This is a genomic window from Streptomyces sp. NPDC025638 (genome assembly GCF_055558775.1).
The window spans coordinates 55,790-111,698 of sequence record NZ_JBVHLX010000012.1; the positions used below are offsets into that span (position 1 = coordinate 55,790).

53 protein-coding genes and 1 riboswitch (2 of these 54 cut by a window edge) are annotated in these 55,909 nt (G+C 69.6%); of the genes, 23 read left to right on the forward strand and 30 right to left on the reverse strand.

Going from position 1 to position 55,909, the window contains the following annotated elements; all coding sequences use genetic code 11:
• From ACZ4EG_RS28710 to ACZ4EG_RS28720, 3 genes are all read right to left on the reverse strand, one after another.
• A protein-coding gene (locus ACZ4EG_RS28710; RefSeq protein WP_363293815.1) for an RNA polymerase sigma factor crosses the window boundary here: on the reverse strand, window positions 1-135 show its 5' end (the start). Its footprint begins 528 nt before the window's first position; only the first 135 of its 663 coding nucleotides appear in the window; the start codon lies at window positions 133-135; its stop codon lies beyond the left edge, outside the window.
• Window positions 136-485: 350 nt separating this feature from the next.
• Window positions 486-1,214 carry a hypothetical protein gene (locus ACZ4EG_RS28715; protein ID WP_467792638.1) on the reverse strand — a complete coding sequence of 243 codons (729 nt, stop codon included), beginning with the start codon at window positions 1,212-1,214 and terminating at the stop codon, window positions 486-488.
• Window positions 1,215-1,256: 42 nt separating this feature from the next.
• Window positions 1,257-1,886, reverse strand: a complete 630-nt coding sequence (locus ACZ4EG_RS28720; RefSeq protein WP_467792639.1) for an RNA polymerase sigma factor — start codon at window positions 1,884-1,886, stop codon at window positions 1,257-1,259.
• A 219-nt stretch (window positions 1,887-2,105) separates the two neighbouring features.
• Between ACZ4EG_RS28720 and ACZ4EG_RS28725 the strand changes: the two genes are divergently transcribed.
• Window positions 2,106-2,696 (forward strand): hypothetical protein, encoded by a 591-nt coding sequence (locus ACZ4EG_RS28725; RefSeq protein WP_467792640.1) that lies wholly within the window; start codon window positions 2,106-2,108, stop codon window positions 2,694-2,696.
• Here the strand turns inward: ACZ4EG_RS28725 and ACZ4EG_RS28730 are convergent.
• Together ACZ4EG_RS28730 and ACZ4EG_RS28735 are read right to left on the reverse strand one after the other, a co-directional pair.
• Window positions 2,589-2,915 (reverse strand): DUF7848 domain-containing protein, encoded by a 327-nt coding sequence (locus ACZ4EG_RS28730; protein ID WP_467792641.1) that lies wholly within the window; start codon window positions 2,913-2,915, stop codon window positions 2,589-2,591. The two genes, ACZ4EG_RS28725 and ACZ4EG_RS28730, sit on opposite strands and share 108 nt — an antisense overlap.
• A complete protein-coding gene (locus tag ACZ4EG_RS28735) occupies window positions 2,912-3,169 on the reverse strand; it encodes a hypothetical protein (RefSeq protein ID WP_467792642.1) in 258 nt (85 codons plus the stop codon). Before ACZ4EG_RS28735 ends, ACZ4EG_RS28730 begins: the two co-directional genes overlap by 4 nt.
• A gap of 191 nt (window positions 3,170-3,360) precedes the next feature.
• Between ACZ4EG_RS28735 and ACZ4EG_RS28740 the strand changes: the two genes are divergently transcribed.
• A complete protein-coding gene (locus ACZ4EG_RS28740) occupies window positions 3,361-4,203 on the forward strand; it encodes a helix-turn-helix domain-containing protein (protein ID WP_467792643.1) in 843 nt (280 codons plus the stop codon).
• Window positions 4,185-4,400: a DUF397 domain-containing protein gene (locus tag ACZ4EG_RS28745; protein ID WP_467792644.1), complete on the forward strand. Its 216-nt coding sequence runs from the start codon at window positions 4,185-4,187 to the stop codon at window positions 4,398-4,400. The genes ACZ4EG_RS28740 and ACZ4EG_RS28745 overlap by 19 nt, the downstream gene beginning before the upstream one ends.
• Before the next feature lie 23 nt (window positions 4,401-4,423).
• Here ACZ4EG_RS28745 and ACZ4EG_RS28750 read toward each other — a convergent pair whose 3' ends face one another.
• The 4 genes from ACZ4EG_RS28750 to ACZ4EG_RS28765 all read right to left on the reverse strand — a co-directional run bounded on the left by ACZ4EG_RS28750 (window position 4,424) and on the right by ACZ4EG_RS28765 (window position 7,842).
• The gene (locus ACZ4EG_RS28750; protein WP_467792645.1) at window positions 4,424-5,131 is read right to left on the reverse strand and encodes a hypothetical protein; all 708 of its coding nucleotides are present in this window, start codon (window positions 5,129-5,131) and stop codon (window positions 4,424-4,426) included.
• 67 nt (window positions 5,132-5,198) lie between these two features.
• Window positions 5,199-6,149 (reverse strand): L,D-transpeptidase family protein, encoded by a 951-nt coding sequence (locus ACZ4EG_RS28755; protein ID WP_467792646.1) that lies wholly within the window; start codon window positions 6,147-6,149, stop codon window positions 5,199-5,201.
• Between the two features lie 165 nt (window positions 6,150-6,314).
• A complete protein-coding gene (locus ACZ4EG_RS28760) occupies window positions 6,315-6,743 on the reverse strand; it encodes a hypothetical protein (RefSeq protein ID WP_467792647.1) in 429 nt (142 codons plus the stop codon).
• Window positions 6,744-6,912: 169 nt separating this feature from the next.
• Window positions 6,913-7,842 carry a hypothetical protein gene (locus ACZ4EG_RS28765; RefSeq protein ID WP_467792648.1) on the reverse strand — a complete coding sequence of 310 codons (930 nt, stop codon included), beginning with the start codon at window positions 7,840-7,842 and terminating at the stop codon, window positions 6,913-6,915.
• Window positions 7,843-8,015: 173 nt separating this feature from the next.
• Here ACZ4EG_RS28765 and ACZ4EG_RS28770 point away from each other — a divergent pair, with 173 nt between their 5' ends.
• On the forward strand, window positions 8,016-8,906 hold the full coding sequence (locus tag ACZ4EG_RS28770; RefSeq protein ID WP_467792649.1) for a hypothetical protein: 891 nt from the start codon (window positions 8,016-8,018) through the stop codon (window positions 8,904-8,906).
• Window positions 8,907-9,693: 787 nt separating this feature from the next.
• Here ACZ4EG_RS28770 and ACZ4EG_RS28775 read toward each other — a convergent pair.
• The 3 genes from ACZ4EG_RS28775 to ACZ4EG_RS28785 all read right to left on the reverse strand — a co-directional run bounded on the left by ACZ4EG_RS28775 (window position 9,694) and on the right by ACZ4EG_RS28785 (window position 18,037).
• Window positions 9,694-10,077 (reverse strand): hypothetical protein, encoded by a 384-nt coding sequence (locus ACZ4EG_RS28775; protein WP_467792650.1) that lies wholly within the window; start codon window positions 10,075-10,077, stop codon window positions 9,694-9,696.
• Window positions 10,078-10,289: 212 nt separating this feature from the next.
• Window positions 10,290-10,808 (reverse strand): hypothetical protein, encoded by a 519-nt coding sequence (locus tag ACZ4EG_RS28780; RefSeq protein ID WP_467792651.1) that lies wholly within the window; start codon window positions 10,806-10,808, stop codon window positions 10,290-10,292.
• Window positions 10,778-18,037, reverse strand: a complete 7,260-nt coding sequence (locus ACZ4EG_RS28785; protein WP_467792793.1) for a DNRLRE domain-containing protein — start codon at window positions 18,035-18,037, stop codon at window positions 10,778-10,780. The genes ACZ4EG_RS28780 and ACZ4EG_RS28785 overlap by 31 nt, the downstream gene beginning before the upstream one ends.
• Window positions 18,038-19,404: 1,367 nt before the next feature.
• Between ACZ4EG_RS28785 and ACZ4EG_RS28790 the strand changes: the two genes are divergently transcribed.
• Window positions 19,405-19,869 carry a hypothetical protein gene (locus tag ACZ4EG_RS28790; protein WP_453551019.1) on the forward strand — a complete coding sequence of 155 codons (465 nt, stop codon included), beginning with the start codon at window positions 19,405-19,407 and terminating at the stop codon, window positions 19,867-19,869.
• Window positions 19,870-20,048: 179 nt separating this feature from the next.
• Window positions 20,049-22,658 carry an N-acetylmuramoyl-L-alanine amidase gene (locus tag ACZ4EG_RS28795; protein ID WP_467792652.1) on the forward strand — a complete coding sequence of 870 codons (2,610 nt, stop codon included), beginning with the start codon at window positions 20,049-20,051 and terminating at the stop codon, window positions 22,656-22,658.
• A gap of 125 nt (window positions 22,659-22,783) precedes the next feature.
• On the opposite strand, the gene ACZ4EG_RS28800 is transcribed toward ACZ4EG_RS28795, so the two are convergent.
• The gene (locus tag ACZ4EG_RS28800; protein ID WP_453551024.1) at window positions 22,784-23,179 is read right to left on the reverse strand and encodes a hypothetical protein; all 396 of its coding nucleotides are present in this window, start codon (window positions 23,177-23,179) and stop codon (window positions 22,784-22,786) included.
• 179 nt (window positions 23,180-23,358) lie between these two features.
• On the opposite strand from ACZ4EG_RS28800, the gene ACZ4EG_RS28805 reads away from it, so the two are divergent.
• Window positions 23,359-23,856: a DUF1877 family protein gene (locus ACZ4EG_RS28805; protein ID WP_467792653.1), complete on the forward strand. Its 498-nt coding sequence runs from the start codon at window positions 23,359-23,361 to the stop codon at window positions 23,854-23,856.
• A 38-nt stretch (window positions 23,857-23,894) separates the two neighbouring features.
• On the opposite strand, the gene ACZ4EG_RS28810 is transcribed toward ACZ4EG_RS28805, so the two are convergent.
• From ACZ4EG_RS28810 to ACZ4EG_RS28825, 4 genes are all read right to left on the reverse strand, one after another.
• Entirely contained in the window at window positions 23,895-24,455 is a 561-nt protein-coding gene (locus tag ACZ4EG_RS28810) for a hypothetical protein (protein WP_390710076.1), read from the reverse strand.
• 76 nt (window positions 24,456-24,531) lie between these two features.
• The gene (locus tag ACZ4EG_RS28815; protein WP_453551030.1) at window positions 24,532-25,035 is read right to left on the reverse strand and encodes a hypothetical protein; all 504 of its coding nucleotides are present in this window, start codon (window positions 25,033-25,035) and stop codon (window positions 24,532-24,534) included.
• Window positions 25,036-25,154: 119 nt separating this feature from the next.
• Window positions 25,155-25,931, reverse strand: coding sequence for a DUF4328 domain-containing protein (locus ACZ4EG_RS28820; protein ID WP_467792654.1), 777 nt, complete (start codon window positions 25,929-25,931; stop codon window positions 25,155-25,157).
• Window positions 25,932-26,043: 112 nt separating this feature from the next.
• Window positions 26,044-27,696 carry a beta-N-acetylhexosaminidase gene (locus ACZ4EG_RS28825; protein ID WP_467792655.1) on the reverse strand — a complete coding sequence of 551 codons (1,653 nt, stop codon included), beginning with the start codon at window positions 27,694-27,696 and terminating at the stop codon, window positions 26,044-26,046.
• A 154-nt stretch (window positions 27,697-27,850) separates the two neighbouring features.
• Here ACZ4EG_RS28825 and ACZ4EG_RS28830 point away from each other — a divergent pair, with 154 nt between their 5' ends.
• From ACZ4EG_RS28830 to ACZ4EG_RS28875, 10 genes are all read left to right on the forward strand, one after another.
• Window positions 27,851-28,426 carry a 2-oxo-4-hydroxy-4-carboxy-5-ureidoimidazoline decarboxylase gene (locus tag ACZ4EG_RS28830; RefSeq protein WP_467792656.1) on the forward strand — a complete coding sequence of 192 codons (576 nt, stop codon included), beginning with the start codon at window positions 27,851-27,853 and terminating at the stop codon, window positions 28,424-28,426.
• A 194-nt stretch (window positions 28,427-28,620) separates the two neighbouring features.
• Window positions 28,621-29,001 carry a succinate dehydrogenase, cytochrome b556 subunit gene (gene sdhC, locus ACZ4EG_RS28835; RefSeq protein WP_363293801.1) on the forward strand — a complete coding sequence of 127 codons (381 nt, stop codon included), beginning with the start codon at window positions 28,621-28,623 and terminating at the stop codon, window positions 28,999-29,001.
• 5 nt (window positions 29,002-29,006) lie between these two features.
• Entirely contained in the window at window positions 29,007-29,489 is a 483-nt protein-coding gene (locus ACZ4EG_RS28840) for a succinate dehydrogenase hydrophobic membrane anchor subunit (protein WP_453551041.1), read from the forward strand.
• 19 nt (window positions 29,490-29,508) lie between these two features.
• The gene (gene sdhA, locus ACZ4EG_RS28845; protein WP_467792657.1) at window positions 29,509-31,263 is read left to right on the forward strand and encodes a succinate dehydrogenase flavoprotein subunit; all 1,755 of its coding nucleotides are present in this window, start codon (window positions 29,509-29,511) and stop codon (window positions 31,261-31,263) included.
• Window positions 31,263-32,024: a succinate dehydrogenase iron-sulfur subunit gene (locus tag ACZ4EG_RS28850; RefSeq protein ID WP_453551047.1), complete on the forward strand. Its 762-nt coding sequence runs from the start codon at window positions 31,263-31,265 to the stop codon at window positions 32,022-32,024. Before sdhA ends, ACZ4EG_RS28850 begins: the two co-directional genes overlap by 1 nt.
• 160 nt (window positions 32,025-32,184) lie before the next feature.
• Window positions 32,185-32,595, forward strand: coding sequence for a VOC family protein (locus tag ACZ4EG_RS28855; RefSeq protein WP_453551049.1), 411 nt, complete (start codon window positions 32,185-32,187; stop codon window positions 32,593-32,595).
• Between the two features lie 94 nt (window positions 32,596-32,689).
• Complete coding sequence (locus tag ACZ4EG_RS28860) at window positions 32,690-33,097, forward strand: hypothetical protein (protein WP_390710084.1); 408 nt, start codon at window positions 32,690-32,692, stop codon at window positions 33,095-33,097.
• Window positions 33,094-33,588, forward strand: coding sequence for a thiol-disulfide oxidoreductase DCC family protein (locus ACZ4EG_RS28865; RefSeq protein WP_467792658.1), 495 nt, complete (start codon window positions 33,094-33,096; stop codon window positions 33,586-33,588). The genes ACZ4EG_RS28860 and ACZ4EG_RS28865 overlap by 4 nt, the downstream gene beginning before the upstream one ends.
• A gap of 18 nt (window positions 33,589-33,606) precedes the next feature.
• Complete coding sequence (locus tag ACZ4EG_RS28870; RefSeq protein ID WP_453551606.1) at window positions 33,607-34,353, forward strand: TetR/AcrR family transcriptional regulator; 747 nt, start codon at window positions 33,607-33,609, stop codon at window positions 34,351-34,353.
• Window positions 34,354-34,441: 88 nt separating this feature from the next.
• Window positions 34,442-35,038 carry a Uma2 family endonuclease gene (locus tag ACZ4EG_RS28875; RefSeq protein ID WP_453551055.1) on the forward strand — a complete coding sequence of 199 codons (597 nt, stop codon included), beginning with the start codon at window positions 34,442-34,444 and terminating at the stop codon, window positions 35,036-35,038.
• On the opposite strand, the gene ACZ4EG_RS28880 is transcribed toward ACZ4EG_RS28875, so the two are convergent.
• Complete coding sequence (locus ACZ4EG_RS28880; RefSeq protein WP_467792794.1) at window positions 35,031-37,439, reverse strand: MMPL family transporter; 2,409 nt, start codon at window positions 37,437-37,439, stop codon at window positions 35,031-35,033. The two genes, ACZ4EG_RS28875 and ACZ4EG_RS28880, sit on opposite strands and share 8 nt — an antisense overlap.
• Window positions 37,440-37,626: 187 nt before the next feature.
• On the opposite strand from ACZ4EG_RS28880, the gene ACZ4EG_RS28885 reads away from it, so the two are divergent.
• Window positions 37,627-38,352 (forward strand): response regulator transcription factor, encoded by a 726-nt coding sequence (locus tag ACZ4EG_RS28885; RefSeq protein ID WP_453551058.1) that lies wholly within the window; start codon window positions 37,627-37,629, stop codon window positions 38,350-38,352.
• Complete coding sequence (locus ACZ4EG_RS28890; RefSeq protein ID WP_467792659.1) at window positions 38,349-39,803, forward strand: sensor histidine kinase; 1,455 nt, start codon at window positions 38,349-38,351, stop codon at window positions 39,801-39,803. The genes ACZ4EG_RS28885 and ACZ4EG_RS28890 overlap by 4 nt, the downstream gene beginning before the upstream one ends.
• A gap of 64 nt (window positions 39,804-39,867) precedes the next feature.
• On the opposite strand, the gene ACZ4EG_RS28895 is transcribed toward ACZ4EG_RS28890, so the two are convergent.
• The 4 genes from ACZ4EG_RS28895 to ACZ4EG_RS28910 form a co-directional block, all read right to left on the reverse strand.
• The gene (locus ACZ4EG_RS28895) at window positions 39,868-40,269 is read right to left on the reverse strand and encodes an ATP-binding protein (RefSeq protein ID WP_467792660.1); all 402 of its coding nucleotides are present in this window, start codon (window positions 40,267-40,269) and stop codon (window positions 39,868-39,870) included.
• A gap of 102 nt (window positions 40,270-40,371) precedes the next feature.
• Window positions 40,372-41,928, reverse strand: coding sequence for an ABC transporter substrate-binding protein (locus ACZ4EG_RS28900; RefSeq protein WP_467792661.1), 1,557 nt, complete (start codon window positions 41,926-41,928; stop codon window positions 40,372-40,374).
• A gap of 199 nt (window positions 41,929-42,127) precedes the next feature.
• Entirely contained in the window at window positions 42,128-43,483 is a 1,356-nt protein-coding gene (locus ACZ4EG_RS28905) for a metallophosphoesterase (RefSeq protein WP_467792662.1), read from the reverse strand.
• 16 nt (window positions 43,484-43,499) lie between these two features.
• Window positions 43,500-43,739 (reverse strand): SCO4848 family membrane protein, encoded by a 240-nt coding sequence (locus tag ACZ4EG_RS28910; RefSeq protein WP_316747584.1) that lies wholly within the window; start codon window positions 43,737-43,739, stop codon window positions 43,500-43,502.
• Between the two features lie 91 nt (window positions 43,740-43,830).
• Here ACZ4EG_RS28910 and ACZ4EG_RS28915 point away from each other — a divergent pair, with 91 nt between their 5' ends.
• A complete protein-coding gene (locus ACZ4EG_RS28915) occupies window positions 43,831-45,105 on the forward strand; it encodes a D-alanyl-D-alanine carboxypeptidase family protein (RefSeq protein WP_467792663.1) in 1,275 nt (424 codons plus the stop codon).
• Here ACZ4EG_RS28915 and ACZ4EG_RS28920 read toward each other — a convergent pair.
• From ACZ4EG_RS28920 to ACZ4EG_RS28935, 4 genes are read right to left on the reverse strand one after another with little or no spacing between them, the layout of a single operon-like run.
• Entirely contained in the window at window positions 45,050-45,961 is a 912-nt protein-coding gene (locus tag ACZ4EG_RS28920) for a YihY/virulence factor BrkB family protein (RefSeq protein WP_467792664.1), read from the reverse strand. The two genes, ACZ4EG_RS28915 and ACZ4EG_RS28920, sit on opposite strands and share 56 nt — an antisense overlap.
• Window positions 45,949-46,377, reverse strand: a complete 429-nt coding sequence (locus tag ACZ4EG_RS28925; protein ID WP_467792665.1) for a GtrA family protein — start codon at window positions 46,375-46,377, stop codon at window positions 45,949-45,951. Before ACZ4EG_RS28925 ends, ACZ4EG_RS28920 begins: the two co-directional genes overlap by 13 nt.
• Window positions 46,374-47,336 (reverse strand): decaprenyl-phosphate phosphoribosyltransferase, encoded by a 963-nt coding sequence (locus ACZ4EG_RS28930; protein ID WP_453551078.1) that lies wholly within the window; start codon window positions 47,334-47,336, stop codon window positions 46,374-46,376. Before ACZ4EG_RS28930 ends, ACZ4EG_RS28925 begins: the two co-directional genes overlap by 4 nt.
• Window positions 47,329-47,838 carry a phosphatase PAP2 family protein gene (locus ACZ4EG_RS28935; protein WP_467792666.1) on the reverse strand — a complete coding sequence of 170 codons (510 nt, stop codon included), beginning with the start codon at window positions 47,836-47,838 and terminating at the stop codon, window positions 47,329-47,331. Before ACZ4EG_RS28935 ends, ACZ4EG_RS28930 begins: the two co-directional genes overlap by 8 nt.
• A gap of 134 nt (window positions 47,839-47,972) precedes the next feature.
• Between ACZ4EG_RS28935 and ACZ4EG_RS28940 the strand changes: the two genes are divergently transcribed.
• Complete coding sequence (locus ACZ4EG_RS28940; protein ID WP_453551084.1) at window positions 47,973-49,328, forward strand: FAD-binding protein; 1,356 nt, start codon at window positions 47,973-47,975, stop codon at window positions 49,326-49,328.
• 37 nt (window positions 49,329-49,365) lie between these two features.
• Window positions 49,366-50,121 carry a decaprenylphospho-beta-D-erythro-pentofuranosid-2-ulose 2-reductase gene (locus ACZ4EG_RS28945; protein WP_390710098.1) on the forward strand — a complete coding sequence of 252 codons (756 nt, stop codon included), beginning with the start codon at window positions 49,366-49,368 and terminating at the stop codon, window positions 50,119-50,121.
• Window positions 50,122-50,226: 105 nt separating this feature from the next.
• On the opposite strand, the gene ACZ4EG_RS28950 is transcribed toward ACZ4EG_RS28945, so the two are convergent.
• The 3 genes from ACZ4EG_RS28950 to ACZ4EG_RS28960 all read right to left on the reverse strand — a co-directional run bounded on the left by ACZ4EG_RS28950 (window position 50,227) and on the right by ACZ4EG_RS28960 (window position 53,540).
• Window positions 50,227-50,811 carry a 2'-5' RNA ligase family protein gene (locus ACZ4EG_RS28950; RefSeq protein ID WP_467792667.1) on the reverse strand — a complete coding sequence of 195 codons (585 nt, stop codon included), beginning with the start codon at window positions 50,809-50,811 and terminating at the stop codon, window positions 50,227-50,229.
• 173 nt (window positions 50,812-50,984) lie between these two features.
• Window positions 50,985-51,998, reverse strand: a complete 1,014-nt coding sequence (trpS, locus tag ACZ4EG_RS28955) for a tryptophan--tRNA ligase (protein WP_390710100.1) — start codon at window positions 51,996-51,998, stop codon at window positions 50,985-50,987.
• A 78-nt stretch (window positions 51,999-52,076) separates the two neighbouring features.
• Window positions 52,077-53,540, reverse strand: a complete 1,464-nt coding sequence (locus ACZ4EG_RS28960) for a glycine hydroxymethyltransferase (protein ID WP_467792668.1) — start codon at window positions 53,538-53,540, stop codon at window positions 52,077-52,079.
• Window positions 53,541-53,572: 32 nt separating this feature from the next.
• Window positions 53,573-53,662: riboswitch (ZMP/ZTP riboswitch) on the reverse strand.
• Between the two features lie 100 nt (window positions 53,663-53,762).
• On the opposite strand from ACZ4EG_RS28960, the gene rocD reads away from it, so the two are divergent.
• A complete protein-coding gene (gene rocD / locus ACZ4EG_RS28965; RefSeq protein WP_467792669.1) occupies window positions 53,763-54,977 on the forward strand; it encodes an ornithine--oxo-acid transaminase in 1,215 nt (404 codons plus the stop codon).
• On the opposite strand, the gene ACZ4EG_RS28970 is transcribed toward rocD, so the two are convergent.
• Window positions 54,974-55,909, reverse strand: the 3' portion of a protein-coding gene (locus ACZ4EG_RS28970; RefSeq protein WP_467792670.1) for a glutathionylspermidine synthase family protein. Its footprint extends 276 nt past the window's final position; only the last 936 of its 1,212 coding nucleotides appear in the window; its start codon lies off the right edge, out of view; the stop codon is at window positions 54,974-54,976. The genes rocD and ACZ4EG_RS28970 overlap by 4 nt on opposite strands.

Sequence of the window (55,909 nt, forward strand, 5' to 3'; positions counted from 1 at the left end):
CGGATCGCCGACCAGCGTCCGTACGTAACCGAGCAGCCGCGGATGCACTGCGCGGTACACAGTCCGGAAAGCGGTCTCGTCCCCGTCCTGTGCCGCACGCACCGCGGCGGTCAGCTCCGCGTCGTCCCCCAGCACCCGTGGTTCCTCAGTAGATGGTCGCGTCTTCAGTAGATGGTCGCGGCTTCGAGTCCGCCGATCGATGCACTGGTCATGCATCTGCGCTCGACGCGAAAGGCACGTTACGACCTGAAACCGCTCCTCGTCCATGTCCGTACAAGATGCAACTAACTCGTGACGCACCGAGGTGTGACAGAAAACGCACTCATGGCGCTGTAGGGAGTACGGGTCGCCGCGCGGCCCGTGCCGCGCGACGGCCGGGGCCTCTCCTGTGGGGGGTGGCGGCTCCGGCCGTTGCCTCGGCAGCACAAATCCGGCCACCCACGGTCAAATCCGGGGTGAGCCGAATCACTTCTTCCGGGCGGGAATCACTTCTTCTTGGTGGAGTTCGGGTTCGGACTGCCCTTCACGACATCGCCCGACTCGTCACCCTTGTTCCCCTTGCCCGGATTGCCGGACTGGTTCGCCGTCTTGTCGTCCGCCCGCGCCAACTGCCGGGCGCAGTACGCCGCGACGTTCCGCTCGCCGCCCGCGGCCCGCACCAGCCGCTGCCAGGCCGTCGGACCCAGCGCCTTGCCACGGCCCTTGACCTGCTCATAGGCACGGCAGTGGGCAAGGGTGTCCTTGGCCGTGTCCGGGCGGCCGTGGGCCCCGGGGCCGGACGGCGAGGGCGACGTGCGGGACGGCCGGACGGCCGGCCCGTCGGTGGTGCCGGACGCCGGTGCCGGACGGTGCCCCTCGTCGTTCCCGCCGTGGGAGGTGACCGTGCCGATGGCCGCGACCGCGACGCCGCCCAGGGTGAGGCTCGCCAGCGCCATCGCCACCGTGGTCCTCACCGAGCGCCGTCCGCGCCCGCGCTCACGGGGCCGCCAGTCGTCCCGGCGCCGGGTCCCCGGCCGATGCGCCCCAACATCACGGGCGGCCCGGAACGCGGCCGCGGCACGCTGCTCGGCCTCGGGGTCGACGGCACCCGCCCGCAGCGCGGCACCGAGGAGCACCTCCAGGTTCTCGGGCTCGAACGTCCCACGGGGGTCGGCGCCGTCCGGGTGCACGCGCCGACGGCCGGAGAGACCGCCGCCGCTTCGCCGTTCACCCATGTCCGCATCCATCCCTGTCCGGCGGTGCGTCGCCGCTTTTGTTCATGTCGACTCCCCCAGCGTGCGAGAGCCGTCTTCCGTCACACCTTCCGCCTCGTCCCCGGCGCCGAGCCGCCGGGCCAGCCGCTTCAGCCCCCGGTACGCGGCGGTGCGCACGGCGCCGGGGCGCTTGCCCAGGACCCGTGCCGCCGCGGGGCCGTCGAGGCCGACGACCACCCGCAGCAGGACGGCCTCGGCCTGGTCGCGCGGCAATTCGCGCAGCAGGCTCAACGCGTCCTCGGTCGAGATGGCCTCCAGCGCCTGCTCATGGGTGCTGTGCCGGCCGGGCAGCTCCAGTACGTCCTGTTCCAGCACTGTCGCCCGGGGCCGTACCCGCCGGCGGCGCAGATGGTCCAGCGCCCGGTGCCGGGCGATCGCCGCGCTCCAGCCGCGGAAGCCGGCCCCGTCGCCCTTGAACCTGCCCAGGTCCCGGGCGATCTCCAGCCAGGCGTCCGAGGCCACGTCCTCGGCGTCGTCGCCGACCAGGCCGCGCAGATAGCCGAGCAGACCGGGCTGCACCAGCCGGTACACGACCGCGAAGGCTGCCTCGTCGCCCTCCTGGGCCCGCGCGACGGCCGCGCCCAGCTCCCCGTCGTACACCTGACCGCGACGGGGTTCCCCTCCCTGGCCCAAGAACCGTCCTCGTCCGTACCGAGCTCGCGCTCGTGTTCGCGCCAGCAGCGAATCCGTGCCGTGGGGACACGACAGGCATGCCCCACGTCCCACGTTTCTCAGCGCAGATGCTCACAGATCTGTCACAGCTCCGGCCGTCCCGCCGGCCCCGGCCGATGTCAGTGGTGTCTCCTACGCTGCGGCCCCACTGACCGAAGATCTTGGAGCGGAGGCATCGGCATGGGCGGCGACTGCTGGCTGAACACGGGCCCGTATCAGCGTGACCTGGCGGCGGCGTTCCGCCAGGCCCAGGACGCGGAACTGGCGCGGGACGACCACGGATTCCCCGGCCGGACCATCGAGGAGCTGTGGCGGGACCCGGCCTGGCACGAGTACATCTTCACCGGTGGCACGTACTCGGTCCTGGACTTCCCCCTGCTCATAGACCCCGAGGACCCCGAGGACGGCCCCTTCATGCGCCCGCTGACGGATGCGGAGATCCGGGCCTGGTCCCCCGACGGCCGCCCCACCCACGCCGACTGGCTGGACGCCCTGAACTCCGAACGGCTCGACTTTCCCGGCCGCGCGCAGGGCAGATGCACGGTGCTGTACGCCGACGGACAGCCGACGCAGATCGGTTATTGGGGAGTTACGGCGGACGAGGCGGGCTTCCACAGTCAGCATCACGGCACTGACAACACGTTGCCGTGTTTGCGCCGGCCATCACAGGTAGAGCTGTCGCTTGCAGTCCCGGCAGTGCGTGCTGCCCTCGCGCTTCTCGATCTGCCGGTGCTCGCATGCCCCGGTCCTGGACGGCCCGTCCTGCCGTAGCACCGCGTAGTCGCCGAAGTTGCGCCGGTAGCGCAGGTGCCGGGTCTCCTGTGTGTGCTTGCGCTGCCATTCCTCGACGGGCCCGGGGTGACCGTGCGTGCCGGACCTCGCGCCGCAGTCCGTTTCGTCGCCTGAGACGCACAGAGCCTCGTATTCGGGCTCTGCCGTCGGGTCCTGTTGGATGGTGAACGGTACGTACCGGAACACCCGCCGGCTCACCGCGCCGTGCCCCTCTCGATCCCCTTCTCGATCGCGGCCGCCAACTCCCAAACGAGAGGCGGGGAACAGCGACCCAGCTCGATGAGCGGGCGGGGGCTCGCGTCGGCGTAGGTGTTCGTGTCGAGTCTCAGGGAGGGCAGGCGCAGGCCCGCGCGGTCGAGGGCGGAGGCAAGCGCGTCGCGCGCGTCCTCGGCTTCCCTGATCGTGTCGGCCGCCGCCATCGCCGTCCGGTGCCGCGTGTGCCGCGTGCTCATGCGCTCCGCCTCCGTCTCTGTCCGCCGAATCCCTGCTCGCACGGCGAAGGTTGGACTACTCTGCGTGTTCTGGGCGTTACGAGAATGGCCCCCAGAGCCGAGCGCGGACGCCGTGGGCGAGCCGTCATGCTCCGCCAGGCGGCGCAAATTCCATACCTTCCATGCCTTCCACGCCTTCACGGAGGAGCACGATGCCGCCGAGACGGGTGATCACGGGACGCAGCCAGGAGCCCCGTCGAAGGTTCGCGGAGGAGCTGCGGTTACTGCGCACCGAGCGGGGTCTGAGCCTGCGGGAGCTCGCGAAGGCGGTGGGGTGGGACCCGTCCCAGTTCGGCAAGATGGAGAGCGGGCAGACACTGGGCGGCCCGGAGGTCGTACAGGCGCTGGACACCTACTACGGGACGCCGGGGCTGTTGTTGGCGCTGTGGGAGCTGGCGGTCAGCGATCCGACGCAGTTCCGCGAGCAGTACCGGCGGTACATGATGCTGGAGGCCGAGGCGGTGAGCCTGTGGCACTACGCCGTGAGCGCCCCGCCGGGTCTGCTCCAGACGGCCGGGTACGCGCGTGAGGCGCTCGCGGCGGGCGGCCTCCGGGGTGAGGAGCGGGACCAGCAGGTCGAGGCGCGCCTGGGCCGACGCCAGCTGCTGGAGGGGGTCGATCCGCCGCCGTTCCGCGTCATCCTCTCCGAGGCCGTCCTGCGCACGCGGCTGCGCGATCCGCAGGAGTGGCAGGGGCAGCTGGCGTACCTGGCGGAGGCGGCGGAGCGCCCGAACATCACGCTCCACGTGCTGCCGTTCAGCGCGGGCCCCCATGGCCTGATGAACACCGCCAGGATGTTCCTCCGGCTGCCGGACGGCCGTACCGTGGCCTACAGCGAGAATGACGAGCGCGGTGAACTGATCGAGGAAAACGGCAGAGTTGAGCGCTTGCAGCGCATCTACGATGCGGTGCGTGACCTGGCTCTGTCGCCGGCCAAGTCGCGCGAGTTCATCATCCGGATGTGGGAGGAAGTCCCGTGCGAGCCATCGACCTGAGCAGTGCGAAGTGGCGCAGGAGCAGCTACAGCAACACGACGGGCGGCGAGTGCGTCGAGGTCGCCGCCCTCCAGGCCCAAGTGGCCGTACGAGACTCGAAGATCCCCGATGGGAACACGCTCACCGTCTCGACCGGCGCGTTCGTCGCGTTCGTCGAGGGTGTGACGAGGAGCCGGCGCGGTAGCTCGCCGTCGTAGAAGCCGACGCGCTTCTTCAGAGGTCAGTGCTGGTTCACCGGCCAGATCGCCGCCGGGTCGCAGTGGGCCGGGCAGGCCAGCAGATAGACCTCGTTGCCGAGGAACAGTCCGTAGGTGTCGGCACGGACGCTGTAGGACTGCTCCGGTTGACCGGGGTGAACGGCGAACTCCATGCCCTCCGGCACCTGGCAGACGTACACCAGGTCGGCGCCGCAGGCACACCGGTAGTACTCGGCATACTGTGCCCAGGACGGCTCCCCGCCCACCTTGAACACCTGGGCTCCCCGCCCTTCGCCGGGGGTCTCCGTGAAAGACCGCAGCGTCAGCGGCAGGGCGCGCACGGACGGTTCGGGCTCTGCCGTCGGCAACTCCGCGTGGCGCTGCAGCAGCACGCGCCAGAACGGACGCGGGTAGGGCGGCTGCGGAGCGTCCCAGTACCGGGGCACGAGCCGGCCGTCGGCCAGCTGAGGGTCGGATGCGTCGTTGTGCGCGCGGCAGTGGAAGACCAGCAGGTGGTATCCCCCGAAGGGCTCCACGTCCGGGGGTATGTCGAGCTGGAAGAACAGCGCCATCCGGTCGCCGCAGAAACACTCCGGCCACTCCTGGGCGTCGTCGAGGAACGGCCAGCCGCCCACCGAGTTCCGCACCGGCCGGTCCAGCGGCTCGGTCCCGACCTCGATCGCGTGGGCGGCCGGTACCGCGCGCATGTCCGTCACACCGGGTTCGATCATCCGCTCACCCTAAGGTGCTGCCGCCCCTGGCATGCCGCGCATGCACTGCTCATGTGCCGCGCCCTGGTCAGCCGATCGCGATGCGCGGGTGGGTGCCGGGCCGGATCCAGGCCATGATCTGGTTCATCGTGGCGCGCGGCACGGACACGCAACCGGCGGTCGCGCCGTTCCCGTTCACATGCAGGAAGATGCCGGCACCGCGACCGGGCGTGGCGGGCCACCGGTTGAAGTTGATGACGAGCGCCTTGGCGTACTGGGTCGGGTAGTTGATCAGATGCTCACTGCCCCGGTCACCGGCCTCGGTGAGCGGGAAGTCGGCGCCCGCCGCACTGTGCATCGAGTTGTAGAACTTGGACTGGGGGTCCTCCACCCACCAGTCGGAGCTGTTGACGACGTGGTACGGCATGCTCGTCCCGCCCGCTTCGACACCGAACCCCTCGGTGATGGTGTAGGTCCCGGAGGGCGTGGTGTACGTCCCCTGCCGCCGTGTCGCCCCGTTCGTGACGCCGTTGGAGCCGACCCGGCCGGAACCGGTGCTGAACTGTGCCTTCCAGCCCGAGGCCCCCTTGGCCCAGGCGGTGACGGTGGCGTACGAGCCGCTCGCCTTCACGGTGATGAGCTGGGTGGCGTCACCCGGGGAGGCGGGAACGGGGAAGTTCGGGGTTGCGTAGGCGGCGGGCGGGGCGGTGGTGGCCCGCGGGGTGCCGTCCGTACCCGGGGCCGCACTCGGCGAGGCGGAGGCGTCGCCCTTGGCCTTGGCCCCGGCCTTGCCCTTCGCCGAGGCGGACGCGGACGTCGACGGCGAGGGCGAGGGCGATGCGGACGAGGATGACGCTGACGATGAGGTAAGGGAGGCACTCGGCGCTTCTGTCCCGCCCGTCGCCCCGACCGCGACACTGCCGGACCCTCCCCCGTCCCCGCCTGGGCCTCCACAGGCCGACGCCATCAGCAGGACACCGGCGACGGCCGGCGCGGCGACGAAGCACGTACGGGCACGGGAACGCGAAGAGGGCAGCACGAAGAGACCCTTCGATGGGCAGCGGGAAGCAGAGGCACGGCCGAGAAACGGCGGCCGACCGGAACGAGAGCCGGTTATACAGCAGCGGCAAGCGCCAGGACGACTGAGGCGACAAACCGGACTCTGCGGGCAAACCACCCGTCCGGCCGCTGGAGTGCGGGCCGGTCAGCCGGCTTCGCGGCGCGCCCGCCCGTGCAGGGTCAGCCAGAAGGTCTGCAACGAGTCCTCCGGACCGCCCACCTCGAAACGGTTGAGCACCCTGCCCAGCGGGTTCCACACCCGCCCGTCCGGCATGCGCACGCCCGCCGGCTGCCCGAAGTAGGCGCGCTGCCCCGCGTCGAAGTCCACCCACACCGCCCCCGCGCGGCGCACGAGCACCTCACCGACGTACGCCCCCAGCCCGAACAGCGCCTCCCGCGCCCGCTCCCGGTCGGCGCCGCCCTTGCGCAGCCCGTCGATCAGGAAGTCCACGACCCGCAGGCTGCGCTCGGAGTAGTCCAGCGGCAGCCGGGTGCGGGCGGTGGCACGGGCGACGAAGGCAGCCGCGCACGCACGCATCTCGCCCGGGCACGGTCGCGTGTCCACTCCACCCATGACAACGTTCCCCCTTCGCTCGGATCAGGGGAGCAGGACCTCGTTCCCCCGTTCACCAAGCGGAATCTGACTGTCCAACATCACAGGCCACAGGAGTGTCAATCGCCACATGGGTACTCACACCAGATGCACAACCTTCTTACCTTGTCGTGCGTCGGCGTCGCACAGGTCACTTCACCCCCGACGGCAGGGCCAAGTCCCCGCTGAACACACCCCGGTTGTCAGCACGAACCTCCTGACTCACCGTGATGTCACCACCCTGGAACGGCACATGAAACGCGAACGCGTACCGATGTGCCGCGACCCGATACCCATGCGCCGCATCCCCCAGATCCCACGTCTCCGTGAAGCTCTTCAGCGTGATCTGGCCGTCCGTCGCCGTGACGCCCGCCTTGCGCAACTGGGCCAGCACAGGCTCCACTTCGCGCACGGCCCGCTTGAGCGCGGGCCGGCCGCGGGCAGCCGACAACCCCCACCCTGACGCGCTCACCCGAAGTCGTACGCCCGCCCCCGTACGACTCACCGTCGCACTCTTCGCGTACGCGGCGAACGCGTCCAGCTCGGCCAAGGGGTCCTCGACGTCATCGGCGATGTCGGGCTCGGAGAGCGCCCCCTTCTTCCACCCCTCGGCACCCTCCTTGACGTAACCCGTGCCGCCGACGACATACACCACCTCGGGCTTGCGCTCCCCCTTGCTGGTGGTGATCGTGCCGGTCTGCTGGAGCGCGACGGGGGCGGTGGTCCGGTGCACGGTCGCGGCGTACGTCGCCCCGGACGGCGCCTGCCCCTGCATGACGGCGGACTCGCTGCCCCGCAGGACGAACGTCCACCCCTTCTCGGCGCCCATGGTCTCCCGGGCCCGGGAGACGAACTGTGCGGCGGTCCTCGGCGGAGGGACGGGCTTGGACGTGGGGTGTGCCGTACGCGTCGAGTCGGGCCGCGCCGCCCCGGGCTTCCCGGAAGCATGCCGCTCTGCCGACGTCCCCTTGCCGTCGTTCGCCGAACATCCGGACGACACTGCCACGGCGACCACGGCCGACACGAGACCGAGGGCGCGGAGCCCGCTCGGACGGAGAGGTCTTCCGGTTCTGGACAGCATGACGTACCCCTTCGAAAGGGATGGGCGGTTCGATGGCGGCCTGGTTATACAACAGCCGTCGAGGCGACCGCGAACGATGGGACGAAGCAAGCCGAAACCGGAGTTTCGTGGTCGCACCGAAGCGCCGGCCTGCACTTCGGCCCACTGTCGGTGGCCCGTGTTTGAATCCGGCCATGGATGTTCAGGAACTGCTGGCGGATGTGGCAGCACTCGTGTGGCCGGACTTCGGCGACCTGAGGTGTGCGGAGCCCGCTCATCCGGCGGGACATGTGTGCCTGCCGATCTCGGACACCGCTGACGTGGACGACCTCGTGGAGACGCTCGATTCCCGGTACGGGGCTCCTCTCACGGAAGGCAGCGGGCCGGCGCGGCTGCCCTGCGCCGAACAGATCGACTGGGGGTTCGTCTGGCCGTTCGGCGGACGGTGGATCGCCTTCGGTCACCTTCGCGAGGACGACGCCCGGCCGATGCTGACCGTCGCCGAACGGACCACCGCGAGCACGGACCAACTGCCGGCGGAGGCATCCTGGCTGGACCGGCTCGTGGCCGTCACGGGGTGGCCATCCGCACGCACGTATCCGGTCGACTGGACGGCGATCGAGTTCCAGCTGGGAACACCCCTGCCGGCCGACTACAAGGCTCTGGTCGAAACCTTCGGCGAGGGCCAGTTCGACGGCTTCCTCGACGTCTGCCTTCCCCCAGTCCTCCACCGGTCCGTCCCGTACGGCGCGCGGCTCGGCCCGCAGTCGCGGGAGCCGCAGTCACGGGAGCCGGATTCGTCCCTCCCGGTGGCGGGCGGCCTGCTGCGCTGGGCGGGCAACGAGCATGAGCAGACGTTCTACTGGATCGCCGACGGCCCCGACCCCGATCGATGGCCCGTCTACGCCACGAATGACGACGGGGAGGCAGACAGCCGCTTCGACTGCACGGCCACGGAGTTCCTGTTCCACTATCTGACCGACCGCCGGCATCCCTTCTCCATCCCGGTCGAGTTCGCAGCCCACTGGTTCCTGAGCTACCTCAACAGCGGCGAGCCCCGCTCCCGCCCCTACGTCAAGGCCTGATCGTCCGGGCTGATCACAGGGCCGTCGCCGTTCGGCGGCCCTCCCTCGCCCGCACAGTACGGAAGTAGCGGCGTGGACAGCGGCGTACGCAGGGCCCCCCTTGCGCTGCATAAAGACGGGCGCGGCCAGAGCCGCGGGCACGGCACAGGCCGGCAGCACCACCGGCCAGGCGAACACCCCCACCAGGAGCGAGGTGGGAACACCGGCGCACACGGCCGCGACCGCGACGACATGAGCCGATGGCAGACGCCCCAGTACACGTTGCGAGAAACGGCACCAAGAACGACGTGCTCATTGTGCGCCAACGACGCAATGATGCCTTCCTCTGCATGACCATCTGCCTGCCGGAAGGCGTCACGCGCCCACTGCGGCCAACTGTCCGGAGCTTCGCCCGCACCGCGCTCTTTCCTCGCAGCCAACAGGACCCTCAGCAAGTCCCATCGTTGCAGGTCAAGAGCACTTTCTGCGTTTCTGATCAGCCCTTGGATAGCCCACCTCGCGAAAGCGCGAGGCTAGGCCCGGCACGCACCCCATGGGTCACGGCGCCAACACCCGCCCGATCCCGCACCCGTCACCCGTCGTCATTCCCAGCGTCACCGCGCCAAAATGCAGGCCCGACGTCGCCACGATTCCGTTCGCGCTATTGCGATATCGGCCGCTTCCTGAAAGCAGAGTTCGATAGACGTGAAGGCCTCTGGAATCCTTCTTTGCCCCGGGCACAACCGGGACGGTGTCGGACGGCCGGGGACCCGGACCGCCGGGCAGGTGTCCTGGTTCAGCTCAGGCGTCACTCGCCGCTGAGCTGTCGGTATTCCTTCATGCCGTGAACGAAACGACACTCCCCAGAATTCTGGTCAACCAAGATCGGCATGTTTCCTCCCACCCTCATGAACCGGCTGAACTCCTTCTCGAATCTGATCTTGACGAAGTCCCAAGGATCCGCCCAGCGCTTGCCGTTGAAGCGGTAGGGGTTGGTCCCCTCGTCATCCGGCGCCGAAATGCTGTCCAGGCCGGTCCACTCGTCCCTGACGTCCTGGCCGTAGGCGGTGTAGCCGTAGTAGCCGCTGTCGCCGTTCAAGTGGTTCGGCTGGGAAAGGCGCTCTCCGCCCAGGCCGAACTGGTAGGTCCTGGCAAGGGTTCCGTCGCCACCGTCTTCGGTGACGGACTTCATCCGGCCGAAAGTGTCGTAGTTGTAGATGGCCGAGGAATCGACCAGAGATTCGAGAAGGAGCTCAGCCGGTGCTTGTTGTAGTGAGCATTTCTTTCTCCATCCACCCTCCGTTGGGTGCAGCGCATGGTACGGGCAAGGGAATTTGGGGCTCCGGATGACTCAAATAAGTGAGGGGCCACCAGCAGACTGGCGGCCCCTCACAAGCACCTCCCCTAGGAACCCAGCAACAACCTCGCCATCACCAGGACCGGTGTGTCGACGTCGTTGCTGGCAATCCCCACAGCGAGTGGAGAGCCCGCAACGTTCCAGACGGAGCTTTCAACGAAATCGCTGTCGGCGAACTCGGCTCCATCACCGACCGAGACCGAGGTTCTGCTCCGCAATGCCTGCAGCAGCAACTCCTGGACCTCGCGGCAGAATGGCAGTTGCTCATCGATGGCCGAGTCAATTGCCTCGGATCCCAACTCATCGACATCTTCTGGCCATACCTCGGCGAAGATGAAATCGAGGGCCCATCCACCCCCCCAGGACGCGAGGTGAAGGAACACGCCGCCTGCCTCCCAGCGTCTGCAGCCGGGAGGAGCGACCGAGCCGGAAGGTTTCCAGCCGAGCTCTTGCACCACCGAATTCATCTCTGCAAGATTTCTCTTGAGATGACCTTCAGTGACATTGACGATGATGCTTTCCGCCACTATGTCCACTACTGCATGCCCTTTGCGCTGACGTGCCATACGGCGAGTGTACCGTTGGCCATCTCTTCAGGGAACCACTCCCGTAGAACCCCTCGGTAGAAGGCTGCTCCCTGCGGGCTGGACACTGCGTATCTCACGCCATTTCCGCCTAGGCCTGAATTCAGAGCAAGCAGCCTTCTGGCCTGGTCAACCGTGGTCGACTCGCTGAAGTAGTTACTGGGGTGATACGGGCTTCCCTCCCATTGGTACTCGTTCTGCGTCCACTTTGACTCGACGATCCATCCATCCGTGGGCCCACCATCGACTTCGACTCGGCGACCACTGTCAATACCGCTGTTCAGTCGCCAAATCTGTTCATCGTCCTGGCCTGTCACGTGCTTCTGATACCGGAAGCCCATGCGCGACTTGTTCTTTTCAGCGATGGGCATGCTCTTCAGGAACTTCGGAGCGTCAGAAGCCGCCTCGACGGCTTCGTCGGCCCACTTGGCGCCCTTCAGCAGCTTTCCTGCACCAGGCAATACCGCTGCGGCAGCCATCGTGCACTGTATTGCCGACGGGTTCTTCGAGCACCCCTCGACATCGGCGGCCCCGGACAGTTCCTTGATGAAGTCCCAAGGGTCCACCCAGTTCTCGAGGCCCGTGGAGCCGTCGTGGTACTGGACGTTGAACAGGAGCCTTTCCGCGTCGGGGATGATCGGGTCCCCGCCCATCTGGTACTGGTTGCGTGCCTGGCAGCCGACGTCGCAGGCTGCGTGGCCGTCCCGCTCGATGTTGTTGACCGGGTTGCCGCCGGCGAAGCCGTAACGGTTGCTGGTGGCGGCCCCTGCACCCAGGCTCATGTCGGCTGCGGCGCCGGTGTACGAGTCCCGGCTGATGAACCGGTTGTGCTCCGGGCTGTAGTCCCGGAAGCCCATGTCGTAGGTCTCCGACTGGGCGTTCCAGCGCTTGCCGTTGAAGCGGTAGGGGTTGGTCCCCTCGTCGTCCGGCGCCGAAATGCTGTCCAGGCCGGTCCACTCGTCCCTGACGTCCTGGCCGTAGGCGGTGTAGCCGTAGGTGGACGTGGGAGTGCCGTCGGACGAGGTGAACGCCTCGACGTCGCCGTGGCTGTTGTAGCCGTAGTAGCCGCTGTCGCCGTTCAAGTGGTTCAGCTGGGAAAGGCGCTCTCCGCCCAGGCCGAACTGGTAGGTCCTGGCAAGGGTTCCGTCGAGCTCCTCACTGAACACCTCACTGGACAGACCCAGGTAGTCGTACTCGTAGGTGACGGCGTTGTTGACACTCTTCTCGACCGTGCGGTCGAGTGCGTCGTAGCGATAGTTGGTCGTGTTTGTCTTGTCGCCCGCCTTGCGGACCGTGCCGATGAGCCGGTCGAAGCCGTCGAAGGTGTTCTCCTCGACAGCGGCGCCACCGTTTTCGGTGACGGACTTCATCCGGCCGAAAGTGTCGTAGTCGTAGATGGCCGAGGAATCGACCAGATTCGAGGAGGAGCTCAGCCGGTTCTTGTTGTAGTAGAACTCGGTCACCTCCGACTTCTGGAGGAAGAGCTGCTTGACGACATTGGAGTTGTCGTCGTGCCAGTACTGCTCCGTCCGCGGCTTGCTGCCGGTCTTGTCCAACTCCCTGATCCGGTCGACCGGATCGTAGGTGTAGTTGGTCACGGAGTTCCGGACCCCGTCGCCGTTACCGCTCAGCAGCGACGCCGTGTCCTTGCTCTTGTTGCCGTTGGCGTCGTACTCGTAGCCGTGCGACGAGACCAGCGCGCCCTGGCTCGTCTTCTCCGTGCTGGTCTTCGGGGCGCTGTTTGCGTAGTAGGTGTAATCGACGGTGTTGCCGTTGCCCTTGGTGAGGGTGGCGCGCTGACCGCGATCCGTGTACGTGAACTGCGTGATGTCCGGCTGGGGGTCGGTCGGAGTCTGGCCTGCCGTGACCTTCGTGAGCAGGTTGCGCAGGTCGTACTCGTACTTCGAGTGCTGTTGGGGATGGCTGACGGTGTCGAGCTGGCCGTCGGCGTCGTAGGTGTAGGAGGTGGTCTTCGGCTCCTGGCCGGTGAGCGCCTCCGTGACCTTCTCCAGTTGATTCAGACCGGTGTAGGTCATCGTGTACGGCACGCTCGTGGTGCTGCCGACCGTTTCGCCGACCGTGAGCATGTTGCCGTTCAGGTCGTAGTCGTAGGCGTACGACCTGTCCGCGGAAGGGTCTCCGGCCGCGTCCGTACGGGCCTTCAGGGATCCGTCGGGGTAGTGCGACCAGCCCATGGTCCGCGTCGACGTGCCGTTGTCACCGGTCAGCGTCCGCTTCTCCTGCTGACCGACGTCGTTGTAGTCGTAGGCCGTCTTGATGTTCCACGCGTCGGTGGAGGTCTTGATCCAGCCGTTGTCGAAGTAGGTGTAGTCGGTGTCGATGCGTGCCGGGTCACCCGCCGGCGGCAGCGAGGTCTTCTTGACCCGGCCTACCTCGTCGTAGACCGTTTCGGTGTAGACATCCGCCTTGTTGTGCGTCTCGTCCGCCGGGTCGTACGGCTGGAACTGCTTGACCGGACGGTTGAGCTTGTCGTACTCGGTGCGCGACGCGAAGTCCTCGTCCGTCCCGGTGGTGGCGGTGCCCCGCGGCGTCTCGACCTTGACGGTGTTGCCCACCTGGTCGTAGTGATAGCGGGTGGTACGCACCGTGGTGCCGTCGTACGGCGCCTTGACCTCGAAGGTCATGCCCCGTTCGTCGGGGACTATCTGGGTCTTGTTCCTCACCTGGTCGGTCGTCGCGACGACGATCGAGTCCTTGTCGTACTCCGTGGTGGTGTACTTGCCCGCGGCGTCGATGGTCTTCCACGGGCGGTGGTTGAGGTCGTACTCCGTCTTGCTGGAGTAGTCGGTGGTGTCCGCCGACGCGTTCTTCTTCGGGTCGATCACCGTGACGGCATTGCCGACGTTGTCGTACTCGTAGGAGACCTTGTCGTCCTTGGCGTTCACCACCGACGTGAGCTGGTAGATCGCGTCGTAGTTGTTGGTGGTGACGTAGTCCGTGGCGTCCGCGGTGGTCGCAACACCCTTCGGCTCGGTCGTCGTCTTGAGATTGCCGACCTTGTCGTAGGTGTAGGCCGTCTGACGGTCCGCGGTCTGGTTGTTGGCCGGTGCCGTCGCCGACGTCACCTGGTCCATCGCGTCGTACGCAGCCTTCGACACCGCGTTCGTCGGAGACGTCGACTCGGTGGTGTTGTCGTTGGCGTCGTAGACAGGGGCCGGCGTGGTGATGTAGACACCCGCTGCCTGGTCCTTCGGCACCTTGCTCACCAGCGGGCGACCGAAGGTGTCGTACGTCTGCGTGGACGTCTTGTCCAGTGCATCCGTGACCGAGGTGACCTGGCCTCGCTCGTCATAGACGAACTTGGTGGACTTGGCGTACGGGTCGGTGACCGTCTTCGGGTAGCCGACCGGGTCGAAGTCCGACCTCTGGGTCGCGTTGCCGTTTGCGTCGATCGCCTTGGTCTGTTGTCCGTAGGCGTCGTACTCGTACGACGTGGTGTAGTCACCCGCCGTCGGCGTCGCGACACCCTTCGGGTCCGTGACCGTTTTCAGGTTGCCGAACGAGTCGTAGCCGAACTGCCAGGCCCGGCCCTCGGGCGAGGTCTTGCGGAACAGGTCGGCCGAGTAGCCGTCGGCACGCGTCTGGTACTCGTACTTCGCTGCGTTCGCCGGCCACTTGGTGGTGTCGGACACGCAGGTGGCCGTCTGGTCGGGCACGCCCGCCTTGTTGTTCTCCGCGTCACGCGACCACAGCGGGTAGCCCGTCTTCTGGTCGTAGCAGTACGCGGTCTTGGCGCCGTTGTCCTCCTCCAGGTACGTGACGTTGTTGTCCGCGTCCCAGCTCATCTTGGTCGTCTGAGACTTGGCGTTGGTCGTCTGCACCGGGCGGCCGAAGTCGTCGGTGACGTACTTCGTCTCGTGCGTCTCGGCGTCCGTGACCGTGGTGTCGACGAACTTCGTGTTCGTGGTGTCGGCCGCGTAGACGAAGCCGGTGTCACCGTTCAGACGGTCGGTGATCGTCTTCGTCCACCAGTGGTAGGCCGGGTCGTCACCCGCCTTCGGCTCGTTGTACGCCAGCTTGGTGTCGTGGCCGCGCGGGTCGGTGGCCGTGACCAGCTTGACGTTCTTGTTGCCCTGCGTGGCGTCGTAGGTGAACTTGAACACCTTCGGCTGGGCAGATCCGTCACCGTCGGTGAACTGACCGAGCAGGCCCTGAACCGTGTAGTAGAAGGAGATCTTGCGGCCCGAGATGTCCGTGATGGACTTGACGTGGTCGTAGATGTCCGCGTCGTTCAGACTGGTGCCGGAGACCTTGGCGCCCGTCGCGTCGATATAGCTGTAGGTCGCGTCACCCTTCTGGTAGTAGTCGACCGTCAGCGACTGCCGGCCGGCCGGGTCGGTGACGTAGGCGAGGAACTTCGCGGCCTTGCCCTGGGTCTTGTGCTGCTCGTAGGTGTAGGTCTGCGTGTTGCCGTTGTTGTCGACCACCGAGGTCAGGTAGCCGTCGCAGCCGAAGTAGAACCGCGTGCCCTCGGGACGCAGCAGGGTCCAGGCGTCGGGGATCGGGTCCTTGTCCGGGGTGCAGTCCAGGCCCGGCTTCGCGGTGATGCGGTAGTGGACGCCCCTGGGAGCCTTCCACGATCCGTCGGCCTGCTTGGTGAAGACGTGCGTGGTGCCGTCACCGTCGGGCAGGCGTATCTCCGTCGCGTTCTGAACCGGGTTCGGGTGGAAGTCCAGCTTCGCGCCCAGCCGGATCGGTCCGCCCAGCTGTGCCGACCAGCCCGCGCCCGCGCCACCGGTCACGTTGGAGGTGTCGAGGGAGTTGTACGCGAACCGCGCGAACGTGTTCAGGCCGCGGCCCGGGTTGGAGAACGCGTTGTACGACCAGACGCTGTTGCCGGAGGCGAGGTTGTTCATCACCGTCGAACCGGCGCCGGTGTTCTTGCCCGTGTAGGAGTAGAACTTCTCCAGGCCCAGCGTGTCGGATGTCAGGTCCTCCACTGCCACGTTCTGCGACAGCGGCGCGATACCACCGGTCCCGGCGGACAGCCAGCTGCCGTCCGCGACTTTCTTGACGTCCCAGCCCAGCACGTACTCGGTGCGCTTGCTGCCCGAGTCCGAGTTGATCGGCGTCTTGACCTGCGCCTGGATCGTCGTCGACTGGCCCGGGGACAGCGGCGGGATCGCCGTGGACAGCTGATTGCCGCCCGTGGTCGCGTCCGTGCCGTCGGGGAGCTGCCAGGTGTACGACAGGACCCGCTCACCGCTCGCCCACGCGCTCGACGTGGTGTTGGTGACCGTGAAGTCCACCGTGTACGTCGAGTTCGGGGTCATACGGGCCGGGGTCTGCGGCGCGTAGTACGTGTCGTCCGTCGTGGAGTCGACGTAGATGACGCGCAGCAGTGGGCCGATCTGCGGGTCGGCGGCCTCCGAGGCCAGGAACATCGTCTGCTCCTGCGGGCCCGTGGCGGTCTCGTCCTTCAGCTTGATCAGGGCGCCGTGGTTGGAGGACGGGGTGCGGGTCCAGCCCTGGGTGAGGGAGGTCGCGTCCCACCAGTGACGGCCGACGTCGGAGACCGTGCCGACCGTGTCGGAGACGGTCCCCGAGTAGTCGCCGCCCGCCGTCGTCCACGCCGTGGTCGAGTTCGCGTTGTTCCAGGTGGCCTGCGTCTCGGTGAAGTCCTTGTTCAGGCCGTGGAGTTCGTAGATCGCACCGTTGGTCTTGGTGGTGGTCTCCGCGCCCCACAGGAACAGGCGGGACTCCAGCACCGTGGCGGTGGTGGGGATCGCACTGGTCGGGAACTTCATGACCGCGCGGGTCTTCTCGGTGGTGTTCGTGGGCGTGTTGTTGCCCACGCTCAGCCACTTCTGGCCCACACCGTCCCGGCCGATGGTGTCCAGGTTGGTGGTCGGTGTCGCGGAGGACAGGGTGGTGTCCGTGACGCCGGCCGCGGTGCCCTGGACGAGGCGCATGGTGCGGCCCGCCTTGGGGACGCCCACGATGCGCGTGGGCGAGCCGAGGAGCTGGCCGCCCTTCGTCTTCACCGCGAGCTGGTAGTAGTACGACCGCCCGATCTCCACCGAGGAGGAGTCCGGCGTCGGAGTCGCGGTGGTGTCCGTGTACGCCGTCGCCGACTTGTCGATCGGGGCGACGAGCGTGGCCGCGGACGGGGTGAACGCCTGCTGCGTGGAGCGGTGCAGCTGGTACTCGACGATGTCGTTGTTCGCGTCACCGGTGGTGTTCGAGTACGCCTTCCAGGACAGCTCCGGGCCCGTGGAGTGGACGACCGTCGGCGAGTTGAGCGTGGTGCCGACCTTGTCGTAGGTCACTGTCAGCCGCGGGATCGTGGACGTCTCACCGCCGTAGTCGCCGTCGCCGGCCTCGTAGCGCGGACCGCCGATCGGGCCCGCCGTCGACTCGTCGGCGGCCTTCAGCACGAACCCGTTGTTGACCGAGGTGCCGTCCAGCCACTGCTGCACGGTGTCGGTCACCGGGAACTTGTGCCACTGGCTGTACTCGCCGATGTCCTTGTTGATCACCGCCGGGTTGATGAAGCGGACCGCGTCCGCGATCACGGACGTGGTCGCGGAGGCCGGCCCGTCGCCCAGGACGACCTTGCCCGCCGTACCCTTCGCGAAGTCGATCTGCGCACCGCCCGCCAGCGGGGCCCAGACACCGTTCGTGCCGGACTGCTGGTTCACCGTGTAGGTGGTGGTGCCGGTCTTGGACGTCACCGAGTACGGGGCGTTGGTGGCCCGGTCGGTGGCCGCGACGTAGTGCACGTCCACCTGGTAGGTGCCCGCGTCCTTGATGTTCGGCTGCCAGGTGTAGGTGTCCCCGGCCACCGTGTCCTTGTTGTAGCGGTAGTCGTTGCCGATCGCGTACTGCGTCAGTGTCGACCCGGACGTGGGCCAGGAGCCGGTGGCCGCCGTGGTGCCCGCGTCGCCGTCGTCCACCGTGTAGCTGGTGCCGGACAGCTCACCGACGTACGAGCTGGTGTTGTTCCAGTTCGCCGTCGTCTCGTCCCAGGTCCCCGTGGCCCGGTGCACCTCGACCGGCACCTTGGTGCCGCCGCCGTCGTGCGCGTTGTCGAAGTACATCTCCAGACGCGCCGAGTCGACCTTCGTGCCCGAGGGGATCTCGCTGAGCGGGAACTTGATCAGGGAGCGGGCCGTGCCGGTGGCCGTGCGGCCCACCGACAGCTTCCAGGAGGTGTTGTAGTTCGTCGTCGGCGCCTCCTGCAGGACCATCGTGTCCTGCGAGTCCGACGGCGACGGCGCGATCGTGATGGTCGGGTCGATCACCACCGGGTACTGGCGGTCCTTCGACGCCAACCACTTCGCGTCCGGGGTCACGGTCAGCTTCCAGGACTTGCCGTCCTTCGTGAGCTTCTGCGTGACCCTCGTGCTGTACGTCCTGCCGAAGACGGACCTGTCCGCCTTCTTCGCGTCCGTCATGTACGGCGCCGGGATGACCATCGCCGGGGTGTTCGGCAGTGCGCCGTACAGCGCGATCGAGCCGTCCCTGCGGGCCCGCGGGACAAGCCCGTCGGTGTCCAGCGTGAACGTGAACTTCACCGGACCGGTGGGGCGTTCGGCCAGGGTGATGTTCTCCTTCACCCGGCCGGGACCGACGCCGTATTCCAGGTCCGCGCCGTGCGCGGCGTCCTTGTACGTGACCGTCGAGCCCTTGGCCACCGGCTTCAGCCTGTCGCCCGCGCCATCGAGGCCCAGGGTGACCGTACGGCCGTCGGGCGAACGGAAGCGCACCAGCTTGTCCGTGTCCGAACCGAACCAGCTCCGGCCCTCGTTCGTCGTGTTGGCGAACTCGAAACCCTTCGCGTCCGTCGCGTGGACCGCCGTGTCGATCGGCTTCCAGGCCGCGTTCCTGCCGTCGCCGGAGCGGTACGACGTCGGCACGGCCGACAGTTCCGCCTGGACACGGCCGTCGGAGAGCTGCCAGAACCGCGAGGTCGAAGTCCGCTTGTCCTTCAGCTCCTTGACCCGCCTGGCCTTCGGGGCCTTCCTGCCCCTCGGCAGCTTCTGCCGGTCCGCCATGTCCAGTTCGTCGTGGGACGGTGGCTTGTCGAGGTGGTGGTCGTCGTCTGCGAACCAGCCCTTGACGGTGTCGACGATGCCCTTGTCGTGGCCGCCCGATCCGGAATCGGACTCGGGTACGGCATAGGCGATCTGCGGCAGCGCGGTACTCGCCACCGCCGACACGACAAGGCAGGAGAGCAATCTCCCATATCGGACTTTCACGTCCAGTGCCCTTTCTTTGGTGGCGCACCCGCGTTTTCACCGACGCCCTTGTGCGCGCGTGCGCCAGGGCGAATGCGGGCACGCCGAACTTCCGGTCCGGAGAATTCCGGCCGGAGACTGTGTCGAGCCGTGCCACGCGGAAGTGCGCCGGTCAGGCGCCTTCGACCGCTCCTCTCTGTGCTCTTCCTGTGTGGCGAGCGGAGTTCTAATCACCCAGATGACGAGCTGTCAATTGCGAAGGCAAAACGGATAGTTGACCCCACGTCGGGGCGGATCCCGGGATTTCCCACCGGTGATTCGTCCGATTCTTCCGCTCACTGGAAAGCGGTTCGCCGAATGAGCTATAAACCGCGCCCATGGCATCAACCGATACGGAATCGACGAGGGACTGGCGCTCCCTCACCGTCGCCGGGGTCCTGGTCGCCGCCTGCGGCGGGCTCGTGCTGTACGGCGTGCTCGACACGGCGGACAAGCCGGCCGGGCCGCATGTCCCGACCGCCGCCGTGACGTACGAGGTGACCGGCGACGGCACCGCCGACATCGCCTACCAGGGCCGCAGCGGGGCCGGGACGGCCACCGTCGACCGTGCCGTCGCGCTGCCGTGGAAGAAGACCGTGGAGGTGCCGCTCGGACGGTCGCCGCTGGTCTCGATCACGCTCGGCGAGAAGGGCGGACGGGCCAGCTGCTCGCTCGCCGTGCGCGGCAAGCACGTCCAGACCGCCTCCGCCTACGGGAAGTTCGGGCGCGCCACCTGCCAGGCCGAGCTCGCCTCACCGACGCCGCAGCGGGCGGCCGCCGCCGCGGTTCGGCCCCTCGGGTGACGTCCGGACCTTTCCGTGCGCTTTACAAGTACCGCCTGTGTGACAGGTGGTGTCATCGTGGTTCATTTCTAGGGGTGGGGTAGTTGAGTCCTCGCAGGACGCGTGCGTACAGACCGCTCAGTCTCAAGCGGAGGGCGTGGCTGACACTCGGAGCCGTCGTCCTGGGCGGCGCGGGAGCCGTGACCTATGCGATCGCGGATCCCGGCGCGCAGAGCGACGGCAAGGGCGCGGGCCGCAAGGCGGCCGTGCACACGGTCAAGTTGGAGAGCCGGGGCGCCGGCCGCAAGGGCCTGGGGCAGCAGCGCACCGACCGGTTCAGCGCGCTGCTGCTGACCTGGGACGACGCCCACGTGAACGCCAAGGGCAGGCCCGAGGTGCGCACCCGGGACATCGAGACGGGCAAGTGGTCCGCTTGGCAGCGGCTGGCGGACGATCCGTTCCAGGCCGACGGAGTGGAGGCACAGCGGGCCGCCGGTGCCGTGCGCGGCGGTACGGCCTCGCTGTGGACCGGTGACTCCGACGGCGTCCAGGTGCGCCTGGTGAACGCCGACGGCACCGAGGCGGGCGGCCAGCCGGCCGGCATGGACGTCAGGCTGCTCGACCCGGGCACCGACCCGAAGGGCACCACGGAACCCGCGGCGTTCGCGGAGGAGACCACCGCCCCGGCGACGGACTCCCCGGCACCGACGGACTCCCCGCTGCCGACGGACTCCCCGGCCGAGACCGTCACACCGAGCGACCCGCCGGTCCCGTCGGACTCGCCGTCCGACTCGCCGTCCGACTCGCCTTCGGCCTCCGTGTCCGACTCGGCCTCCGCATCCGTCTCGCCGTCCCCGTCCAGCACGGTCCCGGCCCCGCGCCCCTCCACGGTCGCGAAGCCGCCGATCATCACGCAGACCGAGTGGGGCGCCTCCACCGCCTACAACGGCACACCCGAGTACGGCACCGAGATCAAGGCCGCCGTGATCCACCACACGGGCATGGACAGCGACAACAAGCTGTCCTGCGCCGAGTCCCGCGGCCGTATGCGGACCATCCAGCAGGAGCACTTCGCCCGCGGCTACTTCGACGTCGGCTACAACTTCGTCGTCGACCGCTGCGGCCAGATCTTCGAGGGCCGCAGCGGCGGCGCGGACCTGCCGGTGATCGGCGCGCACGACATCGGGTTCAACACCAACACGGTCGGCATCTCGTACATCGGCAACTACATGAGCGCGCAGCCGTCCAGGGCCGCGCTCGACTCGATCGCCCGCATCGTGGCCTGGAAGTTCGGGATGTACGGCGTCGACCCGACCGGCAAGGTGACGCTGACCTCCGGCAGCGCCGCGGGCATCGACGGCAACAAGGTCGCAAAGGGCACGTCCATCACGCTGCCGCGCGTCTTCGGCCACCGGGACACCAACGCCACGGCCTGCCCCGGCGACAACCTCTACAAGAAGCTCCCCCTGGTCGCCACGCTGGCCAGGACGCCGGGTGTCTCGCACGCCCTGCGCACCTCGGACTACAACCGGGACGGCATCGCCGACCTGGTCGCCGGTACCCCCAAGGCGAACTCGGTGACCGTCGTGCCGGGCGGCGTCGACGGGCCGGTCAAGGCGTCGAAGGTGACGCTCACCCAGAACAGCCCCGGTGTCCCCGGCTCCTCCGAGAGCGGCGACGCCTTCGGCACCTCGGCCTCCTGGGGCGATGTCAACGGCGACGGCTACGCCGACCTCGCGATCGGCGCGCCCGGCGAGGACGACACCAGCGGCCACGCGGACCGGGGCGCCGTGACGGTGCTGTACGGGCCGGGTCTCAACACCGGCTTCTCGTACACCACGTCGGGCGTCACGGCTACGGGCGCCAAGCTCGGCTCGACGGTCACGGTCGGCGACTTCAACGGCGACGGCAAGGCGGACGTGTTCTCGGCCGGCACCGGCAAGGGCGGCAACTGGAACGTCCGGCTGACCGGTGGCGCCACCACCGCCGGCACCCTGACCACCGCCACGGGTTCGGTGGCCTACCTGGACGCCGCGACCGGCGACTTCAACCGGGACGGCTATGGCGACGTGGCCCTCAACTACCGTGACGCGGGCGGCATCGGGCGCGTCGTCCGGTTCGCCGGCTCGGCGACGGGTCTGACCAAGGCGGGGGTCATCTCCGTCAAGGGCGGCCGGTCGATCGCGGCCGGAGACGTCAACGGCAACGGCTACGACGACATCGTCATCGGCCAGCCGGTCGCGAGCGAGTCCGGCGGCAAGGCGGGCGGCCAGGTCACGATGGTCCCGGGCACGTCGACGGGCTTCACGACCACCGGCATGACCGTGATCCACCAGGACACGACGGGCGTCCCGGAGACGGACGAGTCCGGTGACTCCTTCGGCACCGCGGTCTCGGTCGGCGACTTCAACGCCGACGGCTACCAGGACGTGCTCGCGGGCTCCCCCGGCGAGGACCTCACCCGCGACGGCGTGAACCGCTCCAACGCGGGAGCGGCGGTCCTGGTCAAGGGCAGTGCCTCCGGTCTCACCGGCACCGGCGCGGTCCTCGTCTCGCAGGACACCACGGGGGTCCCGGGCAGCGCCGAGACCGACGACCGGTTCGGCTCGTCGGTGTCCCTGACGGACCTGTCCGGATACGGGCGCGCCGATCTGACGTTCGGTGTGGAGGGCGAGGACGCCGGCGACGGCATCCTGATGTACCTGCCGAGCAACAGCACGGGCCTCGGCTACAGCCAGACCCTCGTCCTCAGCAGGTCGGCACTGGGCACTCCGGCGGGGGCCCGGCTGGGCCAGACGCTGACGCCGTAACCCTGTTCAGCAGTCGGCCGGGGTCCCGCTCAGCGGGGCCCCGGCCTTCGGTTCTTCGAGCCGTGCGTATTCGGGTGTCCGAGCCGTGGGGACGCAACCTGTCTGAGCCGTGCGGCCGCGGCCTGTCAGAGCCGTGCGGCCGCGGCCGTCGCGTCCCGGCACAGCAGTCGCAGCGACCCCTGCCCGTCGAAGCAGCGGCGGGCCTCGTCGATGGGGTCCCAGAGCTTGCCGTCGGGCGTACGGACCCAGTGGTCGCCGCCGGTCGCCCACCACTCGGCGCCGGTCTGCCGGACGATCACCTCACCGGCGTACGCGCCCAGAGCGCGCAGCACGTTCTCGACGGCGGCGTACGGTGCGTCCTCGCGCCGGATGTCCTCGATCAGCCGGTCGACGCGCCACAGGCTCTGCGCCGAGTAGTCGAGCCGCACCCGCGCGCCCTCACGCATGGTCGCCACCGCGTCGGCCGCCCACCGCACCGGCTTCGCCGCCGCATGCGGCCTGGTCTCCTGCTGTGTTCTCACATACTCGACAGTCACATTCGGTAGAGCGAGGTCAGCGGCGTTTTCGTCACCCGGATCCGGGCCGTTTCCGCAACCGGTGCAGGACCGGCGCAGCGCGCCCGCACAACGCCCACAGGATTCGCTCAGGATTTCGCGTTTGCCTGGGAGTGATACTTGGGGCCGCCGGTGCGCTCCATTGAATGATGAGCACGTACTTCCATCTCCGCGCGATACCTGCCCCGGCGCTGCGCAACAGCGCCAACTGGCTGCGCAGGCTGTTCGAGGACGACTGGAACACGGTGCGGGTGCGGCTCGACCGGCACCGTGAAGAGATGCTGGACAGGCGGTATCTCGACCATGACCTCCTCTACGTCGGCGCCTCGCTGCGCCATGACATGGAGGGTCCGGAGACCGACGTGGTGCTCGGCGGGCACCGCGTCTGTCACCCCGACCCCGCCCAGCCGCCGTTCCTGCTGCTCACCGCGGCGGAGGCGGACCGGGTCGCCGCGTTCCTCGACTCGATCGACTTCGAGTCGCTGTGGCGTATGGCCCGGCACGATCTCGTGCCGCGCGATGCCGATGCCGACACGGAGTCACAGATCCGGGCCGCCTTCGAGTCGGCGCACCGGGATCTGTCGACGTTCTACGCGCAGGCGGCGCACTACGGCGAAGCGGTGGTGAAGTGGCTCGTGCGGTGAAGTGGTGAAGTGTGGTGGGGCGGGCGGTGCGATGGGCCTCAGGCCCGGCCGCGTGCCCGCCGCGACACGACCGCGCGCAGCACCCGCCGCCCCTCGACCGACACCTCCAGCGCCCGGCGCAGCCCGCCCGCGCCGTGCTCGGCGAGCAGCTCCAGGACGGTGACCTGGCGCCGCAGTTCGGCCGCAACCAGCGGCGACATGCCCTCCGTACGGCCCTCTCGGCGCTGGTCGACGGAGCCGGCACCGTCCTCGGCGGAGTCGAGGAGGCGGTGGATCTGGAGCGAGGCGACCGAGCAGGCGTCGGCCCAGACCCGTATCTCGGCGGCGTCGCGCACGGCCGGGGCGGCACCCAGCATCCGGCGGGCGAGCAGCGCGGCCTCGTCCTCGCCGGGGTCGTCGGGGTCGGCCGAGTCGAGCGCGGCGCGTGCCTTCTCCAGGCACTCGCCCCAGTCGCCACCGCCGTCCGTCAGGCTTGCCCAGACCGGCCGAAGGACCTCGTCGTCGCCGCCCAGCAGGGGGACGCACCGATCCAAACAAGCCAACCCGCTGGCAGCCAGTCCGCGTTCGTCGGCCTGCGCGATCAGTTCCACCAGGCTCATCCACGCCTCCCTCGCCAGGGCGCCGACCTTTACGGAGCCCGCACTTCCCCTTACTGCGTGCGATGGGCCGGTAGTGTCACAGGGGCACCACACCGAGCAGGTCGAGAAGGCGGAAGAAAAGGTTTTCGGCCAAAGGGTCGGGGTCGGCGGTCAGCACCTCGATCAGCGCCTCGGCGCTGACCGTGTGCCCGGCCTCGGCGGCCCAGGCGACCGCGCGTCCGGCGGCGTCGGCGGGTTCGAGGAAGTAGTCGTCCAGGGTGAGACCCTCGCGCTCGGCGCCGAGGTACCCGGCCATCGCCGCCCGTGCCAGACACGTGGTCCAGCCGCCGCTCTCCGGCGCGGCCGCCTCGACGACCACACAGGCGCTGTCCATGACGTACCCGAAGAGCGCGGGCGCGCCGGTCTGTTCGGCCAGCGCGTTCATGTTCCCGATGTCGCCGCCGTCCCCGATGTACTCCCACACCTGCCAGCCGCCGGGCGCGGAGGCCCGCCGGGTCATGCCCTCGGCGCCGGACAGCGCGTCCAGCTCGGCGAGCGGCCGCTCGGCGCGGCCGACGACGAAGTAACCCCAGTGACCCATTGCTCGTCCCCCCACGGCCGCACGGTTCGGTCGCGCCGAATACACCACAGCCGTACAGGGGTTCGCAGCCCTATGCGGTAATGCACGCCGGGAAGGGCGGTAATGCGCGCCGGGGAAGGTCAGACGGCGGGCACCGGTCCCGCGAGCGCCTTGTGGTGCTGCATCCGGGTCAGCCGCAGCACGACGAGGATGGCGAGCACGGCCGCCGCCATGTCGAGCGCGTCGGAGAACAGCATCGTGCGGGTGGCGTCGCGCAGCTCCGCCGCGCCCTCGGCCCTGCGGTAGCCGGTCAGCGCGGCCCGGTCGGCGAAGAGCGAGATGATCCACAGCGTCCACCAGGCGTTGACCAGCGCGTGCGAGGCGGGCTTGCCCCAGGGGCTGCTGGCGTCCCAGATGTCGAGTGTGATCCGGCGCGGGTACCACAGGTTCACCACGGGGGTGAACCAGCCGCCGATGGCCCAGCCGCGCGACTTGCTGTGCCCGGACGCGTCGAACACCTCGGCGTTGACGCGCACCCGGTAGAACCAGCACAGGAAGACGACGATGCTGCCGATCAGCGCGACTCCCTGGGCGATGCCCGACGCGCCGTAGAGGGAGTCGGCGCGGTCGGCCCGCCGGACCACGTCGGAGCCGCTCGCGCCGTCCACGAGGTCGCCGGCGACGTCGAGCTGCAGGAAGTCGGCCCAGACCGCGAAGAGATCGGCGGCGATGACGAGCCCGAGCGCCGCGGCGGCGGCCCGGCCGAGCACCACCGGCGAGCGCAGCCAGGCACCGGGCGCGGCGGCGTACGGCATTCCGGCGTACGGCGGCATCGGCGCGGCCGGCTCGCCCGCGCACCGCGTGCACAGGGTTCCGCCGGGCGCGGCGGCGAAGTGATGGCAGCGCGAACAGATCATTGAGTCCCCCGAGGTGTGGTCGCGAAGCCGGGCACGGCTCTCCCCCGTGAGGCACGTGCGCGGTATCCGGAAGATACGGTTCGAAAGACTCGTACGTCCACTCGATTGGGCGTCAGCCCAGCCGGTCCGCCAGCTTCTTGAACTCCGTCCAGGGCATGGTGGGTGTGCCCGGGTCCCACAGCTTCTGGGCGGTGGCCCGCAGCGGCATCCGGATGCCGGCGGCCACCTGGTCCTGCGTCTGGGCGTACGCGCGGTCGCTCCAGACCGCGAAGGACCCGCCGAGTATCTGCCCGTCGTACCGGGCGGGCACGGTGGTGGTGCCGCGCAGCACCCGCGGGTTCCACTGCTCGTAGATCCGCTGTCCCGTGGGATAGACGAAGGTCTGCGGCTCCCCGAGGACGTAGTACAGGAACTCGTCGTTGTAGTTGAGGACCTGCCGTCCCGCGCTCAGGTACTCGACCGGCTGCCGGGCGCCGATCTCCTTGCCGGTCCAGTAGGCGACCTGGAGGTCCTTGGCGGGCTGGACGGACGTGCCGCGGAAGAAGCCGTCGTTCCAGACCCGGATCGTCCGCCGGTGGGCGCGGACGGTGTCGGCGCGGTCGCCCAGCCAGCCGGTGGTGAGGTCGGCGACGGTCCCGCCGGAGCCGTACGCCCTCCGCGCGGCCGCGGCCAGTTGCGGGTAGGAGGCTTGCGGGTCGGCGACCACGAGCGCCTGGTACTCGTCGCCGCCGAGGTGCCAGTAGGCGCCGGAGAACACGCGCGCGTACTCGCCCAGGAGGTCGTCGACGATCGCCGCGGACGCGCCCTTGGATATGTCGATCGCCCCGCGCGTCGCAGCGCCCTGCGCGTTGCGCAGTTGCAGGTCGGGGTGGGCGGCGAGGACTGCACCCAGGTGCCCTGGCGAGTCGATCTCGGGAACGACCGTGATGTGCCGGCCGGCCGCGAGGTCGACGATCCGCTTGACCTGGGCCTTGGTCAGATGGTTGGCGGAGACGATCTCGGGGTGGGTCGCGGACTCGATCCGGAACCCCTGGTCGTCGGAGAAGTGCAGCCCCAGCTGGTTGTACTTCAGGTCCCCCAGCTCACGCACCCGGTCCTCGATCCAGGACGCGCTGTACGGCTTGCGTGCTATGTCCAGCATGAACCCGCGCTGCGGCTTGGCCGGCTGGTCGCGTACGACGCCCTCCGGGGCCGTACCGCCGCCGTGGACCTCCTGCTTGAGGGTGCGCGTGCCGTAGAAGACTCCCGCGTCGGCGGGACCGGTTATGTTCACGCCCCCGCCGCGCACGGTCATGGTGTACGACTCCGGGTCTGCGCCCTTGCCGCCGCCGAGCGCCAGCCGTACGTCCCCCGGGCGTACGTCGTTCTTCTCGCCCGCGTAGGACAGCCCCAGTTCACCGGCTATGAGCCGCCCCTCGTCGGCGAGCGCCGGGTCGCTCACCACCACGCGCTCACCGCGCGCCGGACGCCAGCCGGGGCCGTGTGCGGGGGTGTGGGAGCGGACGGCGGGGATCGTGCGGGGCGCCTGGGACAGCGGGTAGGAGCGGGTCGGCGTCGGGCCGGCCGGGGTCTTGCCCGAGGTCGTCGCCGTGGCGCCCGGGGACGTCCGCGCCGCCCCCGCGGGCTGTCCGCCGTCGCCCCCGCCCGTGGAGGCCCAGACCGCGAGCCCGGTACCGAGGGCCACCGTGCCGACGAAGGCGGCGGCGGTCAACGCCCGCCTCCGCCTCACCTGCTGCGCCGACGCCCGGCGCCTGTGCTGGCTCACCTTGCCAACCTACGACTCCCGGAAGGACGCTGCGTCCACCGCATGGTCCGAAACTCTCCCGTCCGAGTGAAATTCGGGCATCCTTCGGACACACCCTGACCGCTCTCGGTAACGTGGCGATACATCATTCCCAGCATCCCCTGCCAAAACACATGTGACGCGAGGACCCACGCTGCCTGCGCACCGTCTCCCGTACCTCCCGGAGCAGACCCGCACTCCCACCTGCGCCGACCTCCTGGAGGGCTTCAACACCGCGCCTGCCGAAGAGGCCCACACCGTCCTCCTCGCTTGTTTGCGCAGCGTGCGCTGGGCGCGGCGCGTCGCCGACCACCGTCCCTACCCCGACCTGGACTCCCTCCTGGCCGCGGCGGACGAGGCGGCGTACGACCTCGCTCCCGCCGACCTCTCGGAAGCGCTGGCCGGGGAGTCGTTGCCGGACCTGCCCGAAGACACGTACTCCGCCGCGCATACGGCACTGAGCGCCGCGCATGCCGCGTACGAGGCGCGATTCGGACACGCGTTCGTCATCTATCTGGGTGACACTCCGCCCGAGGAAACCCTCGACCGCATCCTCGAAGGAATCCGGTCACGATTGACGAACGATCGGGAGGAGGAGCGCGTCCTCACGGCAGAAGAGATCCGGCGCCTCGCGAAGCAACGACTGGGGCAGCTGCTCGGGGGCGCGGGGAGCCGCACGAGAAGCCGCAACGCACCCGCACCCGGCAAATAACGGGACACCCCACCCCAGATGCCGCCCCGCCAATAGCCCGTCCGGTGCCAGTTTGATCACACGAGGTAGGCCCCCTGTCAGGCGAGCGGCGGCACGTGGCTACGATGCTGGGGGCCGGTGGACCGTACCCGGCCGGGCCCGACCGACAACCGAAGCCGGCGCGGCCCTAGTCCCCGCTCCCGGAGGGTTCTTCCGTGCCGGCTGGAACGCTGTACCGCGGCCGGGAAGGAATGTGGTCCTGGGTGGCTCACCGAGTCACCGGCGTCCTCATCTTCTTCTTCCTGTTCGTTCATGTGCTGGATACCGCTCTCGTCCGTGTCTCCCCCGAGGACTACGACAAGGTCGTAGCCACGTACAAGACGCCGATCGTTGCGCTGCTGGAGTACGGCCTGGTGGCCGCCATTCTCTTCCACGCGCTCAACGGCCTGCGCGTCATCGCCGTCGACTTCTGGTCGAAGGGCGCGCGCTACCAGAAGCAGATGCTGTGGTCCGTGGTCGTCGTCTGGGTCGTCCTGATGGCCGGCGCGATCTACCCGGTCCTCGGCCACGCCGCTCGTGTTCTGTTCGGGAGCTGACGCCGATGTCCACCACTGAAACCACCGCGTCCGGGATCGGCCCCGTCGAGGGCGACGCCCTGTACAACGTCGACAACCCGGCCCCGCTCATCGAGGCTCCGCGCAAGCGCACCAAGATGACCCCGCGGTCCACCCGCGGCAACTTCGAGATGGCCGCCTGGCTGTTCATGCGCCTGTCCGGTGTCGTGCTGGTCGTCCTGGTCATCGGCCACCTGCTGATCCAGCTCGTGCTGGACGGCGGCGTCTCCAAGATCGGCTTCGCCTTCGTGGCCGGCCGCTGGGCGTCCCCGTTCTGGCAGGTCTGGGACCTGCTGATGCTCTGGCTCGCGATGCTGCACGGTGCCAACGGCCTGCGCACGGTCATCAATGACTACGCGGAGCGCGCGAACACCCGGCTGTGGCTCAAGGGCCTGCTCTACACCGCCACGGTGTTCACCATCCTGCTGGGCACGCTGGTGATCTTCACCTTCGACCCGAACATCCGCTAGGCACGGGGCTGCGAGAATCATGAAGATCCACAAGTACGACACCGTCATCGTCGGCGCCGGCGGCGCGGGCATGCGCGCGGCCATCGAGTCCACGAAGCGCAGCCGCACCGCGGTCCTGACCAAGCTCTACCCCACCCGCTCCCACACGGGCGCCGCGCAGGGCGGCATGGCCGCCGCGCTGGCCAACGTGGAGGAGGACAACTGGGAGTGGCACACCTTCGACACGATCAAGGGCGGTGACTACCTGGTCGACCAGGATGCCGCCGAGATCCTGGCGAAGGAGGCCATCGACGCCGTCCTCGACCTGGAGAAGATGGGCCTGCCGTTCAACCGGACGCCGGGCGGGACGATCGACCAGCGCCGCTTCGGCGGTCACAGCCGCAACCACGGCGAGGCGCCGGTCCGCCGCTCCTGCTACGCGGCCGACCGCACCGGCCACATGATCCTCCAGACGCTGTACCAGAACTGCGTCAAGGAGGGCGTGGAGTTCTTCAACGAGTTCTACGTCCTGGACCAGCTGATCACCGAGGTCGACGGCGTCAAGAAGTCGGCCGGTGTGGTGGCCTACGAGCTGGCCACCGGTGAGATCCACGTCTTCCAGGCGAAGGCCGTCATCTACGCCTCCGGCGGCACCGGCAAGTTCTTCAAGGTGACGTCCAACGCGCACACGCTGACCGGTGACGGCCAGGCCGCCGTCTACCGCCGCGGACTGCCGCTGGAGGACATGGAGTTCTTCCAGTTCCACCCGACCGGCATCTGGCGCATGGGCATCCTGCTGACGGAGGGCGCCCGTGGTGAGGGCGGCATCCTCCGCAACAAGGACGGCGAGCGCTTCATGGAGAAGTACGCGCCGGTCATGAAGGACCTCGCGTCCCGTGACGTCGTCTCCCGCTCCATCTACACGGAGATCCGTGAGGGCCGCGGCTGCGGTCCCGAGGGCGACCACGTCTACCTGGACCTCACCCACCTCCCGCCGGAGCAGCTGGACGCCAAGCTCCCGGACATCACCGAGTTCGCGCGGACGTACCTCGGCATCGAGCCGTACACGGACCCGATCCCGATCCAGCCGACCGCGCACTACGCGATGGGCGGCATCCCGACGAACGTCGAGGGTGAGGTCCTGTCGGACAACACCACGGTCGTCCCGGGTCTGTACGCGGCCGGCGAGGTCGCCTGTGTGTCGGTGCACGGCGCCAACCGTCTCGGCACGAACTCCCTGCTGGACATCAACGTGTTCGGCCGCCGCGCGGGCATCGCCGCCGCCGAGTACTCCCAGAAGGCCGAGTTCGTCGAGCTGCCGGAGGACCCGGCGTCCTTCGTCGTCGAGCAGATCGAGCAGCTGCGCACCTCGACGGGCAACGAGCGGGTCGCCCAGATCCGTCGCGAGCTGCAGGAGACCATGGACGCGAACGTCATGGTGTTCCGCACCGAGCAGACGATCAAGACCGCGGTCGAGAAGATCGCCGAGCTGCGCGAGCGCTACAAGAACGTGGCGATCCAGGACAAGGGCAGGCGGTTCAACACGGACCTGCTGGAGGCCATCGAGCTGGGCAACCTGCTGGAGCTGGCCGAGGTCATGGCGGTGTCGGCACTCGCCCGCAAGGAGTCCCGCGGCGGCCACTACCGCGAGGACTACCCCAACCGCGACGACGTCAACTTCATGCGCCACACCATGGCGTACCGCGAGGTGGGCGACGACGGCACCGAGTCCGTCCGTCTCGACTACAAGCCGGTCGTCCAGACCCGCTACCAGCCGATGGAGCGTAAGTACTGATGGCAACTCCTGTTCTGGACAAGGTGGAGGCGGAGGCCACGTCCTCTCCCTACATCACGGTCACGTTCCGGGTCCGCCGGTTCAACCCGGAGGTCTCGGCCGAGGCGGCCTGGGAAGACTTCCAGCTTGAAATCGACCCGAAGGAGCGTGTCCTCGACGGTCTGCACAAGATCAAGTGGGACCTCGACGGCACCCTCACCTTCCGTCGCTCCTGCGCCCACGGCATCTGCGGCTCGGACGCGATGCGGATCAACGGCAAGAACCGTCTTGCCTGCAAGACGCTGATCAAGGACATCAACCCCGAGAAGCCGATCACGATCGAGCCCATCAAGGGCCTCACGGTCCTCAAGGACCTGGTCGTGGACATGGAGCCGTTCTTCCAGGCGTACCGGGACGTCATGCCCTTCCTCGTCACGAAGGACACGAACGAGCCGACGCGCGAGCGTCTGCAGTCGGCGGAGGACCGCGAGCGGTTCGACGACACGACGAAGTGCATCCTCTGCGCCGCCTGCACGTCCTCCTGCCCGGTCTTCTGGAACGACGGCCAGTACTTCGGCCCGGCGGCCATCGTCAACGCGCACCGTTTCATCTTCGACTCGCGTGACGAGGCCGGCGAGCAGCGCCTGGAGATCCTCAACGACCGCGACGGCGTGTGGCGCTGCCGCACGACCTTCAACTGCACGGACGCCTGCCCGCGCGGCATCGAGGTCACGAAGGCGATCGCCGAGGTCAAGAAGGCCCTGATCACCCGCCGCTTCTGAGCTCCGCTCCGCTACGGCAAGGTGGGCCCCGCCTCCGGTTTCACACCGGAGGCGGGGCCCACTCGTCTTCCCGGTCCCGCCACTCTCCGACGCCGCCGGGCGGGTGACCTCCGCGGTCTGTCCCCGGGGGTGCCTGTCGCGCCGTACCTAATCTGATGGCATGTCAGATGACGAGTCGTACGAGCTGCTCGGGTTCGACAACGTGCTGCTTCCCGTCGGGGACCTCGGGGAGGCCGTCGGCTTCTACGAGCGTGCCGGGTTCGGTGTCGCCTTCCGGTTCGACGAGGGCGGGATCGCGCTGCTGAACGTCGGCGGCGAGACGCCCGGGATTCTGCTGCGGGTCGAGGAGGAGCTGGGGCACAGGCCGCCCACCTGGCCCTCGCCGCGCGTCTGGCTGGAGGTGCCGGACGCACGGGTCGCGGCGCAAAAGCTCACCGAACGTGGCGTCACCCTGCTCGACGAACCCTTCCCCGTGGCGACCGGCTGGACCGTCGAGATCGCCGACCCCTGGGGCAACGTCCTCGGCTTCGCGGACTACTCCAAGCGCCCGGAGCTCGGCAGACGACCCTGAGGCAAAGCTCGCCACTCTTGAGTTGAACACGTTCAAAAACGGGTCTACAGTCATCCCTGTCAGCGTTTTGAACGCGTTCAAGAAGGGGTGGGGCATGGACCGCACCGTCATCGCCTACGTCATCTACCTGGCCGTCAGCATCGCGCTGACCGTCTGGGTGGCCCGCACGCTCAGCCGCAACGGACGGATCTTCCTCTCCGACGTACTGCACGGCAACGAGCAGCTCGCCGACGCCGTCAACCACCTCCTGGTGGTCGGCTTCTACCTGGTCAACCTCGGCTTCGTGGCGCTGTACCTGAGCGGTGACGACACCATCGAGGACACCCGCGGCATCTTCGAGGCCCTGTCGACCAAGCTCGGCGTGGTGCTGCTCGTGCTCGGTGTGATGCACCTGGGCAACGTGTACGTGCTGAGCCGGATCCGGCGGCGCGGAGTGCTGGACCGGGAGCAGGTGCCGCCCGTCGCGCCGCAGGGCTGGGCCGCCCCGGGCACCGGGGTGTGAGCGCCGTGCCGGCCACCGCAGACCGGGGCGCCGTGCGCGTCCCGGTCCACGGGCTCACCGTGCTGTACGACGCCGAGTGCTCCCTGTGCGCCCATGTGCGCGACTGGCTCGTGAAGCAGCGGCAGTTGGTGCCGCTGGAGCTGGTGCCGGCGGGATCGGCGGAGGCCCGGCGCCGGTATCCCGGGCTCGACCACCGTGCCACCCTCGACGAGGTCACCGTCGTCGGGGACGCCGGGCAGATCTACCGGGGCGCCGCCGCCTGGATCGTCGTCCTGTGGGCCCTGCGCGAGTACCGCCCGCTCGCCCACCGGCTCAGCACCACGGTCGGCGCCGGGCTCGCCAAGGGCGCGGTGCTGGCCGCCGCCAAGTGGCGGGGCGGGCAGTGGGGCGGGAAGGTCTACCGGCGGGAGGACGGCTGGTCGTACGACCCCCGCCAGGGGTGGACGTACGCTCCGCCGGGGTGCGACAGCGGTGCCTGCGCCAGTCGTTAGGCTCTTTGCGTGCCCGCGATGAATGAGTCCGGCCGGCCCGGTGAGGCCGACGCCCCCAGCAAGTCCGAGCAGACCCGTGCGCTGATCCTGGAGACCGCGATGCGGCTGTTCCAGGAGCGCGGCTACGACAAGACGACGATGCGGGCCATCGCCACGGAGGCCGGGGTCTCCGTCGGCAACGCGTACTACTACTTCGCGGGCAAGGAGCACCTGATCCAGGGCTTCTACGACCGGATCGCCACCGAGCACCGGGTGGCGGTCCGTGAGGTCCTGGCCCGGGAGACCGACCTGGAGGCGCGGCTCGCGGGCGTGCTGAAGGCATGGCTGGACGTCGCGCGGCCGTACCACGAGTTCGCGGTGCAGTTCTTCAAGAACGCCGCCGATCCGGACAGCCCGCTCAGCCCCTTCTCGCCGGAGAGCGAGCACGCGCGCGTGGAGGCGATCAGCGTCCACAAGGAGGTGCTGCGCGGGGCGAAGACCAAGGTGCCGGAGGAACTGCGGGAGGTCCTGCCCGAGCTGATGTGGCTCTCCCAGATGGGGCTCGTCCTGTACTGGATCTTCGACCGCACGGAGGGCCGCGAGCGCAGTTACCGCCTGGCGGCGCGGGGGGCGCGGCTCACCGCGCGGGGTGTGTCGCTGGCCCGGTTCCGGGTGCTGCGGCCGCTGGTGCACGAGGTGCACGAGCTGTTCACGGACTTCCTGCCGGGGATGACGAAGGCGCTGCCGGATCCGGCGGGCAAGGGGCGGCGGGGCGGGGCGGAGTGATCACTTTCGGGTGAAGCGGTTCGAACGGGACGGCGGGGCCTTTCTGCCTACGATGATGCTCTCGACACCAGCCCATGGGAGGCACCCGATGTCCGCAGCAGCTGTCGAGCGGCCGCACGAGGAGCGGTCGCTGATCGCCGAAGCGAACCACATCATGGAGAGCGTTCCGGGCCTCCGCGTCGAGATCATCGGAGAGCAGATTCTCGTGAGCCCCGCACGGGACGGCCCCCACTCCGAGGCCCTGATGCTGTTCGCTGCCCCATTCATGAGTATGGGCCTGGTACGGGTGCTCCCGGGCATCGGTCTCTGGCTCCCCAGCGGCCCGGAGGACTACGCGATCCCCGACCTGTCGGTGGTCGACGACGACTACCGAGATCACCTCGTGGAGAACAGCTGCTACGACCCAACGTGCTTCCGTCTGGTCCTGGAGGTCACCTCCAGCAACTGGAAGACCGATCTGCAGACCAAGGTCGGCTCCTACGCCAAGGCCCGAATTCCCGTCTACGTCATCGTGGACCGCCAGCACCAGCGCCTGCATGTACTGACCGAACCCACGGGTGGCCGTTACGCCAAACACGGGATCCACATCCCCGGGGAGCTCGTCACGCTCCCCGAGTCCGTGGGTGGCAAGGTGGTACTCGATGTCGAGCGCCTCCTCAAAGCCGGTCAGCCCGGGGCTAATTGACCGCGTCCACCTCCCCCTCCGCCAACTCCACGTCGTACACCACCGGCCTGTCCGCCACCGCCACATGCCGGGCCCGGGAGCCGTACGAGCCCGCCGTCACCGCCAGCACATAGGAACCCGGCGTCGGTACCGACACGATGTACGAGCCGTCGGCCAGGGACGTCACGCGGTCCAGTTGGCGGCCGGCCTTCGAGAGCAGGGTCACCGCGGCGTTCTCGACGGGGTCGCCGTCGGCCGTGCGGACGAAGCCATGGACCACGGAAGCGGGGCCGCTCTGCTGTTCAGCCGGTTCCTCGGCCTCTTCCTCGGGCTCCACCGCCAGGTGCGGCAGCCGCTTCTCCAGCCACCCGGGCAGCCACCAGTTCGAGCCGCCCAGCAGATGCATCGCCGCCGGCACCAGCGCCGTACGCAGGATGAACGCGTCCAGGGCCACCGCGACCGCCAGGCCCACGCCCGCCGTCGCCGCGCCCGAGTCGCCGCTGAGCACGAACGCCAGGAACACGCAGACCATGATCAGGGCCGCGGAGTTGATGACGCGGCTGGTCTCGGCCAGACCGACACGCACCGCGCGCGCGTTGTCCTTCGTGTGGACCCACTCCTCGTGCATCCGGCTCACCAGGAACACCTGGTAGTCCATCGACAGGCCGAAGAGCAGGGACAGCATGATGACCGGCAGGAAGGCGTTGATCGGGCCCTCCTTGCCGAGGCCGAGCAGATCCAGGCCCCAGCCCCATTGGAAGATCGCGACGAGGACGCCGAAGGAGGCCGCCGCCGCGATCAGGTTCATCACCGCGGCCGTCAGCGGCACCACCAGGGAGCGGAAGGCGATCAGCAGAAGCAGGAAGCCCAGGCCGACGATGGTCGCGATGAAGTACGGGAGGCGGTCGCCGGTGACCGTCGCGAAGTCCTTCGACACCGCCGTCACACCGCCCACGTGCGCCTGCACGCCCGCCTTCGGGATCACCTCGTCCCGCAGGACGTCGATCAGGTCGTCCGTCTGCTTCGACTGGGGCGAGGTCGTCGGGACCACCTGGATGACCGTGACGCCCCTGGCGGGCGGCAGCGGCGCCACCCGGGCCACCCCGGACGTCGCCTCGATGTCCTTCACCAGGGTCGTCGTGTCGCCACCGGACGTCACCACCTGGAGCGGGCCGTTGAAGCCGGGGCCGAAGCCCTCCGCGAGCAGGTCGTACGCCTTCCTCGTGGTCGTCGACGCGTCGTCGTTGCCCTGGTCCGTCGCGCCGAGCCGCAGCGACAGCACCGGGAGGGCGAGCGCGGCCATGAGGACCACGGCGAGCACGGCGATGGTACGGGGGCGCTTCTGGACGCCCGCCGACCAGCGCACCGCGAGTCCGCTCGTCCGCTCCCGCTCGGGGCCCTGCGCGGCGAGCCGGCGGCGCTGACGGCGGCTGAGCACCCGCGGGCCGAGGAAGCCGAGCAGGGCCGGCAGGAGCGTGGTCGCCGCGAGGACGCTCAGCACCACCGTGAGGGACGTGCCGATCACCACGCCGTCCAGGAAGCGCAGGTTCGTCACCAGCATTCCGGCGAGCGCGATGCACACCGTGCCGCCCGCGAACAGCACCGCACGGCCGGAGGTGTTGAGGGCGGTGACCGCCGACTGCTCCGGGTCCATGCCGCGCAGGATGCCGCGCCGGTGCCGGGTGACGATGAACAGCGCGTAGTCGATGCCGACGCCGAGGCCGATCAGGGTGGCGAGCAGCGGGGCCAGATCGGGGATGTCGGTGGTGTGGCTGAGCAGCTGGGTGGAGAACAGGCCCGTGCCCACACCGAAGACGGCCACACCGATCGGCAGCAGCATCGCGAAGAGCGAGCCGAAGGCCAGGAACAGCACGACGGCGGCGGCCACGATGCCGACCATCTCCGCGAGGCCCGTGGGCGGCTCCTGCACCCGCTGGATCGCCTGGCCGCCGAGCTCCACTTCGAGACCGCCGCGTTCGGCGGCCTGCGCGGTGTCGACGACGTCCTGGACCAGGTCCTTGGGTACGGCGTTCGCCCGGTCCGTGAACGTGATCTGCGCGTACGCGATCCGTCCGTCACGGCTGACCTGCGCCGCGCCGCGGGGGCCGGAGTAGGGGCCGGTGATGTCGCCGACGCCCTTCATCTTCGCGATCTTCTCCAGCGCCGGCTGGATCCGGGACCGTACGTCCTGGTCCTTCACCGAGCCGGAGTCGACCTTCCACACCACCGTGTCGGTGTCGCCCGAGCTGTCCGGGAACGCCTTCTCCATCAGGTCGTACGCCCGCTTGGAGTCCGTGTCGGGAAGGGAGAAGACGTTCGCGTAGTCCGTGCCCGCCGTCGACGCCGAGAATCCCAGGCCGAACAGCGCCCCCACCCACAACAACAGGACCACCAGCCGGTGCCGATAGCACCACCGTGCCAATGCTTCCACGCTCAAAACTCCTTGATAGTCCGGTTCATCCGGTTCGTTCGGTCGGTTGGTCCCCCAGGTCCTGGGCAACAGGATTGGGGGCGCCACTCGCGTCAGGACATGGGACCGGCTTGACTCTCAAGGAACTCCAAAGCTGCGACCGGCCCCCGTTGTCAGTGGGTGTACGGATACTGGGGGCATGACGGCTCCAGGAACCGTGCTGGTCGTGGAGGACGAGCCGAGCATCGCGGACGTCCTCGCCATCGCCCTGCGCTACCACCGCTTCGAGGTGATGACGGCGGGCACCGTCCGCGAGGCCCTCGCGCTCGCCGAGCGCACCCGGCCCGACGCCGCGCTGCTCGACGTCATGCTGCCGGACGGCGACGGCCGCGCCCTGGGCCGCGAGCTGCGCGCCCGGCGGCCCGAGCTGGCCCTGGTCTTCCTCACCGCGCGCGACTCGCCCGCCGAGATGGTCGGCGCGCTCGCCTTCGGCGACGACTACATCACCAAGCCGTTCGACATCGACGTGGTCGTCGCCCGGATCGCCGCCGTGCTGCGCCGCACCCTCCCCCGAGCTCTCGACTCCGCTCGAGCAGGGGGCACCCCCATGGCCGACGTCATCCCGCAGCAGCCGCCGCTGCGCTACGGCGACCTGGAGCTGGACGAGACGACGTACTCGGTGCACCGCGCGGGCCGCACGGTCGAGCTGACCCCCACCGAGTACGCGCTGCTGCGGTTCCTGGTGCGCAACGGCGGCCGGATCGTGCCCAAGGAGCAACTCCTGCGCCACGTCTGGCAGTACGAGCACACCCCGGCCGAGTCGACCGTCGTCGAGACCTACATCAGCTATCTGCGGCGCAAGCTGGACACCCTGGGGCCCCCGGTGATCACTACCCGGCGGGGCGTCGGATACGGGCTGGCATGAGGCTCCCGCGGTTCGAACGGCCCCACGGGGTGCACTCCCTGCGCGGCAGGATGACCCTGGCGAACGTCGCGCTGCTCGCCGTCGGCATCATCGCGGCGACCGCGGTCAGCCTGATGGGGATGCGCCACTATCTGGTCGGCCAGGTGGACTCCGAGATGGTCAAGATGCGTGACTCGCTGGGCGGTTCGCGGCTCACCCTGCGCCAGATCGACTCGCTGAGCGTGCTCGGCGTCGTCCGCGACCGGTTCGCGCCCACCGGCACGGACGAGCAGCCGGCCCCGGACTCGATCTTCACCGCGGTCGACGGCCGGGGCGAGGCCATCACGCTCTTCGACCTCGAGCCCACTGTCGCCCAGCGCGGCCTCGCGGCGGCGGTGAACGATCCGCGGGCGCTGGCCGCGGACCCCGAGCCGCACGATGTCACGGTGCGCGGCGCCGCGTACCGCGCGACCGCGATCCGGCTCGCCGACGGTCACTACATCCTGCTCGCCACCTCCACCGACGGCCTGCACAAGGGCATAGCCAAGGCCCTGAAGCTGGACCTCGCCGTCGGCACCCTGCTGATCGGGCTGCTGGGGTGTCTGACGATGTTCAGCGTCCGGCGGGGGCTACGGCCCCTGGAGGACATGGTGGAGACCTCGTCGGCCATAGCCGAGGGCGATCTCACCCGGCGGGTCCCCTCCAGCCACCATCCGACCCAGGAGGTCGAGCAGCTGCGGCTCGCGCTCAATTCCATGCTGCACCAGGTGGAGTCGGCGTACCGGACGCGCGAGCGCAGCGCGGCCCAGCTGCGCCGGTTCGTCGCCGACGCCTCGCACGAACTGCGCACCCCGCTGTCGGCGATACGCGGCTACCTCCAGCTCTACGACAAGGGCATGCTGACTGAGCCGGACGAGCGCCGACGCGCCTGGGACCGGGTGAACGCCGAGGCGGACCGTATGGGGCGGCTGGTCGACGAGCTGCTCACCCTCGCCCGCCTCGACCAGCGGCCCGAACTGCGCCTGCAGAACGTGGACGTGAGCCGCCTGGTGCGGGACGCGGCCGAGGACCTGCGGGTGCAGCAGCCGGACCGCCCGGTCACCGTGGCCGCCGACGGCTCCCTGCCGGTGTGCGCGGACGAGTCGGGGCTGCGGCAGGTGCTGGGCAATCTGGTGACCAACGTCCGCATCCACACACCTGCCGACGTGCCGGTGCGGCTCGGCGTGGAACGGGCGGACGGAACGGTCCGGGTGTGCGTCGCGGACGAGGGCCCGGGACTGTCCGAGGAGGACGCGGCACGAGTCTTCGACCGCTTCTTCCGCGCGGGCGGCGGCGCGGGCAGCGGACTGGGCCTGGCCATCGTGCAGGGCGTCGTACAAGCACACGGCGGCGAGGTCGCGGTACGAACCGCCCCCGGGCAGGGGCTGGCCGTGACGGTGAGCCTGCCGACTCGGGTGGCCGGGGAGCCGTAGGCCCGTACGGCCGGCCGAGGAGGACGCGGCGCGAGTCGTCGTACAGCCCGGCAGGGGCGGGGGTTCACGTGTCGGTCGTTATCAGTGCCCATACCGTCTTGCCGTGTCTGCCCCGGCTCCACACACCCCAGTCCGCCGCGATGTTCTCCACCAGGCACAGGCCGCGGCCCGTCTCCGCGCGGTCGCCCGCCATCCGCAGCCGGGGTTCGAGGCGGCCCTCGTCGGAGACCTCTATCAGGCAGGAGCCGTCCGCGAGTGCCGTCACCGCGACCTCGAACTCCCGCTCCAGAGAGGGGCCGTGGCGTACGACGTTGGTGGTCAGCTCGGACACCAGCAGCACCGCGTCCTCCAGCGCCGGGTCTCCGGGACCGTGGCCCCAGTCGGCCAGATGGTCCCGGACCCGGTGCCGGGCCAGTCCGACGGAAGCCGGATGCCGGGGCAGCCGGAAGGAGTTGCGTCTCAGCACATCTGCTCCTCACCCCATGCGCACCTCCGTCACAGGGTGCCGCGTCGGGTGTCTGCCCCGCGTCGTTCGGCCGTAAGTTCCCGCGGACGCGATCGGATCGCGTCAGATCCAGGTCAGCCGCCACAGCCGGAACACGCCCGTGCCGTCCGAGAGGTACTGGCCGCCGCCGACGTCCTCGCTACTGACGACGTACTCCTTGCGCTGCCACAGCGGGATCAGCGGCACGTCGGCGGCCACGTCCGCCTGCAGGTTGCGGAAGTCCTGCGAGACGAGGCTGCGGTCGGCGTACGTCTGGCTGTTCACGATCAGGTTGTCGACCAGCTTGTTGCTGTACCCGGTGTGCATGGTGGAGCCGGTGCCGACCAGTGGGGCGGCGAAGGTGTCCGGGTCCGGGTAGTCGGCGACCCAGCCGACCGCGTACGCGTCGAGCTTGCCGGCCGCCCAGCGCTTCTGGAAGTCGGTCCACTCGTAGCCCTGGACGGACACCTTGAACAGACCGCCGGCCTCCAGTTGCTTCTTCAGCTCCGCTGCCTCCTCCGCGCCCGCGCCGCGTCCCTTGCCGTAGCCGAAGGTGAAGCGGATCGGGAGCTTGACACCGGCCTGGACGAGCAGGGCCCTGGCCTTCGCGGTGCTCTGCTTCGGGTAGTCGTCGAAGAACGAGGTGGTGTGGCCGGTGATACCGGTCGGGATCAGCGAGTACAGCGGGTCGACCGTGCCGTCGTACACCTTCGCGGCCAGCTGCTCGCGGTCGATCAGCCAGGCCATGGCCCGGCGGACGGCCACCTCGTGCAGCGGGGAGTTCGCGCGGGTGTTGAGGTAGAGGTTGCGGGTCTCGGAGCTGTCGGACTCCGTGACGCGCTGGTCGGGGTCGCTCGCCGAGAGGCGGGACAGGACCGCGGGCGGCAGCGTCCGCGTGGCGACCGCGACCTCCTTGGCCTTCCAGGCGCTGTTCAGCTTGGCCGAGTCGGCGTAGTAGCGCAGCCGGACGGGGCGGCCGGTGCCGCCGAGGTCGCCCTTGTAGCGCGTGTTCGGCGTGAGGTCGGCCTGCTCGTCCTTGGTGTACCCGGTCAGCGTGTAGGGGCCGGTGCCGTCCACCTCGGTGCCCCTGCGCAGGGTGTTGGCCGGATATCTGGTCCGGTCGACGATCGAGCCGGCGCCGGTGGCCACCTTGAACGGGAAGGTGGCGTCCGGCGACGACAGATGGAAGGTGACCGTGTTCCCTTCGGCGCTCACCGAGTTGAGCGTGGACAGCAGGGACGCCGGGCCGACATCGGAGTTGATCTTCTTCACCCGGTCGAAGGAGTACTTCACGTCCTCGCCGGTCACCGCGCGCCCGCTCGGGAACGTGAGCCCGTCGCGCAGCCTGCACTGATACGTCTGGAGTCCGGTCCCCACGAATGCGCAGCTCTGCGCCGCGTCGGGCACCGGCTCGACACCGCCCGGTTCGAAGGTCAGCAACGACTGGAAGACATTGCTGAACAAGGCCCAGGAACCGGCGTCGTAGGCACCGGCCGGGTCGAGTGATGTGACGGCGTCCGTGGTGCCGACGGTGATGGTTCTGTTCGTGTTCCCCTGCGACGGCAACAACTGCCAGCCGCCCACTCCCACGGCCGCAAGTACGAGAAGCGTCGCGAGAATCCGCATGCGAACAGATCGCATGGTGGTGCCCTCCCCAGGACCAGCCTGGCCCTACCCAAGGCCAGCACAAAAGTGCCACTCCCCTAAGTGGCGCGGCTCACCTAATCACACGTGTTTCAACCGGGGGAAGAGCAATCTGGCGAGATGAGAAAGAACTTACCGGGCGCTTGTTTCCGGTGAATTTCACAGCGCTTTCACAGTTACGTCCCGCGAATGCGGGTCACGCCTGTCTCGACGCCAGCTCGATCACCGTGATGTCCGACGGCGCCCCGACCCGCGTCGGCGGCCCCCAGGCGCCCGCGCCCCGGGACACGTACAACTGCGTGTCGCCGTAACGGTCCAGGCCCGCGACGGTCGGGTTGGCGGCGGCCGCGACGAAGTTGCCGGGCCAGAGCTGCCCGCCGTGGGTGTGTCCGGAGAGCTGGAGGTCCACGTGGTGCTTCGCGGCCTCGTGGACCTGGACCGGCTGGTGGGCCAGGAGGACGACGGCTCGTGAGGTGTCGCGGTCGCCGAGCGCCCTGGTGAAGTCGGGGCCCTGGCCCTCGCTCTCACCCGCCAGGTCGTTGACGCCGGCCAGATCGAAGGCGGGCAGTTCGGTGCGGGCGTTCTCCAGCGGGTGCAGCCCGAGCCGCCGCACCTCCTCGACCCACTGCGCGGCGCCGGAGAAGTACTCGTGGTTCCCGGTGACGAAGTACGCCCCGTGCCGCGCGCTCAGCCGGGCCAGCGGGGCGGCCGCCGGGCCGAGGTCCTTCACGCTTCCGTCGACGAGATCACCGACGACCGCGATCAGGTCGGGCTGGGTCGCGTTGATCGTGTCGACGACCTTCTGCGCGAAACCCCGGCCGAGGACGGGGCCCAGGTGGATGTCGCTGACGACGGCGATCCTGAATCCGTGCGCGGACCGCGGGAGTTTGGCCAGCGGGACCGTGACACGCTTGACGCCCGGTCCGCGCAGCACGCCGTACGTCCCGTATCCGACGGTCGCGACGGCGACGGTGGCAGCGGCTCCGCCCACGACGCGGGAGACGAAGAGGCGGCGGGTGAAGTCGGAGGCTTCGGGGGCGGCGGGGCTGTCGGGAGCGGGCGGCCCGGCGGCCGGGCTGTCGGGAGCGGGACGTACGGCGGTGGGTGCGGCGGCTCGGGGTGCGCTCGCCGAGGGGGCGTTCGCCTCGCCCCGGACCGCGCCCTCGGCCGACGCGGCGACGCTCGCCGTCTCGGGCTCCGGTTCTTCGGCCGCGGGCGCCCGCGCGGGGGCTCGCTTCTCGATGAGCCGTCGCAGCAGGGGCCGTACGGCCTCTCCCGCCACCACCCCCAGCATCAGGTACAGCCACAGCGCCATCCACAGGAAGCCCGGCCAGGCCAGGGTGCGCTGGAGCCAGAAGGGGGCGCCGGAGCGTTCGGCCACCAGCGCCATGATCATCAGCGTGGGACCGGCGACGAAGACGACCGTGCCCAAACGGCGGGCCGGGCCCCGGCGGCGGGTCGTGTCGCGGACCAGACGGCGCCAGAGATACCGGTGCAGCCCCGCCACGACGGCCAGGACAGCCAGGGCGACCAGGACGAAGACGATGACCAAGCTGCCGTATCCCCCGCTATGACGTCCGGCGCAGTGCGCGCAGTCCGCGCAACCCGATGACCCCGATGACCGTCCCCAATACGAAGGAAACGACCGCCAGCAGCAGGTGCACCCAGAAGTAGGCCGTCGGGTGGCCGTCGTCGAAGGCGAGTCCGCTGCTGTCCTTGATCAGATTCTTGACGAAAGTGACCCAGATGACCCAGCTCCACACCCCGAAGGCGAGCAGGAACCAGGAGACCGGGCGGCTGAGCTTCATGCACCCAGTATCGCCGTCGGCTGTCCGGATCCGCGCCCGGGGTGGGAGGGCGCGCGGGACTTCGCGATCCACTGAAGGTACGTTCTCGATCGTGCCCGCACCCAAGAAGACCGGTAAGCGATCCTTGCTGCTCGCTTCCGCCACCTTGCTGTCCCTTTCACTCACCGCGCCCGCCGCCCTCGCGGCCCCGCGCCCCTCGACGAGCCCCTCCGCCACTCCCCCGGCGCACATGTCGGCGGTCGGCGGTGCCCGCCTCGGCCAGGCCGGTACCCAGGTCAACCTCGGCAGTGGCGTCCCCGTGCTGCCCAAGGACCTCACCGCGCGCTCCTGGATCGTCGCCGACGCCGAGTCCGGCGAGGTGCTCGCCGCGCACAACCCGCACTGGCAACTGCCCCCGGCGAGCACGCTGAAGATGCTGTTCGCCGACACGGTCCTGCCGAGGTTCCCCAAGTCGACGAAGCACAAGGTGGTGCCGTCCGACATGGCGGGCATCGGCGCCGGTTCCAGCATGGTCGGGATAAAGGAGGACGAGACCTACACGGTCCACGACCTGTGGCTCGGCGTCTTCCTGCGCTCCGGCAACGACGCCGTGCACGTGCTGTCCGCGATGAACGGCGGCGTCGAGCAGACCGTGAAGGACATGCAGGCGCACGCCGAGGAACTGCAGGCGCTCGACACGCACGTGGTCAGCCCCGACGGCTACGACGCGAAGGGACAGGTCTCCTCTGCGTACGACCTGACCCTGTTCGCCCGTTCGGGGCTGCAGAAGAAGGACTTCCGCGAGTACTGCTCGACCGTGCGGGCGGCGTTCCCGGGCGAGACGACCAAGAAGAAGGGCAAGTCCGTCCGCGGGACCTTCGAGATCCAGAACACCAACCGGCTGCTCAGCGGGGACAGCGACGTCCCCGTCTACCAGGGCATCGCCGGCGTGAAGAACGGCAACACCACCAACGCGGGCGCGACCTTCACCGGAGTGGCCGAGCGCGACGGCAGGGTGCTGCTGGTCACCGTCATGAAGCCGGAGAAGAGCGAGCACAACGAGGTCTACAAGGAGACCGCCAAGCTCTTCGACTGGGGCTTCAAGGCGGCCGGCAAGGTCACGCCGGTGGGCGAGCTGGCGGCGCCGAAGAGCGCCGCGCAGCCCAGCGCCCAGCCGAGCACCACGGCCGCCAACGGGAAGACCGGCGGCACCGGGAGCGGCGGGTCCGCGAAGCCGGTGGTGAGCGCCTCCGCCGGGGGCGGCGGCATCGGCATCGCGCTGGCGGTCACCGGTGGACTGCTGGCGCTGCTGGCGAGCGGGGTGTTCCTGGTCAACCGCCGGTGGCCGCTGCCGGATCTGGTGCGCCGCCGGTCGTCCCGTCCGTGAGCGCCGTCTCCTCGCTCTCCGTCGCCGTCCAGGCGGCGGAGAACAGGACCAGTTTCGAGGTGAAGTTGATCCACAGCAGCAGGGCCACGGGGACGCCGAAAGCGCCGTACATGCTCTTGGTGGCGACTCCCTGGATATAGCCGCTGAGCAGCAGTTTCAGCAGCTCGAAGCCGACCGCGCCGATCAGCGCCGCGACGAGCAGGCGGCGGCGCGGCGGCTCGACGCCGGGCAGCAGGGTCAGGACGTAGAGCAGCAGCAGGAAGTCGGCGAGGACGGCGACGGCGAACGCGGCCGTCCGCAGCAGGACGCTGCCCCAGCTCGCGCGGCCGATGCCGAGCTGGTCGCTGATCCAGCCCACCATGGCGGAGGCGACGGTGGAGACGGCGAGGGTGGTCAGGACCGCGCCGCCGAAGCCGACCAGAACGCCCGCGTCCTTGGCCGTGCGCAGCAGGGGGTTCTCCTCGCTGTCGGGCAGTTCCCACACCGCGCGCAGGCAGTCGCGCATCTGGCCGACCCAGCCGATGCCGGTCACCAGCAGAAAGGCGCCGGCGATGAGTCCGACGGTGCCGGCGTTCTGGACCAGGGCGTGGATGTCGAGCTGGTCGGAGATGCCGGGGACCTGGTCGGCGATCTTGTTCTGGAGATCCCGCTGCTGCGACTCGCTCAGGGTGGCGGCGGCGATCGTGGCGGCCACGGTCAGCAGCGGGAACAGCGCGATGAAGCTGATGAAGGTCATCGCGGCGGCCAGCCGGGTCCACTTCACCCGGTCCAGTCGCTCGTACGACCGCCACGCGTGCGTGGCCGTCAGGCGCGTGACGAGCGGCCCGATGACGGGGAGTTTCTTCAGCCAGTCCATGATCCGACTCTGCCCTCGTTGTGGAACACCCATGTCCGAGTACCCCAGAACCGCAGGACAGTGGCCAGCGCCATGCCGATTCCCGCCCCGGAGACGGTGTCGGCGCGCCGCGAGGTGAGGCCGAGGCCGTAGTGGCTGACGGCGAGACACAGGAGCTGGACCAGGGCGCCCGCGATGTTCACGGCGACGAAGACGGCGTACGGGCGCATGCCCCGCGGCTGTGTGTGCCGGTAGGTGCCGAGCGCGTTGCCGGTGTACGCGACCGTGCAGCCCGCGACGAAGGACAGCGCCTTGGCGGTGAGCGGGTCGAGGGCGGCCGGGCCGCGCAGCCAGGTGAACAGGGCGAGGTCGGTGACGTAGGCGAGGAGACCCACGGTGGCGAAGCCCAGCACCTCGGCCCGCTGCGCCCGGGTCACCAATTCGCCACCGCCAGGCCGTACATCGCCAGCCAGGCCGCTCCGATCAGGGCCAGGGCCCGGTCGTGCAGGACCACGTCCTCGGGCTCGCCCGCGGTGCCGCGGTCGGCGAAGACGGCGTATCTGAGGATCGCGAGGATGAAGGCGACCATCGACAGCTGCCGCCAGGGCAGCACGCTCGCGTGCGGCACACCGCCCTCCTCCAGGGCCCACATGCAGTAGGCGAGGACGGCGACGCCGGCCGCGAGCTGCCAGACGAAGCGGAGGTAGCCGGTGGTGTACTCGGAGAGCAACGCGCGCGTGGCGCCCGCTTTTCCGGCCATCTGCAGGGCTTCGGAGTAGCGCTTGGCCGACACCATGAACAGCGCCCCGAAGCCGGTGGTGATCAGGAACCAGCGGGACAGCGGGATGCCGAGCGCGACCCCACCGATCATCGCCCGCATCAGGAAGCCGGTGGTGACGACGACGAGGTCGACCACCAGGACGTGCTTGAGACTGACGCAGTACGCCAGTTGTACGCCGATGTAGGCCGTCAGGAGCGCCGCGACGACGGGTGAGGTCAGCCAGGCCGCGGCGGCCGGCGCGAGGACGGCCAGGGCGCCTCCGGCGGCGTAGGCGACGGGCACCGGGACCTGTCCGGCGGCGACCGGGCGGCGGCACTTGGTGGGGTGGGCGCGGTCGGCCGCGGCGTCGCGGGCGTCGTTGATCAGGTAGACGGCGGCGGCGCAGCCGGTGAACAGGACGAAGACCAGGCCGACCTGGACGAGGGCGTGCCGGGAGAAGATCTGCCCGGCGGCGGCCGGGGCGGCGACCACGAGGGTGTTCTTCACCCACTGCTTGGGGCGGGTGGTCTTCAGCAGGCCGGTGAGGACGGTGGCGGTGCGCACGCGCGCGGGTGGCTCGTGGTGGGTGCGCTGCTCCAGGAGGGCCGATTCCGTGAGGGGCGCTGTCTCAGTCATGGGCGCTCCCCCTCATCCAGCGCGCCCCGAGCCGGGCCGTGAGCGCCCCCAGCGCCGCGCCGGCGGCCACGTCCGTGGGGTAGTGGACGCCGACGACCAGGCGGGAGAGACACATGGCGGCGGCGAGCGGCGCGATCCCGTAGGTCCCCAGCGCGCCGAAGGCGACGGCGGCGGCCGCGGAGGAGGCGGCGTGGGAGCTCGGGAAGGAGTGCCGGCCCGCGGTGCGCACCAGGGGTTCGATGTGCAAGGGGCGCGCACGGCGCACTAGCCGCTTCACGCCCATGCTGGCGAGGTGTGCGCCCGCCACGAGCGCTGTGCCGCGCAACCAGGAGCCGCGCCGGGTGCCGTCCACGGCGGCTCCGACGAGTCCCGTCCCGAGCCACAGGGCGCCGTGCTCACCGGCGAGGGACAGGCCGCGTGCGGCGGAGGCGACGCGCGGAGCGGTGCCGCAGGCATGCAGTGCAGAAAGGATTCTGTGGTCCAGGTCGTCGAAGTCGTCCATGTGGACTCACTGTTCACGTCGACCGCCGCCAGCACTACGACAATATTGTGCGACATACCATTAATCACCCATTTCGGGGATGGGCGTAATGTTCCATAACCAATCGCCCATATAAGGGCGATACGGTCACCGCCATGTCCGAAGACACGGTGTCCGTCACCGGCTGGGGCCGCACCGCCCCCACCGCCGCCCGGCTGATCCGCCCGCGGAGCTACGAGGAAGCCGTGGCCGCCGTCCGGAACTGCGGGGCCCGGGGCAGCATCGCGCGGGGACTGGGGCGGGCGTACGGGGACGCCGCGCAGAACGCCGGCGGGTCCGTCATCGACATGACGGGTCTCGACCGCATCCACGCCATCGACGCCGACGGCGGCACCGTGCTGTGCGACGCGGGCGTGTCCCTGCACCGGCTGATGGAGGTGCTGCTGCCGCTCGGCTGGTTCGTACCGGTGACGCCGGGCACCCGTCAGGTGACGGTCGGCGGGGCGATCGGCGCCGACATCCACGGCAAGAACCACCATGTCTCCGGCTCCTTCTGCCGCCACGTGCTGTCCTTCGAACTCCTGACGGCCGACGGCGAGATCCACGCGGTCGGCCGCGGCACGCCCCTGTTCGACGCGACCGCGGGCGGCATGGGACTGACCGGGGTGATCCTCACGGCCACCATGCGGCTGCTGCCGGTCGAGACCTCGTACCTGTCGGTCGACACCGAACGCGCCACCGACCTCGACGACCTCATGGCCCGTCTGACGGCCACCGACCACCGCTACCGCTACTCGGTCGCCTGGATCGACCTGCTGGCCCGCGGCGCGGCGACCGGGCGCGCGGTGCTCACCCGCGGCGACCACGCGCCCCGGCAGGCCCTGCGCAAGGGCACACGCGCGTGGCGCCGTCCGCTGTCCTTCCGCCCCCGGCAGCTCCCGGCCGCCCCCGCGCTCGTCCCCGACGGGCTGCTCGGCCGTACCTCCGTGGGACTGTTCAACGAACTCTGGTACCGGAGGGCGCCCCGCGCGCGCAGCGGTGAACTCCAGCGGATCTCCGCCTTCTTCCACCCCCTGGACGGAGTGCCGCACTGGAACCGGATCTACGGCCGCGGCGGCTTCGTCCAGTACCAGTTCGTCGTCGGGTACGGCCAGGAGGAGGCCCTGCGCCGGATCGTCCGCCGTATCTCCGAGCGCCGCTGCCCCTCCTTCCTGGCCGTCCTCAAGCGCTTCGGGGACGCCGACCCCGGCTGGCTCTCCTTCCCGGTGCCCGGCTGGACCCTCGCCCTGGACATTCCGGCCGCGCTGCCCGGCCTCGGCGCGTTCCTCGACGAACTCGACGAGGAGGTCGCCGCGGCGGGCGGGCGCGTCTATCTCGCCAAGGACTCCCGGCTGCGCCCGGACGTGCTCGCCGCGATGTACCCCCGGCTCGCCGACTTCCGGGCCCTGCGCACGGAACTGGACCCGAGCGGGCTCTTCGTCTCGGACCTGGCCCGACGTCTCGGCCTCTGAGTCCACACCAGCCGTTCCGATCCCCCAAGGAGCTGTCGTGAAGGACGCCTTCGGCATCCCCCAGTCCGTGCTCGTCCTCGGCGGCACGTCAGAGATCGCGCTGGCGACCGTGCGCAGGCTCGTCGCGCGCCGCACCCGCACGGTGTGGCTGGCGGGCCGCCCCTCTCCCACCCTTGAGGAGGCCGCCGAGGGACTGCGCTCCCAGGGGGCGGACGTCCGCACCGTCGCCTTCGACGCGCTCGACCCCGAGTCCCACGAGAGTGTGCTCGGCAAGGTCTTCGCCGAGGGCGACATCGACATGGTGCTGCTCGCCTTCGGCATCCTCGGCGACCAGGCGCGCGACGAGCGGGAGCCGATGAACGCCGTGCGCGTCGCCCAGACCAACTACACGGGCGCGGTGTCGGCGGGCCTGGTGTGCGCGCGGGCCCTCCAGTCCCAGGGGCACGGCTCCTTGGTGGTGCTGTCCTCGGTCGCCGGTGAGCGCGCCCGCCGCTCGAACTTCATCTACGGCTCCAGCAAGGCCGGCCTCGACGCCTTCACCCAGGGCCTCGGCGACGCGCTGCACGGCACCGGCGTCCACGTCATGGTCGTACGCCCCGGCTTCGTACGCTCCAGGATGACGGCCGGTCTCGAGGAGGCACCGATGTCCACCACACCGGAGGAGGTCGCCACGGCCATCGAACTCGGACTGCGACGGCGCACGGAGACGGTGTGGGTACCGGGACTGCTCCGCCTGATCATGTCGGCCCTACGCCACGCACCACGGGCGGTGTTCCGCCGCTTGCCGATCTAGCACGGTCCACTGCGAGCGCCCCAAAGGGGCGCGGGGAACTGCGCGACCAGCCACGACGGCGCCGCACACAACCGACGACCCACCCCGGCACAACCAGCGAAGCGCTCAGCGGCTGGCGATCGTGCCGCGTTCCACGTCCGCGTGGCCGGCCTGTGGGGGTACCACCGAGGCGCCGAAGGTGAACTCCCGGAGCTTGCGCCACACGCCGTCGGGGCCCTGTTCATAGAGCGCGAAGCCCGTGCAGGGCCACTCGGCGTCGTAGTCGGCGAGTTCCTCGAAGGCGCGGTCCATCGCCGCGTCGTCGATGCCGTGCGCCACCGTGACGTGCGGGTGGTACGGGAACTGCAGCTCGCGTGCCACGGGACCGGAGGCGTCCCGGACCCGCTTCTGCAGCCGGGCGCAGGCCTCCGCGCCCTGGACGACCTTCACGTACACCACCGGCGACAGCGGCCGGAAGGTGCCGGTGCCGGACAGCCGCATCGGGAAGGGGCGGCCGGCCGCGGCGACCTCGGTCAGATACGCCTCGACGGCCGGCAGCCCGGTGGCGTCGAGCTCCGTCGGCGGCAGCAGGGTGACATGGGTGGGGATGCCGTGAGCCGCGGGGTCGCCGAAGCCCGCGCGCCGCTCCTGGAGCAGGCTGCCGTGAGGCTCCGGGACCGCGATCGACACGCCGATCGTTACGGTCCCCACGTCGTCTCCTGTCGTCGTGTCCGGTGCGCTGCCGGATGCGCTGTCGAGTGAGGTGTCTGGTTCGTACTCAGCCGTCCGGCTATCGACTGTAAGGCCACGGCTGTGTTGTGGGCAGGCGCAGCCGGAGTGATGTACAGCGCTCTGCCCGACGTACGTACGTGCGGTCGTACGCCTCAGTGCTTGGCCGGCAGGAAGCCCACGCGGTCGTACGCCTGGGAGAGGGTCTCCGCGGCGACGGCCCGCGCCTTCTCCGCGCCCTTGGCCAGGATCGAGTCGAGGGTCTCGGGGTCGTCCAGATACTGCTGGGTGCGCTCCCGGAACGGGGTCACGAACTCGACCATCACCTCGGCGAGGTCGGTCTTGAGCGCACCGTAGCCCTTGCCCTCGTACTTCTGTTCCAGTTCGGCGATACCCGCACCCGTGAGCGTCGAATAGATCGTGAGCAGATTGCTCACGCCCGGCTTGTTCTCGGCGTCGAAGCGGACCACGGTGTCCGTGTCGGTGACGGCGCTCTTGACCTTCTTCGCGGTGATCTTCGGGTCGTCCAGGAGGTTGATGAGGCCCTTCGGCGTGGACGCCGACTTGCTCATCTTGATCGACGGGTCCTGGAGGTCGTAGATCTTCGCCGTCTCCTTGAGGATGTACGGCTTCGGGACGGTGAAGGTCTGGCCGAAGCGGCCGTTGAAGCGCTCGGCGAGGTCGCGGGTGAGCTCGACGTGCTGACGCTGGTCCTCGCCGACCGGGACCTCGTTGGCCTGGTACAGCAGGATGTCCGCGACCTGCAGGACCGGGTACGTGAACAGGCCGACGGAGGCGCGGTCGGCGCCCTGCCTGGCGGCCTTGTCCTTGAACTGGGTCATGCGGGAGGCCTCGCCGAAGCCGGTGAGGCAGTTCATGACCCAGGCGAGCTGGGCGTGCTCGGGCACATGGCTCTGGACGAAGAGCGTGCAGCGGTCCGGGTCGAGGCCGGCCGCGAGGAGCTGGGCGGCGGCCAGCCGGGTGTTGGCGCGCAGCTCCGCGGGCTCCTGCGGGACCGTGATCGCGTGCAGGTCGACGACCATGTAGAACGCGTCGTGGGTCTCCTGCAGGGCCACCCACTGGCGGACGGCACCGAGGTAGTTGCCGAGGTGGAACGAGCCTGCGGTGGGCTGGATTCCGGAGAGCACGCGGGGACTGTCAGAGGCCATGCTCATCATTCTCTCAGAGCGCGGCCGCCACCCGGAACGGGTCCCGGGCAGCCGCGGGGGCCGCCCGGGGTGCCGGGGTCAGCCGAGGTCGATCTCGGGGTACAGCGGGAAGCCCGCCACCAGGTCCGTCGCCCGCTGGGCGATCTCCTCCGCGGTCTTCGCGTCCAGGACGTGGGCCGCCTTGGACGGGGCGCCCGACTTGGTGGTGCCCGGCTCCGTCGTCGTCAGGACCCGGTCGATCAGGCCGGCCACCTCGTCCATCTCGGCCGTGCCCAGGCCGCGCGTGGTCAGCGCCGGGGTGCCGATGCGGATGCCCGAGGTGTACCAGGCGCCGTTGGGGTCGGCCGGGATCGCGTTGCGGTTGGTGACGATGCCGGACTCCAGGAGCGCGGCCTCGGCCTGGCGGCCGGTGAGGCCGTAGGACGTGGCCACGTCGATCAGGTTGAGGTGGTTGTCCGTGCCGCCGGTCACCAGGGTCGCGCCCCGGCGCATCAGTCCCTCGGCCAGCGCCCGGGAGTTGTCGACGATGCGCTGGGCGTAGTCCTGGAACGCGGGCTGCCGAGCCTCGGCGAAGGCGACGGCCTTGGCGGCCATGACGTGCGGGAGCGGGCCGCCGAGGACCATCGGGCAGCCGCGGTCGACCTGGTCCTTGAGGGAGTCGTCGCACAGGACCATGCCGCCGCGCGGGCCGCGCAGGGACTTGTGGGTGGTCGTGGTCACGATCTGGGCGTGCGGGACCGGGTCGAAGTCGCCGGTCAGGACCTTGCCCGCGACCAGGCCCGCGAAGTGGGCCATGTCGACCATGAGGGTCGCGCCGACCTCGTCGGCGATCTCGCGCATGATCCGGAAGTTCACCAGGCGGGGGTAGGCCGAGTAGCCCGCCACGATGATCAGGGGCTTGAACTCACGGGCCGACGCACGCAGCGCCTCGTAGTCGATCAGGCCCGTGGCCGGGTCGGTGCCGTAGGAGCGCTGGTCGAACATCTTGCCGGAGATGTTCGGGCGGAAGCCGTGGGTGAGGTGGCCGCCGGCGTCCAGGGACATACCGAGCATGCGCTGGTTGCCGAAGGCCTGGCGGAGCTCGGCCCAGTCGGCCTCGGAGAGCTCGTTGACCTGGCGGACGCCGGCCTTCTCCAGGGCGGGGGCCTCGACACGCTGGGCGAGGACGGCCCAGAAGGCGACGAGGTTGGCGTCGATGCCGGAGTGCGGCTGGACGTAGGCGTGGCGGGCGCCGAACAGCTCCTTGGCGTGCTCGGCGGCGAGGGACTCGACGGTGTCGACATTGCGACAGCCGGCGTAGAAGCGGCGGCCGATGGTGCCCTCGGCGTACTTGTCGCTGAACCAGTTGCCCATGGCAAGCAGGGTGGCCGGGGAGGCGTAGTTCTCGGAGGCGATCAGCTTGAGCATCTCGCGCTGGTCGGCGATCTCCTGCCCGATGGCGTCGGCGACGCGCGGCTCGACGGCGCGGATCACGTCGAGGGCGGCTCGGAAGGCCGTCGACTCGGTGGAGAGAGGCGCGGGGCTGGCGGAATTCTCGGGCATCGGGGACCTCCGGACGTGACATTCGGCGTACTCGGCTCGGCCCAGGCGCACGGCACTGTTTCCCGCTCGGGCCGCTCCCCGATGGTCTGTCCCATCCCAGCGCGCCAGTTACGGCCCGCTGGTCAGCCTACCGGGCGCGTCGGATTCGGCAGGTCCCACGTCCACCATGCGAGCGAGGATAAGAAAGGGACGAACCCGACTCTCTGGCCCTCTGGAGATCCCGTGAACGCTACGGAGACGCTCATCGCCGCCGCGGACGCCCACAGTGCGCACAACTACCACCCGCTGCCGGTGGTCGTGGCCACCGCGGACGGCGCCTGGATGACGGATGTCGAGGGGAGGCGGTATCTCGATCTGCTGGCCGGGTACTCGGCGCTGAACTTCGGGCACGGGCACCCGCGGCTGGTGGCGGCGGCCAAGGCGCAGCTGGAGCGGGTGACGCTGACGTCCCGGGCGTTCCACCACGACCGGTTCGCCGCGTTCTGCACCGAGCTGGCGCAGCTGTGTGGCATGGACATGGTGCTGCCGATGAACACGGGCGTGGAGGCCGTGGAGACCGCGGTGAAGACGGCTCGGAAGTGGGGCTACCGGGTCAAGGGGGTGCCCGCGGAGATGGCGAAGATCGTGGTCGCGGGCGGCAACTTCCACGGCCGTACGACGACCGTGATCAGCTTCTCCACGGACCCGGAGGCACGGGCGGACTTCGGGCCGTACACACCGGGCTTCGAGATCGTGCCGTACGGCGACCTGACCGCGATGCGGGAGGCGCTCACCGAGAACACGGCCGCGGTGCTGCTGGAGCCGATCCAGGGCGAGTCGGGGGTGATCGTGCCGCCGGAGGGTTATCTGCCGGCGGTGCGGGAGCTGACGCGGGAACGGAACGTGCTGTTCGTCGCGGACGAGATCCAGTCGGGGCTGGGCCGGACCGGGCGGACCTTCGCCTGCGAGCACGAGGGCGTCGTACCGGACATGTATGTGCTCGGGAAGGCGCTGGGCGGCGGGATCCTGCCGGTGTCGGCGGTGGTGTCGAGCGCGGAGGTGCTGGGGGTGTTCCGGCCGGGCGAGCACGGGTCGACGTTCGGCGGGAATCCGCTGGCCTGTGCGGTGGCGCTGGAGGTGATCGCGATGCTGCGGACCGGCGAGTACCAGGCGCGGTCCGCGGAGCTCGGCGCGCATCTGCACCGCGAGCTGGGCGCGCTGCTCGGCACCGGCACGCTCACCCGGGTGCGGGGGCGCGGGCTGTGGGCCGGGGTCGACATCGCCCGGGGGGCGGGGACGGGACGGCAGGTGTCGGAGCAGCTCATGGACCGGGGTGTCCTGGTGAAGGACACGCACGGCTCGACGATCCGGATCGCCCCGCCGCTGGTCATCAGCAAGGAGGACCTGGACTGGGGCCTCGACCAGCTCCGCGGCGTGCTGGGTGTCCAGGCGTCCTAGAGGATCACATGGGGCAGGAAGCGGGCGTACTCGTCCGTGATCAGGCCCGAGGACTCGCGGATGCCCAGTCCGGCCGACTCGTCCTCGACGACCCAGGCGCCGAGGACGACGTGGTTGCCTCCCCCAGAGCCAACGCCTGGGGGGACCCCCAGGGCGGGGAGCGGGGCCAGCTGCTGGTAGCAGCAGGGCTCCTCGCGCGGGACGGGCTCCGTGCCGGGCTCGTGGACGGTCACGCCGGCGCCCTCCCGGCCCAGGAGGGGCTTGGCGACGTAGCCGGTGGTCGACGCGAGCTCGCGCGGGCCGTCGAGGTAGGAGGGCAGGAGGTTGGGGTGGCCGGGGTACAGCTCCCAGAGGATCGCCAGGAGGGCCTTGTTGCTCAGCAGCATCTTCCAGGCGGGCTCGATCCACAGGGTGCTGCCGGTGCCGCCGCCGTTGTCGAGGGTGTCGAGGACATGGCCGGCGAAGGCGTCGGTGGTGAGCCACTCCCAGGGGTAGAGCTTGAAGCAGCTGCGGATGAAGCGGAGCCGGTTGTCGACGAAGCGGCCGGAGAGCGGGTCCCAGCCGATCTCCTCCATGGAGATCCAGTCGGTGTCCAGGCCGGCCTGCTGCGCGGTCTCCTTGAGATAGGCGACGGTCATCAGGTCCTCGCCCAACTCGTCGTCGGAGGAGTGCGCGAAGTACAGCGGGCTGCCGGGCGGGAGGAGGGCGGCCTGCTTCTTCCAGGCGGCGACGAGGCGTTCGTGGAGGGAGTTCCACTGGTCGGCGCCGGGGAAGCGGTCCTCCATCCAGAACCACTGGGGTGAGGCGGCCTCCACCAGGGAGGTGGGCGTGTCGGCGTTGTACTCCAGGAGCTTCGCCGGGCCCGTGCCGTCGTAGCGGAGGTCGAAGCGGCCGTAGACGGACGGGAGTTCGGCGCGCCGCCGCCAGGCCTC

Coding starts and splice junctions, on each gene's coding strand:
- ACZ4EG_RS28715 (WP_467792638.1), bottom strand. CDS start 1,214: ATGGGTGAACGGCGAAGCGGCGGCGGTCTCTCCGGCCGTCGGCGCGTG.
- ACZ4EG_RS28725 (WP_467792640.1), top strand. CDS start 2,106: ATGGGCGGCGACTGCTGGCTGAACACGGGCCCGTATCAGCGTGACCTG.
- ACZ4EG_RS28735 (WP_467792642.1), bottom strand. CDS start 3,169: ATGAGCACGCGGCACACGCGGCACCGGACGGCGATGGCGGCGGCCGAC.
- ACZ4EG_RS28740 (WP_467792643.1), top strand. CDS start 3,361: ATGCCGCCGAGACGGGTGATCACGGGACGCAGCCAGGAGCCCCGTCGA.
- ACZ4EG_RS28750 (WP_467792645.1), bottom strand. CDS start 5,131: ATGATCGAACCCGGTGTGACGGACATGCGCGCGGTACCGGCCGCCCAC.
- ACZ4EG_RS28760 (WP_467792647.1), bottom strand. CDS start 6,743: ATGGGTGGAGTGGACACGCGACCGTGCCCGGGCGAGATGCGTGCGTGC.
- ACZ4EG_RS28765 (WP_467792648.1), bottom strand. CDS start 7,842: ATGCTGTCCAGAACCGGAAGACCTCTCCGTCCGAGCGGGCTCCGCGCC.
- ACZ4EG_RS28770 (WP_467792649.1), top strand. CDS start 8,016: ATGGATGTTCAGGAACTGCTGGCGGATGTGGCAGCACTCGTGTGGCCG.
- ACZ4EG_RS28775 (WP_467792650.1), bottom strand. CDS start 10,077: ATGAAGTCCGTCACCGAAGACGGTGGCGACGGAACCCTTGCCAGGACC.
- ACZ4EG_RS28780 (WP_467792651.1), bottom strand. CDS start 10,808: ATGGCACGTCAGCGCAAAGGGCATGCAGTAGTGGACATAGTGGCGGAA.
- ACZ4EG_RS28785 (WP_467792793.1), bottom strand. CDS start 18,037: ATGGTCCTGCAGGAGGCGCCGACGACGAACTACAACACCTCCTGGAAG.
- ACZ4EG_RS28790 (WP_453551019.1), top strand. CDS start 19,405: ATGGCATCAACCGATACGGAATCGACGAGGGACTGGCGCTCCCTCACC.
- ACZ4EG_RS28805 (WP_467792653.1), top strand. CDS start 23,359: ATGATGAGCACGTACTTCCATCTCCGCGCGATACCTGCCCCGGCGCTG.
- ACZ4EG_RS28810 (WP_390710076.1), bottom strand. CDS start 24,455: ATGAGCCTGGTGGAACTGATCGCGCAGGCCGACGAACGCGGACTGGCT.
- ACZ4EG_RS28815 (WP_453551030.1), bottom strand. CDS start 25,035: ATGGGTCACTGGGGTTACTTCGTCGTCGGCCGCGCCGAGCGGCCGCTC.
- ACZ4EG_RS28820 (WP_467792654.1), bottom strand. CDS start 25,931: ATGATCTGTTCGCGCTGCCATCACTTCGCCGCCGCGCCCGGCGGAACC.
- ACZ4EG_RS28840 (WP_453551041.1), top strand. CDS start 29,007: ATGTCCACCACTGAAACCACCGCGTCCGGGATCGGCCCCGTCGAGGGC.
- sdhA (WP_467792657.1), top strand. CDS start 29,509: ATGAAGATCCACAAGTACGACACCGTCATCGTCGGCGCCGGCGGCGCG.
- ACZ4EG_RS28850 (WP_453551047.1), top strand. CDS start 31,263: ATGGCAACTCCTGTTCTGGACAAGGTGGAGGCGGAGGCCACGTCCTCT.
- ACZ4EG_RS28855 (WP_453551049.1), top strand. CDS start 32,185: ATGTCAGATGACGAGTCGTACGAGCTGCTCGGGTTCGACAACGTGCTG.
- ACZ4EG_RS28860 (WP_390710084.1), top strand. CDS start 32,690: ATGGACCGCACCGTCATCGCCTACGTCATCTACCTGGCCGTCAGCATC.
- ACZ4EG_RS28870 (WP_453551606.1), top strand. CDS start 33,607: ATGAATGAGTCCGGCCGGCCCGGTGAGGCCGACGCCCCCAGCAAGTCC.
- ACZ4EG_RS28875 (WP_453551055.1), top strand. CDS start 34,442: ATGTCCGCAGCAGCTGTCGAGCGGCCGCACGAGGAGCGGTCGCTGATC.
- ACZ4EG_RS28885 (WP_453551058.1), top strand. CDS start 37,627: ATGACGGCTCCAGGAACCGTGCTGGTCGTGGAGGACGAGCCGAGCATC.
- ACZ4EG_RS28890 (WP_467792659.1), top strand. CDS start 38,349: ATGAGGCTCCCGCGGTTCGAACGGCCCCACGGGGTGCACTCCCTGCGC.
- ACZ4EG_RS28900 (WP_467792661.1), bottom strand. CDS start 41,928: ATGCGATCTGTTCGCATGCGGATTCTCGCGACGCTTCTCGTACTTGCG.
- ACZ4EG_RS28910 (WP_316747584.1), bottom strand. CDS start 43,739: ATGAAGCTCAGCCGCCCGGTCTCCTGGTTCCTGCTCGCCTTCGGGGTG.
- ACZ4EG_RS28920 (WP_467792664.1), bottom strand. CDS start 45,961: ATGGACTGGCTGAAGAAACTCCCCGTCATCGGGCCGCTCGTCACGCGC.
- ACZ4EG_RS28930 (WP_453551078.1), bottom strand. CDS start 47,336: ATGACTGAGACAGCGCCCCTCACGGAATCGGCCCTCCTGGAGCAGCGC.
- ACZ4EG_RS28935 (WP_467792666.1), bottom strand. CDS start 47,838: ATGGACGACTTCGACGACCTGGACCACAGAATCCTTTCTGCACTGCAT.
- ACZ4EG_RS28940 (WP_453551084.1), top strand. CDS start 47,973: ATGTCCGAAGACACGGTGTCCGTCACCGGCTGGGGCCGCACCGCCCCC.
- trpS (WP_390710100.1), bottom strand. CDS start 51,998: ATGGCCTCTGACAGTCCCCGCGTGCTCTCCGGAATCCAGCCCACCGCA.
- ACZ4EG_RS28960 (WP_467792668.1), bottom strand. CDS start 53,540: ATGCCCGAGAATTCCGCCAGCCCCGCGCCTCTCTCCACCGAGTCGACG.